Annotated in this window: 45 protein-coding genes and 3 tRNA genes (1 of these 48 running past the window's edge); 18 read left to right on the forward strand and 30 right to left on the reverse strand. The window is 69.1% G+C overall.

Translation table 11 applies throughout. The features are described from left to right. A protein-coding gene (locus BSP109_RS00735; RefSeq protein ID WP_219618482.1) for a transporter substrate-binding domain-containing protein crosses the window boundary here: on the reverse strand, positions 1-444 show its 5' portion. The gene continues 375 nt to the left of window position 1, outside the view; only the first 444 of its 819 coding nucleotides appear in the window; its start codon is at positions 442-444; its stop codon lies off the left edge, out of view. A 171-nt stretch (positions 445-615) separates the two neighbouring features. Then, positions 616-700: transfer RNA gene (locus BSP109_RS00740), tRNA-Ser, on the reverse strand. Between the two features lie 320 nt (positions 701-1,020). Here BSP109_RS00740 and BSP109_RS00745 point away from each other — a divergent pair. The 3 genes from BSP109_RS00745 (at position 1,021) to BSP109_RS00755 (ending at position 4,003) form a co-directional block, all read left to right on the forward strand. Then, positions 1,021-2,511, forward strand: a complete 1,491-nt coding sequence (locus BSP109_RS00745) for a L,D-transpeptidase (protein WP_257944500.1) — start codon at positions 1,021-1,023, stop codon at positions 2,509-2,511. A gap of 164 nt (positions 2,512-2,675) precedes the next feature. After that, entirely contained in the window at positions 2,676-3,386 is a 711-nt protein-coding gene (locus BSP109_RS00750) for a ClpP family protease (RefSeq protein WP_219618483.1), read from the forward strand. Further along, positions 3,383-4,003: a ClpP family protease gene (locus tag BSP109_RS00755; RefSeq protein WP_101599060.1), complete on the forward strand. Its 621-nt coding sequence runs from the start codon at positions 3,383-3,385 to the stop codon at positions 4,001-4,003. The genes BSP109_RS00750 and BSP109_RS00755 overlap by 4 nt, the downstream gene beginning before the upstream one ends. A 19-nt stretch (positions 4,004-4,022) precedes the next feature. Here BSP109_RS00755 and BSP109_RS00760 read toward each other — a convergent pair whose 3' ends face one another. Both BSP109_RS00760 and BSP109_RS00765 read right to left on the reverse strand, forming a co-directional pair. Continuing rightward, the gene (locus BSP109_RS00760; RefSeq protein ID WP_101599061.1) at positions 4,023-4,409 is read right to left on the reverse strand and encodes a helix-turn-helix domain-containing protein; all 387 of its coding nucleotides are present in this window, start codon (positions 4,407-4,409) and stop codon (positions 4,023-4,025) included. Positions 4,410-4,528: 119 nt separating this feature from the next. Further along, complete coding sequence (locus BSP109_RS00765) at positions 4,529-4,933, reverse strand: DUF779 domain-containing protein (RefSeq protein ID WP_101599062.1); 405 nt, start codon at positions 4,931-4,933, stop codon at positions 4,529-4,531. Between the two features lie 215 nt (positions 4,934-5,148). On the opposite strand from BSP109_RS00765, the gene BSP109_RS00770 reads away from it, so the two are divergent. Beyond that, positions 5,149-6,849 (forward strand): multicopper oxidase family protein, encoded by a 1,701-nt coding sequence (locus BSP109_RS00770; protein ID WP_180959575.1) that lies wholly within the window; start codon positions 5,149-5,151, stop codon positions 6,847-6,849. Positions 6,850-6,894: 45 nt separating this feature from the next. Here the strand turns inward: BSP109_RS00770 and BSP109_RS00775 are convergent, their stop codons facing one another. From BSP109_RS00775 to BSP109_RS00790, 4 genes are read right to left on the reverse strand one after another with little or no spacing between them, the layout of a single operon-like run. After that, entirely contained in the window at positions 6,895-7,212 is a 318-nt protein-coding gene (locus BSP109_RS00775) for a hypothetical protein (protein WP_101599064.1), read from the reverse strand. Positions 7,213-7,256: 44 nt separating this feature from the next. Next, a complete protein-coding gene (locus BSP109_RS00780) occupies positions 7,257-7,718 on the reverse strand; it encodes a DUF3592 domain-containing protein (RefSeq protein ID WP_101599065.1) in 462 nt (153 codons plus the stop codon). A gap of 13 nt (positions 7,719-7,731) precedes the next feature. Further along, entirely contained in the window at positions 7,732-8,967 is a 1,236-nt protein-coding gene (locus tag BSP109_RS00785) for an APC family permease (RefSeq protein ID WP_180959576.1), read from the reverse strand. 58 nt (positions 8,968-9,025) lie between these two features. After that, positions 9,026-10,270 carry an MFS transporter gene (locus BSP109_RS00790; protein ID WP_101599067.1) on the reverse strand — a complete coding sequence of 415 codons (1,245 nt, stop codon included), beginning with the start codon at positions 10,268-10,270 and terminating at the stop codon, positions 9,026-9,028. Positions 10,271-10,395: 125 nt separating this feature from the next. Between BSP109_RS00790 and BSP109_RS00795 the strand changes: the two genes are divergently transcribed. Together BSP109_RS00795 and BSP109_RS00800 are read left to right on the forward strand one after the other, a co-directional pair. Further along, positions 10,396-12,993 carry a M3 family metallopeptidase gene (locus BSP109_RS00795; protein ID WP_101599143.1) on the forward strand — a complete coding sequence of 866 codons (2,598 nt, stop codon included), beginning with the start codon at positions 10,396-10,398 and terminating at the stop codon, positions 12,991-12,993. After that, positions 12,977-13,861, forward strand: coding sequence for a queuosine precursor transporter (locus BSP109_RS00800; protein ID WP_308297894.1), 885 nt, complete (start codon positions 12,977-12,979; stop codon positions 13,859-13,861). The genes BSP109_RS00795 and BSP109_RS00800 overlap by 17 nt, the downstream gene beginning before the upstream one ends. A gap of 42 nt (positions 13,862-13,903) precedes the next feature. Here the strand turns inward: BSP109_RS00800 and BSP109_RS00805 are convergent, their stop codons facing one another. The 5 genes from BSP109_RS00805 to BSP109_RS00825 all read right to left on the reverse strand — a co-directional run bounded on the left by BSP109_RS00805 (position 13,904) and on the right by BSP109_RS00825 (position 18,657). Then, positions 13,904-14,317 carry a cupin domain-containing protein gene (locus tag BSP109_RS00805; protein WP_257944503.1) on the reverse strand — a complete coding sequence of 138 codons (414 nt, stop codon included), beginning with the start codon at positions 14,315-14,317 and terminating at the stop codon, positions 13,904-13,906. Positions 14,318-14,442: 125 nt separating this feature from the next. Further along, positions 14,443-14,670, reverse strand: a complete 228-nt coding sequence (locus BSP109_RS00810) for an amphi-Trp domain-containing protein (protein ID WP_087005741.1) — start codon at positions 14,668-14,670, stop codon at positions 14,443-14,445. Positions 14,671-14,717: 47 nt separating this feature from the next. Beyond that, positions 14,718-16,055, reverse strand: coding sequence for a tRNA guanosine(34) transglycosylase Tgt (tgt, locus tag BSP109_RS00815; RefSeq protein ID WP_101599068.1), 1,338 nt, complete (start codon positions 16,053-16,055; stop codon positions 14,718-14,720). Continuing rightward, entirely contained in the window at positions 16,052-17,536 is a 1,485-nt protein-coding gene (locus tag BSP109_RS00820) for an FAD-binding oxidoreductase (RefSeq protein ID WP_101599069.1), read from the reverse strand. Before BSP109_RS00820 ends, tgt begins: the two co-directional genes overlap by 4 nt. Next, on the reverse strand, positions 17,533-18,657 hold the full coding sequence (locus BSP109_RS00825; RefSeq protein ID WP_101599070.1) for a histidinol-phosphate transaminase: 1,125 nt from the start codon (positions 18,655-18,657) through the stop codon (positions 17,533-17,535). The genes BSP109_RS00820 and BSP109_RS00825 overlap by 4 nt, the downstream gene beginning before the upstream one ends. A gap of 99 nt (positions 18,658-18,756) precedes the next feature. On the opposite strand from BSP109_RS00825, the gene BSP109_RS00830 reads away from it, so the two are divergent. Together BSP109_RS00830 and BSP109_RS00835 are read left to right on the forward strand one after the other, a co-directional pair. Further along, a complete protein-coding gene (locus BSP109_RS00830) occupies positions 18,757-19,935 on the forward strand; it encodes an alpha/beta hydrolase (RefSeq protein WP_101599071.1) in 1,179 nt (392 codons plus the stop codon). Further along, a complete protein-coding gene (locus tag BSP109_RS00835) occupies positions 19,932-21,149 on the forward strand; it encodes a PLP-dependent aminotransferase family protein (RefSeq protein ID WP_101599072.1) in 1,218 nt (405 codons plus the stop codon). The genes BSP109_RS00830 and BSP109_RS00835 overlap by 4 nt, the downstream gene beginning before the upstream one ends. Positions 21,150-21,194: 45 nt before the next feature. Here BSP109_RS00835 and BSP109_RS00840 read toward each other — a convergent pair. The 3 genes from BSP109_RS00840 to BSP109_RS00850 all read right to left on the reverse strand — a co-directional run bounded on the left by BSP109_RS00840 (position 21,195) and on the right by BSP109_RS00850 (position 22,492). Beyond that, positions 21,195-21,285 (reverse strand) — tRNA-Ser (locus BSP109_RS00840). A 125-nt stretch (positions 21,286-21,410) separates the two neighbouring features. Continuing rightward, positions 21,411-21,938, reverse strand: a complete 528-nt coding sequence (gene tadA, locus BSP109_RS00845; protein ID WP_256970238.1) for a tRNA adenosine(34) deaminase TadA — start codon at positions 21,936-21,938, stop codon at positions 21,411-21,413. Positions 21,939-21,943: 5 nt separating this feature from the next. Beyond that, positions 21,944-22,492 (reverse strand): tRNA adenosine deaminase-associated protein, encoded by a 549-nt coding sequence (locus tag BSP109_RS00850; RefSeq protein ID WP_087005724.1) that lies wholly within the window; start codon positions 22,490-22,492, stop codon positions 21,944-21,946. A 69-nt stretch (positions 22,493-22,561) separates the two neighbouring features. Between BSP109_RS00850 and upp the strand changes: the two genes are divergently transcribed. The 3 genes from upp (at position 22,562) to BSP109_RS00865 (ending at position 25,456) form a co-directional block, all read left to right on the forward strand. Continuing rightward, positions 22,562-23,197: a uracil phosphoribosyltransferase gene (upp, locus tag BSP109_RS00855; RefSeq protein WP_087005721.1), complete on the forward strand. Its 636-nt coding sequence runs from the start codon at positions 22,562-22,564 to the stop codon at positions 23,195-23,197. Positions 23,198-23,535: 338 nt separating this feature from the next. Beyond that, positions 23,536-24,390, forward strand: a complete 855-nt coding sequence (locus BSP109_RS00860; protein ID WP_179207073.1) for a winged helix-turn-helix domain-containing protein — start codon at positions 23,536-23,538, stop codon at positions 24,388-24,390. Between the two features lie 145 nt (positions 24,391-24,535). Continuing rightward, entirely contained in the window at positions 24,536-25,456 is a 921-nt protein-coding gene (locus tag BSP109_RS00865; RefSeq protein ID WP_087005716.1) for an endonuclease/exonuclease/phosphatase family protein, read from the forward strand. An 87-nt stretch (positions 25,457-25,543) separates the two neighbouring features. On the opposite strand, the gene BSP109_RS00870 is transcribed toward BSP109_RS00865, so the two are convergent. From BSP109_RS00870 to BSP109_RS00880, 3 genes are all read right to left on the reverse strand, one after another. Then, entirely contained in the window at positions 25,544-26,737 is a 1,194-nt protein-coding gene (locus BSP109_RS00870) for a MarP family serine protease (RefSeq protein WP_101599073.1), read from the reverse strand. Further along, entirely contained in the window at positions 26,734-27,999 is a 1,266-nt protein-coding gene (locus BSP109_RS00875) for a PrsW family intramembrane metalloprotease (RefSeq protein ID WP_179207072.1), read from the reverse strand. Before BSP109_RS00875 ends, BSP109_RS00870 begins: the two co-directional genes overlap by 4 nt. Positions 28,000-28,640: 641 nt before the next feature. Then, a complete protein-coding gene (locus BSP109_RS00880) occupies positions 28,641-30,116 on the reverse strand; it encodes a malate:quinone oxidoreductase (RefSeq protein WP_087005707.1) in 1,476 nt (491 codons plus the stop codon). 295 nt (positions 30,117-30,411) lie between these two features. Between BSP109_RS00880 and BSP109_RS00885 the strand changes: the two genes are divergently transcribed. Further along, entirely contained in the window at positions 30,412-31,998 is a 1,587-nt protein-coding gene (locus tag BSP109_RS00885) for a hypothetical protein (protein ID WP_143275824.1), read from the forward strand. Positions 31,999-32,077: 79 nt separating this feature from the next. Here BSP109_RS00885 and BSP109_RS00890 read toward each other — a convergent pair whose 3' ends face one another. The 3 genes from BSP109_RS00890 to BSP109_RS00900 form a co-directional block, all read right to left on the reverse strand. Then, positions 32,078-32,533, reverse strand: coding sequence for an SRPBCC family protein (locus BSP109_RS00890; protein WP_087005701.1), 456 nt, complete (start codon positions 32,531-32,533; stop codon positions 32,078-32,080). A 119-nt stretch (positions 32,534-32,652) separates the two neighbouring features. After that, positions 32,653-34,704, reverse strand: a complete 2,052-nt coding sequence (locus BSP109_RS00895; RefSeq protein ID WP_101599074.1) for an acetoacetate--CoA ligase — start codon at positions 34,702-34,704, stop codon at positions 32,653-32,655. Positions 34,705-34,896: 192 nt separating this feature from the next. Then, positions 34,897-36,249 (reverse strand): GntR family transcriptional regulator, encoded by a 1,353-nt coding sequence (locus BSP109_RS00900; protein ID WP_101599075.1) that lies wholly within the window; start codon positions 36,247-36,249, stop codon positions 34,897-34,899. Positions 36,250-36,398: 149 nt separating this feature from the next. Between BSP109_RS00900 and BSP109_RS00905 the strand changes: the two genes are divergently transcribed. Then, entirely contained in the window at positions 36,399-40,136 is a 3,738-nt protein-coding gene (locus BSP109_RS00905) for a proline dehydrogenase family protein (protein ID WP_101599076.1), read from the forward strand. A gap of 3 nt (positions 40,137-40,139) precedes the next feature. Here BSP109_RS00905 and BSP109_RS00910 read toward each other — a convergent pair whose 3' ends face one another. Continuing rightward, positions 40,140-43,103: a hypothetical protein gene (locus BSP109_RS00910; RefSeq protein ID WP_257944504.1), complete on the reverse strand. Its 2,964-nt coding sequence runs from the start codon at positions 43,101-43,103 to the stop codon at positions 40,140-40,142. Between the two features lie 148 nt (positions 43,104-43,251). Here BSP109_RS00910 and BSP109_RS17615 point away from each other — a divergent pair, with 148 nt between their 5' ends. Both BSP109_RS17615 and BSP109_RS00920 read left to right on the forward strand, forming a co-directional pair. Next, positions 43,252-44,091 carry a hypothetical protein gene (locus tag BSP109_RS17615; RefSeq protein WP_257944505.1) on the forward strand — a complete coding sequence of 280 codons (840 nt, stop codon included), beginning with the start codon at positions 43,252-43,254 and terminating at the stop codon, positions 44,089-44,091. Between the two features lie 211 nt (positions 44,092-44,302). After that, the gene (locus BSP109_RS00920) at positions 44,303-44,842 is read left to right on the forward strand and encodes a hypothetical protein (protein ID WP_143275768.1); all 540 of its coding nucleotides are present in this window, start codon (positions 44,303-44,305) and stop codon (positions 44,840-44,842) included. Here BSP109_RS00920 and BSP109_RS00925 read toward each other — a convergent pair. Further along, complete coding sequence (locus tag BSP109_RS00925) at positions 44,784-46,340, reverse strand: hypothetical protein (protein WP_180959577.1); 1,557 nt, start codon at positions 46,338-46,340, stop codon at positions 44,784-44,786. The genes BSP109_RS00920 and BSP109_RS00925 overlap by 59 nt on opposite strands. 158 nt (positions 46,341-46,498) lie before the next feature. On the opposite strand from BSP109_RS00925, the gene BSP109_RS00930 reads away from it, so the two are divergent. Next, on the forward strand, positions 46,499-46,798 hold the full coding sequence (locus tag BSP109_RS00930; protein ID WP_087002852.1) for a cupin domain-containing protein: 300 nt from the start codon (positions 46,499-46,501) through the stop codon (positions 46,796-46,798). A 42-nt stretch (positions 46,799-46,840) separates the two neighbouring features. Here the strand turns inward: BSP109_RS00930 and BSP109_RS00935 are convergent, their stop codons facing one another. From BSP109_RS00935 to BSP109_RS00945, 3 genes are all read right to left on the reverse strand, one after another. Next, complete coding sequence (locus tag BSP109_RS00935) at positions 46,841-47,665, reverse strand: hypothetical protein (protein WP_087002855.1); 825 nt, start codon at positions 47,663-47,665, stop codon at positions 46,841-46,843. Then, on the reverse strand, positions 47,662-48,375 hold the full coding sequence (locus tag BSP109_RS00940) for an ABC transporter ATP-binding protein (protein WP_219618484.1): 714 nt from the start codon (positions 48,373-48,375) through the stop codon (positions 47,662-47,664). Before BSP109_RS00940 ends, BSP109_RS00935 begins: the two co-directional genes overlap by 4 nt. Before the next feature lie 140 nt (positions 48,376-48,515). Beyond that, a complete protein-coding gene (locus tag BSP109_RS00945) occupies positions 48,516-48,836 on the reverse strand; it encodes a GntR family transcriptional regulator (protein WP_373404766.1) in 321 nt (106 codons plus the stop codon). Positions 48,837-49,401: 565 nt separating this feature from the next. Here BSP109_RS00945 and BSP109_RS00950 point away from each other — a divergent pair. Next, on the forward strand, positions 49,402-52,182 hold the full coding sequence (locus tag BSP109_RS00950) for an ExeM/NucH family extracellular endonuclease (protein WP_101599078.1): 2,781 nt from the start codon (positions 49,402-49,404) through the stop codon (positions 52,180-52,182). A 95-nt stretch (positions 52,183-52,277) separates the two neighbouring features. Here BSP109_RS00950 and BSP109_RS00955 read toward each other — a convergent pair whose 3' ends face one another. From BSP109_RS00955 to BSP109_RS00965, 3 genes are all read right to left on the reverse strand, one after another. Further along, positions 52,278-54,023 carry an alpha/beta-hydrolase family protein gene (locus BSP109_RS00955; protein ID WP_101599079.1) on the reverse strand — a complete coding sequence of 582 codons (1,746 nt, stop codon included), beginning with the start codon at positions 54,021-54,023 and terminating at the stop codon, positions 52,278-52,280. A gap of 6 nt (positions 54,024-54,029) precedes the next feature. After that, on the reverse strand, positions 54,030-55,334 hold the full coding sequence (locus BSP109_RS00960; protein ID WP_257944506.1) for a DUF2079 domain-containing protein: 1,305 nt from the start codon (positions 55,332-55,334) through the stop codon (positions 54,030-54,032). Positions 55,335-55,404: 70 nt separating this feature from the next. Next, positions 55,405-55,480: transfer RNA gene (locus BSP109_RS00965), tRNA-Arg, on the reverse strand. 345 nt (positions 55,481-55,825) lie between these two features. Here BSP109_RS00965 and BSP109_RS00970 point away from each other — a divergent pair. Next, the gene (locus BSP109_RS00970) at positions 55,826-57,658 is read left to right on the forward strand and encodes a phosphoenolpyruvate carboxykinase (GTP) (RefSeq protein ID WP_101599080.1); all 1,833 of its coding nucleotides are present in this window, start codon (positions 55,826-55,828) and stop codon (positions 57,656-57,658) included. Positions 57,659-57,671: the final 13 nt, after the last annotated feature.

Below are 57,671 nucleotides of genomic sequence, written 5' to 3' on the forward strand. Positions count from 1 at the left end.
GATGTCGAGCCCTTCGAGATCCGCAACGTCCTCGATCTCATCATTGTCGATCGGAACGGCGATGCGGAGTCCGGACATGTAGTAGGGGCTCGTGTAGTCGATGACCTCGGCACGCTCTTCGGTGATGCCGATGCCGGCGATGGCGATGTCGAACGACCCCGTCTGCAGACCGGGGATGATGCCGTCGAAGTTCGTCGTCTCCAGCTCAACTTCAAAGCCCACGCGATCAGCAAGGGCGTTGATGATGTCCATGTCGAAGCCGACGTACTCACCATCCTCGTCGAAGGCGAACGGCACGAACGACGTGTCCGACGCGACGACGTAGCTGTCCGCGAGACCCTCGTCGCCGCCCTCGTCACTACCTCCGCAGGCGGTGAGGCCCAGGGCCAGGACCGCAGCTCCGGCAGTCGCTGCAGTCAGGTACTTCCGCTTGATGCTCCTCACAGGAGACCTCTCAATCCTTCGGGATGCTGGTGACGTCTGCCACACCTCGAAGCTATCGGGGGCTCACGGAGGTGTCAAAATCGGACATTTCGATGCTAAGACGAAGTACGTGGTACCGCACACCTTCGGTGAATGTGAAGAAGCCCCCGGCGAACCGGGGGCTTCTCGCTGCGGAGGATAGGGGATTTGAACCCCTGAGGGCGTTAACCCAACACGCGTTCCAGGCGTGCGCCATAGGCCGCTAGGCGAATCCTCCGCAGATGACTCTACCGGACTCGCACGCTCAGGAGAAATCGAGGTGCGGACGACCACCGCCAGGCGCAGCGGCACACCCTGGACGGCGCGCGTCCCACCGATTCCGTTCATTCTGATCACGCAGACCCGGTTACGATTCGGCAACACGGAACGAGCTTCGAGCACTGCATCGCCGCAGGTCAGAGAACATCCCGCGGCGCCGGTTGCACATCTGCAACGTCGGCACTCCGCGGGATCGCCCCCGCGGTCACGCAATACCCAGGAATGCCTCCGGGACGCAACGTACGATCTTCGCAGTCCCTTTACCTTTCGGAGGTTTCCGTGCGTCGTCGTGCCCTCTCTGCTGTCGCCACCGCGGGGCTTGCCGCCCTCGTCCTCTCCGCGTGCACGGTGGATCCGACGACCCAGGCAGACCCGACGTCCGACGAGAGCACGACACAGACCGACCCCGCACCCACCGTGACCGTGGTGAACGAACCCCTCGAGGATGACACTGCGGCGGCAGGCCAGGACTCAGCGGTCGAAGGCGCCGCCGACGAGTCGGACGAGACGACGTCTCCGACGGGCGCGGCGACAGACGCGACGGACCCCGCCGACTCCGTGACGATTGCAGCCGGCGAGGAGCTCGTCCTTGCGGTCGAGGGCGGCGAGTTCGCCGAGGTGCGGCTCACCGACGCCGACCACGCCACTGTCCCAGTGGACACGGGGACCTTCGACGCCGACGACGACTCAGACGAAGTCGACGACGAGGCCGCCTCAGAGGGCACCTCCGAGCAGGCGATGGCCGGCGGCACGACCGAGCCGTCCCACGGACTCATGGATGTCGAGGACGCCGAGGACGAGGCCGCCGAAGACGAGGACGCCGGCGCAGCCACCGACTCGCAGGGCCCGGAATGGAAATCCTCGACGGCACTCGTGACCGGCGCGACGTACGCGTGGGAGGCGACCACCGTCGCTCCTGATGGCGACGAGCACACCGCGACCGGCACCGTCACGACACCGGTCACGACGGCCCAGGAGGAGCTCACGGCCAACACCGCCATCGCAGATGACCAGACGGTGGGCGTAGGCGCACCGGTCGCGGTGGCGTTCAACTCGACGATCCCCGAGGACGCACGGGCGGCGATCGAAGCGCGCCTCAGCGTGACGGTCACCGACGCTGACGGAGAACCGGTCGACGTCGAGGGCTCGTGGGGCTGGCTCTACGACACGGCTGACGGCATCAGCCGCGTCCACTACCGCCCTGAGGAGTTCTGGCCCGCCGATGTGAGCGTCGACGTGAGCCTCCCGCTGGAGGGCGTCGAGTACTCACCTCGCTGGTACGGGAAGGAAGACGTCGAGCTGTCATTCGACGTCGGCCGTGACCAGCGGGTCGTCGCAGATGCCCAGTCGCACCGCATGACGATCGAGCGGGACGGCGAGCAGATCGCCGACTGGCCGACATCACTCGGATCCGCCCAGGCCCCGTCCTACAACGGCACTCACGTCGTCATGGCGAAGCACGAGTTCTACACGATGACGTCAGAGCGCTGGGACTACGAGACAGATGTCAGCTGGGCCGTCCGCATCCACAACAACGGCGAGTTCATCCATGCCGCTCCGTGGTCCGTGGGCGTCCAGGGCAGTGCGAATGTGTCCCACGGCTGCATCAACCTGTCGACGGAGCGTGCGAAGGAGTACTACGACATGGCGCTCTACGGGGATCCCGTCGAGATCACCGGCTCGTCCGTCGACCTCAACACGGAGCACAGCGACATCTCCGACTGGGTGTACTCGTGGGAGGACTGGCAGGAGCTGTCCGCGCTGGACTGAGCAGCTTCGCCGGTGCACTCCACGACGAACTTCGGCGTAGCCCGAGGCGACCTCTCCACACAGCTGATCCGCCCTGAGCAGATCCCTCCCGCCCGCAGCGGGACGGCTCCGCTCAGGGCGGATCCATCTTCCACTGCGCCGCAGCTCCCACCACTCTTGAGGGCATGCACACACCACATGCCCCGCATACGCCACATGACACGCCACAGGCCTTCGACACCGACTCCACACGCCGACCCGACGGGGCGGATCGCTATCAATACATGCTCCACGCCCGCCGAATCGTCTCCTTCAACGGCGAGCTGAACGACGACACGGGGATGGAGATCATCGCGCGTCTCACCCTGCTGAGCGACGAGGACCCCCGCGCCGACATCCACCTCTGGGTCAACTCACCAGGCGGATCCGTGCCGATGATGCTCGCGATCGCGGACACCGTCGCGCTGCTGCCGAACGACGTGGTCACTGTCGCATTCGGGTGGGCGGCGTCCGCCGGACAGTTCGTCCTCTCCGCCGGCACTCCGGGGAAGCGACTCGCGCTGCCCCACGCGCGGGTCCTCCTCCATCAGGGGTCGTCGGGGATCGGCGGGAGCGCCGCCGACGTCGAACTCCAGGCCGACGATCTGCGTTCCGTCCGCGACACCGTCCTGGGCAGGATCGCTGCGATGAGCGGGCAGACCTATGACCGCGTCTTCGCCGACTCTCTGCGCGATCGCTGGTTCTCCGCCCAGCAGGCCGTCGACTACGGCCTCGTCGACGCGCTCGTCACGGACCCGTCCCAGATCGTCACACCCTCGCGGGCGCCACTGGGCATCGCCGCCGAGGCCGCAGCAACCACCAGCACCGCCCACCTCTCCGAAGGGAACGAACGATGAGTCAGTACACGATCCCGAACGTCGTGTCCCGCGATTCCCGCGGCGAGCGCATCGTCGACGTCTACAGCCACCTGCTCTCCAGCCGCATCGTCTACATCGGCACAGCAATCGACGACGGCGTCGCGAACGCCGTCATCGCACAGTTGCTCCACCTCGAGGCGGCGAGCCCGGAGCTGCCCATCAGCCTGTACATCAACTCACCAGGCGGTTCGCTCACCGCGATGACCGGCATCTACGACACGATGCAGTACGTCCGCGCTCCGGTGGCGACGATGTGCATCGGACAGGCCGCCGCAGACGCCGCGGTGCTGCTGGCTGCGGGGGAGGCCGGTCAGCGGACGGTCCTCCCCCACGCACGCGTCGTCCTGAGCCAGCCGAAGACCGACGGCGGACGGGCCACCATCCCGGACCTCATTCTCGCCGCGGACGAAGTGGTGCGACAGCGCGACGAGATCGAGGAGATCCTCACGCGGCACACGGGCCGCAGCCGCGTCCAGCTGCGGGAGGACCTCGATCGGGACCTGGTGCTCACAGCGGCAGATGCGGTCGAGTTCGGGCTGGTCGACGGTGTCGTGAGCCGCCGGCCGGACCCTCGGGCGGCGACGAATGCGGCATGAAGTCAGCTGCTGGCCACGATCAAGCGGCGAGGACGACGTCCCCGCGCATCAAAGAAGAGGACGCCAGCGCAGTGGAGAGCGACGGTGCTGAAGAGAGGGGCGACGAGAGGGACAGAGTCGTGGGCGTCCCACCGCTGACAGCGCGCACCCGCTCGTCATCGACAGGTGCGACGAGACGCGATGAGAGGACGAGGACCTCGTGGAGCTGCATCCCCAACGCTCCCGCGATAGCCGCGACCATCTCCGACGACGCGTCCTTGAGGCCCCTCTCCACTTCAGACAGGTACTGGGTGGAGATGCCGGCGCGATCCGCGACATCAGCGAGGGTGAGCCCCAGGGCGATCCGGCGCACGCGCAGAAGACGCCCGATCACGTCGCGCAGCAGGGGTACGGGGGTCCTGTCCATGACGTCAGCCTAGAGCGCTCCGCCTGTCCCGGGAACGCTCATCCGCTCTGAGCGGAACGGATGCACTCACACGGACAGCTCACTCGAACAGTCGCGACTCATCCGAACAGCGCTGCTCATCAGAACAGCCGTGATCGGGTGAGGAAGCGCTTGCCCTCGGGCCCTTCGAGGCTGAAGCCGGATCCGCGCCCGTCCACGACGTCGATCGTGAGATGGGTGTGCTTCCAGTACTCGAACTGCTCCACGGACATCCAGAACTCGACTTCGCTGTTCTGCCCGTCCGCCACCGGCACCTCGAACACGCCCAGAAGGATGTCCGCGTCCCCGGTGAGGAAGTCCCCTGCGGGGTAGCACATCGGCGACGAGCCATCGCAGCATCCACCCGACTGGTGGAACATGACGGGACCGTTGCGGTCGATGAGTCGGACCAGCAGGTCGACCGCATCCTGCGTGAAGGCAACCCGGGAGAAGTCCTCCCCCTCGATCGCGGGGGCGGCTTCGATTGCTGCTGCGTGGACGGTCATGGCTCCTCCTCGGCACGGACGTCGACGAGGCCATCATCGCCGTCGACGTGGTCATCCAGCCTACGCGCGCGTGAGGTGCACCACAACGGACGGACGGGACGTGCTCGCCCCACCAGCGACTTCGCCGTCCACGAATCGTCTGCCCACCGGTCGGCGCCGTCTCACCGACAGCAACGCTCAGCAAGACCACGGCACGGACCGGGACAATCATGCACATGCCCGCATCCCACCCCCCTCGCAGCCGGGGCCCCCGAACCTCGCGACCGGGCTCTCGGGTCCCTTCCCCAGGCGATCTGCGCCTGTCCCTGGATCGCCGGGGCCTGCTGCGGGCCGGCGGAGCGCTGCTGAGCGTCGCCGCACTCGCTCCCGTCCTCGCCTCCTGCTCCCGCGAGGCCGAGGTGCCGGTCACCGACGCGGGCAGTCCCCTCCCCATCCCCCCGCTCCTCGAGCCGGACGCCGACGGCCGCTTCGCACTCACCGCCGGTCGGGGGACGACGGAGTTCCTGCCGGACGTCGCCTCCGACACGTGGGGATACAACGGGCAGACGTACCTGGGCCCGACCATCCGCATGCAGCGGGGCCGCCCGATCGAAGCCGTCATCACGAACGACACGGACGAGGAGACGACCGTCCACTGGCACGGCATGCTCGTCCCCGCACATGCCGACGGCGGGCCCCACGACCCGATCCAGCCCGGCGAGACGCGCTCCGTCGCCTTCACCCCCGACCAGCCTGCGACCACGCTCTGGTACCACCCGCATCCGCACGAGGCGACGGCCCAGCAGGTGCGCCGCGGCCTCGCCGGGATGCTGATCCTGGACGACGCGGACGGTCATGAGCCGGGAACCGTCTCAGGGGATGCCGTCCCCTCAGCCGCCGAGGCCCCCTCGCCTTCCGCAGACGTCCTCGCCGCACTGCCCCACGAGTACGGGGTCGATGACCTCCCGGTCATCATCCAGGACATGCGGATCACCGAGGACGGCGAACTGCTGGGCCACAACTTCAATTCGGAGGTGGGGCTGCTGGGCCGCACCGTCGTGACGAACGGCGTGGTCGGAGCCGTCCACACGACAGAGAAGCGGGTGCTGCGACTCAGGCTCCTCAACGGTTCGCAGGCACGCTCCTACGGGTTGCGGCTCGATAGCGGTGGACCGCTCACAGTCATCGGCTCTGACGGAGGCCTGCTCCCCGAACCCGCTGACGTCGAATCGATCAGCCTGTCGCCGGCGGAACGTGCCGAAGTCCTCATCGAGGTCCCCGACGAGGGGGTGACGCTCGTATCGTCCGAACCGGAGCTGGGCAACGTCTCCGACTACGAGGCTGTGGGCGGTGAGGATGCGTTCACGATCCTGCGCCTCGAGCACGCAGGCAGCAGGGAGGTCGGCGCCGATGATTCGGGCGGCTCTGGTGGTTCGAACGACGCCGGTGGACCCGCATCGATCGCGGACCTCGGGCTGCCGGCGCAGCTGGTCGAGGTCCCGGAACCGGTCTCCGGCGGGCAGGAGCGGCAGATGACGCTGCGCGGCCGTCAGATCAACGGCCGGTCGATGGACATGGACCGCATCGATCTGGTGTCGTCGTCGCACCAGCCCGAGGTCTGGCAGGTGAGCAACCTCGATTCGTCACCGCACAACTTCCACATACACAACGCGCAGTTCAGGATCCTGGACATCAGCGGAGATCCACCACCCCCTGAGATGGCCGGTTGGAAGGACACGATCTACACGCCTCCACAGCGCGACGTGCGCATCGCTGTGGCCTTCCCCGCACACGAGGACGACCATTCGCAGCTGCCGTACATGTTCCACTGCCACCTCATGCTCCACGAGGACGACGGCATGATGGGACACTTCACCGTCGACGTGTCCGAGCAGGAGGCGCTCGACGCGCTCCAGGGCACGGGCCACGAGCACTGAGACACGAGCGCTGAGACACGCGTGCTGCGCGCGTGTCGGGCCGGATCAGAGGAGCAGCAGCACGAGCCCGAGCACAGAAACTCCCGCCCCGGCGAGGCGCAGGGCGATGACGAACCGGCGCTGCCGCGGGTCGAGCAGCTCCGCGAACCCGCACAGGACCATGAGCCCGGCATTCGTCAGCATCAGTCCCGGTGACACTTCGACATCCGTCAGTGCCGTGATGACAAGACTGGCGACGAGCAGCGCCCCGAAGGCGACCGCGCAGAACTGAGCCCGCCTGCTCGGACGAGGGGGTCCCACGATCTCGTCGCGCAGGGTCCTCGTCGTATCGGATGTGTCATCACCGGGCGGTCGCGCTCCCATACGTTCAGGGTCGCAAACTCCTCACCTCAGCGCACGAGCTCATGTCAGCGCACGAGGCCGATCAGCACTCCGATGAACCCGAACAGCAGGGTGAGACCACCGAAGACGGATCCGACGACGACGAGCAGGATCCCCAGGCGGCTCTGCCCGGGCACCGTGGAGACCACGGGATTCTCCGGATCGACGTGCACGTCCAACGGCATCCCGATGAACTGCTCCCCCGCCCAGCTCGACTTCCAGAATCCCTTCGTCTTCAGGGCGTGCTTCCCCAGTGACGGTGTGGACTCCCACACCCTGCCGTGCAGCTCGTATCGCACCGTCGGGTGGTAGACGAACGTGGAGTCGATCGACTGAGCCCTGACGTGGACCACCGTCGAGCGCACGGGGATCCCGTGTCGGACCAGTTCCCGATTGCGACGGATCAGAACGATCCCGATGACGACCACGACTGCGAACAGCGCGACCACCAGCAGGAGTCCGAACAGTCGGAGCAGAAGCGCGAGCATCGTCCCTCCCTCCTCAGAAGAACCAGACGGGGATCATGACGAGAGCGAGCAGCGCGCAGAGCACCATTCCGGCGATCTGCATCCACCGCGGGTAGCGCCGGTGCTCCCCCGTCTGGGTCAGCGCCGCTCTGTTCGCGATGAAGTAGTAGACGAGGACGAACACGCTCGACACCGCGATCGCGACGGTGAGATCGCCGATGACGATGAGCAGTGCTCCGCCGATGGACGTGAGCACCTGTGCGCGCAGCGGCACACCGGACCGTTCGTGGATGCGGGCGAGCGCCCCGAAGCTCCGGCTGTGATCACGCGCCATCGCGAAGGCCGTGCGCGACAGTCCCGCCGTCAGGCCCAGGAGCGCTCCGAGCGCTGCGAGGACCGCGGCGATCCTCGCCAGCAGCGACACGATCGGCACTCCGGTGACCAGCCGCGCCACCGGGGCATCCGTCGCCGCCAGCACTTGAGCTCCCAGACTCCCCAGGAGCACGAGCCCGAGCACTGCGTACAGGACGACCGTGCTGCCCAGCGCCACGACGATCGCACGGGGGATCGTCCGCGCCGGATCCCGCACTTCCTCGCCCAGTGTGGCGATGCGGGCGTAGCCGGCGAACGCGAAGAACAGGATCCCCGCAGACTGGAGCACGCCGATGAGAGTGAACGGGGGCCCTGCCGCAGCCGGCGATGCCAGCACGCCCAGGTTGAACTCCTCACGCGCGATGACCGTGCCGACCACGACGATGAGCACGACGAGGACCACTGTGAGGAGCACCGCGGTCACCTGCACCGTGCGGTTCACTCCGAGCGCGTTCACTCCGGTCACGACTGCGAGCAGCAGGAGCGCGACGAGGGTGGCCCAGGCTGATCCGGACAGGGAGACAGGCAGCAGGTACGTCGCGGCGACGAGCGCCATCGCGGCGGTCGAGGCGGTCTTGCCGAGCACGAATCCCCACCCGGCGATCAGGCCGGACACCGGCCCCAGCTGCGCGGTCCCGTACGCGTAGACGCCTCCGGAGACCGGATGCTGAGCTGCGAGCTGTGCCGTCGACGTCGCATTCAGGAAGGCGACGAACGCCGCGATCGCGAGGCCCAGCAGCAACCACGAGCCCGCCGCAACGGCAGCGGGACCGAATGCCGCGAAGGCTCCGGCCCCCACCATGGATCCGACACCGACGATCACTGCTCCGGGAAGGCTGAGGACGCGACGCAGACCGGGAGTGGGGTTCGTCTCCGGACTGCCGAGCTCGCGCCTCATGGCAGGGCCCTCCTCTGTGGCGGCATCGGTGGGATCATCGTCGCACATCCGGCCAGCCCTACCGGACGAGCGGCCGGCTGCGCGCGAGCAGCACGGAGATGACGAACGCAGTCCCCATGAACACGAGGCTCAGCATGGTGACCCCGCTCCACCCCTGCAGCTCCCACGCGAGCGGCGCGAGGTTCCCGTTGATGGATGACCCCGCGTAGTACACCAGCATGTACATCGACGCGGCCTGCGCAGGCACCCCCACGGATGCGCTGGCCCGCTGCGCGACCCAGGTGGAGGCCAGGGAGTGGCTCATGAAGAAGCCCACGGACAGGATCGCGATGCCGAGCACGATCCAGACAAGATGGGTGAGCCCCATGAGCAGGATCCCGAGCACGGCGACCAGCGGGCCGTACGGCATGACCGCGCGCAGGCTGTACCGACCGCCCAGCCGCCCCGCGACGATCGATCCGACCCCGGCGATCGGGTAGACGAAGTAGATGAGGCCCATCGCCCCCACGGACAGCAGGTACGGCGCAGCCTCGAGCCGGAACGCCAGTGAGTTGAAGGCCCCCACGAATGTGCCCATCCCCAGCCCGCCGATCGCGTAGAGCCCCAGCAGCACCGGATCGCGGAACGCACGGCCGAACTTCCGCATCAGCTCCCGCGGGGCATCGAAGTGCGGGACGAAGCCGCGCGATTCGGGCAGCAGGATCCAGCAGCCCACCGCGCATCCCAGCGCCAGGAGCGCCGTGACGAACAGCGCCAGGTGGGACTCGCTCAGCACACCGGTGCCCGCGTATCCCCACTGGTTCGCGACCTCGATCGTCAGTGCGGACAGCACGCGACCGGACAGTCCGCCCAGTGTCGTGCCGAAGATGTAGATGCCGGTCGCCGCCGACACGTACGTGCGGTGGATCTCCTCCTTCAGGTACACGGCGGCCGTCGCGGGAAGCCCTGCGAGGACGAATCCCATGATGAACCGAGCCCACAGGAAGAGCGGCCACGACGGGAGGAACGCGACCACCAGCGCCAGGAGGGAGGCGAGGATGAGCGACCAGCGGATGAGGCGCACGCGTCCGATCCGCTCCGATACGGGCACCGCGAAGATGAGGCCGACGCCCAGCCCCGCAGTGGCCATCGAGACTGACAAGGCGGCTTCTGCCGGCGAGATGCCGTAGTCGCGGGTGAAATACGGCAGAATCGCCTGTGTGGCGTAGAGCAGGGTGAAAGTTGCGAGACCGGCCATGAGGAGCCCGACCTCAATGCGTTTAGCCTGCGGGTCCCCGCGCAGGTAGCCTTCGAAGTCGCTCACGCGCCAAGCCTAGACCGGCGTCCGCACTGTCGGACGACGGGGTGGGTGCAGCCGTCGTCGACACAGGAGAACCAGTGACCCAGCCCCCGACAGTCCCCCCCGCGCCGAACCCGGCGTGGGAGTTCGTGAGCAGCACCCCTGACCTCGCGCTGCCCGACTTCGCGGGCATCACCCCGTCCCACCTCACGGAGGCGGCGACGCTGGCGGTGGGCTTCGCGCAGGACGCGGTGGCGGACATCCTGGCCTCGTCCGAGGAGGCCTCCTTCCAGACCGTCACCCTGGCACTGGAGCGGGCGCTGCAGCCCGCGGACGCGCTGAGCGCGCTGGTGCGGGTGTACGAATCGAACGTCCAGACCGATGCCGTCGCCGAGGCCGCGGCCGGGGTGTGGGCCCAGCTCACCTCCCTGCGCCTGGGCATCGAGCTCGACACAGAGCTCTTCGAGCGCCTGCAGGCGGTGCCCACCTCGGACCTCATCCCGGAGGATCGCCGACTCCACGAGTTCATGGTGAGCGACTTCGTCCGCGCCGGGGTGCGCCTCCCGGCAGACGACCGGCAGCGCGTGTCCGCCATCGCGACGGAGATCGACCGGATCGAGACGGAGTTCGGCCAGGTCCTCCTCCGTGAGGCGACCTCGCGCGCGCTCGTCGTCGACGACGAGGCCGCGCTGGCGGGCCTGAGCGAGGACGCACTCCAGGCAGCCCGCGACGATGCCCGGGACAACAGTGTCACGGGCCTCCGACTGCCGCTCACGAACACCACGCAGCAGGACGCGCTGGCGGAGCTGACGGACCCCGCGACCCGTGCCCGCCTGCTCGACCTGTCGCTGGGTCGGGGATCGTCGGGCGGTACCGGGGACACGCGCGAGATGATCACCGACCTCACCGCGCTGCGGGCCGCGCTGGCAGGACACCTGGGCTTCCACAGCTACGCCCAGTACGCCGTCGATGACCAGGTCGCCCCGGACGTCGAGTCCACGGGCGGGCTGCTGCGGTCGCTCATCGGCCCCGCGCTCAAGCAGTTCGCCCGCGAATCGCGGAGGGTCCGCGAATACTTCGGGATGGATGAAGCGCAGCCGCTGCAGCGCGCGGATGTCACCCACCTGTGGGAGCGCTACCGCGCCGAGGCGTTCGAGCTGGACTCCGCACAGGTCTCGTCCTACTTCGAGTTCGAGAGGGTGCTCATCGACGGCGTCTTCGCGACGGCGGGGACCCTCTTCGGGCTCGCCTTCACGTCGCGACCGGACCTGTCGGGATGGCACGAGGACGTCCGCGTGTACGAAGCGCTCGATGGGACCCGCCACCTGGGATTCGTCCTCGTCGATCCGTATGCCCGCGCCGGCAAGGAGGGCGGGGCCTGGATGGACGAGCTCGTCACCGGCTCGCGGCTGACCGGGCTGCACCCCGTCACCACGCTCAGCCTCAACGTGCCGAAGCCCCCGCCCGGCCGACCGGCCCTGCTGACCGTCGACGAGACGGTCACGCTCTTCCACGAGTTCGGCCACGTGCTCCACGGGCTCTTCGCCGACTCCGTGCACCCGTCGCAGGCTGGGACCTCCGTGCCGCGGGACTACGTCGAGTTCCCCTCGCAGCAGTTCGAGATGTGGGCACTCCACCCCCAGGTCCTGCCCGCGTACGCACTCCACTGGGAGACCGACGAGCGGATTCCGCAGAGCCTCGTGGAGACGCTGCTCGCCGCCCAGGGATTCGGCCAGGGCCTCTCCACACTCGAGTACCTCGCCGCGGCGATGCTCGACCTGGGGTGGCACGCACTCGAGGACGGCGAGTCGATCGAGGACGTCCTCACCTTCGAATCGGAAGTCCTCTCCGCTGCGGGCTTCGACCCCGTCGTGCCGCCGCGGTACCGGTCGACGTACTTCGCCCACACCTTCACGGGCGGCTATGCGGCCGGCTACTATTCCTACCTCTGGTCGGAGCAGTACGCCGCTGCGGTGTCCGAGATGTTCGAGGACCACGGCGGGCTCGACCCGGAGCTCGGCGCGCGCTACCGGTCGGAGGTCCTGTCCCTCGGGTTCTCCGTCGACCCGCTGAGCGCGCTGCGGAGATTCCTGGACGACGACGTGACCGTCGAACCGCTGCTGCGTCGCCGCGGCCTGGCTCCGCTGCGCCCTGCCGGGCCCGCGCACCCGACTCACGCGAAGCTCGAACGCGATCTGCGCGCGGCCGGCATCGACACGAAGGTCATCACGCACGCGGAGCCGCTCCCCACCGCCGCAGCCGCGGCAGAGCACCACGGGGTGGAGCTCGGGGCCATCGCGAACTCGCTCGTCTTCATCGCGGAGTTCGAGGTGGAGGATGATGCCTCGTCCGGCGACGGGACCGCCGCGGACGACGGCAGGACGGACGCAGCAGCGGATGATCCCGCCTCCGAGTCCGCTCCGGAGCTCCCTGTCCAGGACGAGCCCGTCCTCATCATGACCTCCGGGGCGCACCGCGTCGACACGACGTTCACCGCGGCGGCGATCGGCGCCCGGCGGCTCAAGCGCGCCAAGCCCGAGCAGGTGCTCGCCGCGACCGGCCAGGTCGTCGGCGGCGTCGCTCCCGCAGGACACCCCAGACCCCTGCGCACCTTCATCGACCGCGATCTGCGGATGCACGAGAAGCTGTGGGCCGGCGGCGGCACCATCGAGGCGATGGTGCCACTCACCTATTCGGAACTCGTCGACCTGACGGGTGGACAGGAGATCGATGTCGAACAGACGTGACGCCCCCCGGGGCGCGGACGCACCCGCATCTGGGCAGCCGGATCGGGACACGGGAGTGAACGGCGCAGGAGCCGCACCCCGACAGTCCGGTCCGGCGGAGAACACAGAGAAGCATCCGACCCACGCATCATCACCCCACAACGACGCTGCAGACCGCACCGACTCTGCGGGCCATACCCACGCGGCACGCCACGACGACGCTGCGGGCCTCACCGCGTTCGCGAGCACGCGAGGCCGCTTCTACGCGTACATCTTCGCGCTCATGTGCTGCGTCTTCCTCATCTCCAACATCTCTGCGACGAAGGTCATCGAGATCGGCCCGTTCGTGACGGACGGCGGAGCGTTCCTCTTCCCGCTGGCCTATATCCTGGGCGACGTCATCAGCGAGGTCTACGGCTTCAAGGCTGCGAAGCGGGCAGTCCTCATGGGCTTCGCGATGCAGGCCCTGGCGGTCCTCGTCTTCTTCGTGGTCCAGATCGCGCCCCCGGGCCCCGGTTACGAGAACCAGTCCGCGTTCGAAGCGGTCCTGGGCTTCTACCCGCGCATCGCGCTCGCGTCTCTGTGCGGCTATCTCGTCGGACAGCTGCTGAACGCGTACATCCTGGTCAAGGTGAAGCGGCGCATGGGCGAGAAGCACCTCTGGATACGGCTCCTCACGTCCACCGGCGTGGGAGAGTTCGCGGACACGCTCATCTTCTGCGTCGTGGCGTTCGCCGGTGTCATCCCGGGGTGGGACTTCGTGAACTACATCATCGTCGGCTTCCTCTACAAGGTCGCCGTCGAAGTGCTCTTCATGCCGGTGACCTACCGCGTGATCCAGGCGGTCAAGAAGCGTGAGTCGACCTACGCGCCCGGCGGAGCAGAATGAGGTCCTGAGCCTCAGCGCCACTGAGCCTCAGCGCCCTGAGCGTCAGTGGCGCTCGCCGGTGAGCATCGTCAGCAGGAGGACGTTCGCATCCGGCGCGTCATCGGGGCAGTCGACTCGGTGCAGCACTCGCTCCCGGCAGTGCACGACGGTGCCGGGGGTGAGGCGGATCGTCTCGCCCCCGCACCCGAACGTGAGCTCCCCCGACAGGCACTGCACGGTGATCGGGTGCGCGACGGAGTGGTCCGGGAACGACTGCCCCGGCGCGAAGGTGAAGGCGATGAGGTTCGCCCCGTCGCCCTGCAGCAGGCGCTTCACGGCGGGGCGTCCGCGCGGGTGACCGGGCTGCGGCGGCGCGGCGAGCGCCAGCACGTCGAGCGTCGTCGCGCTGCCGTCCTCGCCCTCGCCGACGGTCCGGCCGTCGTCGCCCGCGGTGTCGTCGTCCTGCATGTCGTCCATCTCGTCCTCTCACGTCGACGTGCACCAATTGCCGAGACGCCGGTCGCGTGCTCGAGACGCCGCGCCCTGCACCGGTGTCTCGGACACTCAGACGGTGTTTCGGCCCCAGGTCACCGGTGGTGTGCTCACCAGCTGATGGAGACCTCGATCTCGGACTTCCCGCCGGGCTCCACCTCGACCTCCAGTTCGTACTCGACGGTGTCCGCGACCCGGACCGTCACGTCGCGTCCGGTCTGGACGACTCGCACGTCGTTCTGGCGCTCCAGCGAGTCCGCGAGCTCTCGCAGCTTCGCGGCCGCCTGCTCGCGCGTCATCGTGGACTCGGTCTCGTGCTCGAAGAGTTCATCGCTCATGACGCCATTCAACCAGGTAGCCGGCGCTCAGTGTCACCTCTTCGCGGTCACCTCTTCGCGTAGTAGCGCCCCATGACCTCCGCCTCGAGCTCGTCATAGCGCCCGTCCTCGATCGCCCCTCTGATCTCTGCGACGAGCTGCACGATGAAGTGCTCGTTGTGGATCGTGCAGAGGGTGGAGAACAGCATCTCCTTCGCCTTCCACAGGTGGTGCAGGTACGCCCGCGAATGGTGGGCGCACGTGTAGCAGGAGCACTCGGGGTCGATCGGCTGCCAGTCCCTCTTGTAGCGGCTGCCGGAGATGTTGTAGCGGCCGTCCCGGGAGTACACGGCGGCATTCCGCGCGACCCGCGACGGGGAGACGCAGTCGAACGTGTCGGCGCCCCGACGGATCGCTGCGAACAGGTCATCCGGCTCGCCGATGCCCAGCAGGTGCCGCGGCTTCTCCTCCGGCAGCTCCTCGCACACCCAGCCGACGATGGTGCCCAGGTTCTCCTTCTCCAGCGCACCGCCGATCCCGAACCCGTCGAAGTCCATCGCTCCGAGGTCGCGGGCGGCCGTCCGCCGCAGGTCCTCGTACTGTGCGCCCTGGAGCACGCCGAACAGCGCCTGGTAGGGCCTGTGCGTACGCTCCTGGGTGAGCCGGACGTGCTCCGTCACGCAGCGCTCCGCCCAGCGGCGGGTCCGTTCGAGGGACTCCTCCTGGTACGCCCGCGTATTCGTGAGCATCGTCAGTTCGTCGAACGCGAAAATGATGTCCGCACCCAGCTGGTGCTGGACCTGCATCGACACCTCCGGCGTGAACCGGTGGATGTCGCCGTTGAGGTGCGAGCGGAAGGTCACTCCGTCCTCGTCGACGTTCGCCATGCGGCGCTCCTTGTCGACGGTCTGCAGGTCGGAGCGGTCCTTCCCCGCGAACTCCGTGGTGAGCACTTTCTTGGAGCCGACGCCGAGGCTCATCACCTGGAAGCCGCCGGAGTCGGTGTAGGTGGGGCCGGGCCAGTTCATGAACGCGCCCAGCCCACCCGCCTCGTCGACGATGTCCGCGCCCGGCTGCAGGAACAGGTGGTAGGCGTTCGCCAGGACCGCGTCCGCACCCAGCGCGTCGACGTCCTCCGGCTTCACCGCCTTGACCGTCGCCTTCGTGCCGACGGGGATGAAGGCAGGCGTCGCGATGGTTCCGTGCGGCGTGCGGATCGTCCCCGTCCGGCCTCCGCCCGACATGGTCGTCCCCACATCGAAGCCGAACTGCGTGCGGTCCGCAGCAGTGTCTCCGCCGGCGGTGTCTCCACCAGCAGCGTCCCCGCCAGCCGGGGCACCGGCAGCATGAGCTCCGCCGGCATTCGCTCGGGCAGCGTCCGCTGCCGAGGTCGTCGTCTCAGTCATCCCGCCAGCTCTCCCAGCATCTTGCCGGGGCTGAGGATGCCCCGCGGATCGAATTCCCTCTTGATCGCGACGTGGAGCCGCTGCGCGACCGGATCGAGCTCCTTCGCCAGCCACCTGTTCTTCAGCACTCCCACACCGTGCTCTCCCGTGATCGTCCCGCCGAGCTCCAGACCCGTCGCCATGATCGCGTCGAATGCGGCATAGGCACGGGCGACGGACGGCGGATCCTGCGCGTCGAAGAGCACGTTCGGGTGCATGTTCCCGTCACCGGCGTGCCCGGCCACGGCGATCAGCACATCGTGCTCCTCCGCGATGCCCTGTATCCGCGTGAAGAACTCCGCCAGTGCCGCACGCGGCAGGCACACGTCGTCGACGAGCTCGCCCCCGCCGTTCGCCATCGCGTACTTCTCCAGCGCGTGGCCCACAGATCTGCGCGCGGCGATGAACATCTCCGAGTCGGCGGGGTCGTCGGAGATCGTGACCTCGGTGGCTCCCTGGGATTCCGCGATCCGCTCGAACACCGCGAGGTCCGCAGCCGCGCGCTCGAGCGATCCGTCACCGTTCGCCTGGACCAGCAGCATGGCCGCAGCGCCCTCCGGCAGACCGAAGTCGCCGTAGTCGTTGATGCACGCGATCGACTGCCCGTCGAGGATCTCCAGCAGCGAGGGCGTCACTCCGGACGACATGAACTCCGTGATGGTGCGCGCAGCGTCGCGGATGTCGTCGAAGAGCGCCACTCCCGTGATGGGGTCTGGGATCGCGGGGATCAGTTCGACGACGATCTCGACGACGACGCCCAGCGTCCCCTCCGACCCGACGAAGAGGCCGGCGAGGTCCAGCCCCGCCACCCCCTTGGCCGTGGGCCGCCCCACCGTCGTGATCGAACCGTCGGCCAGGACGACCGTCAGACGGCGGACGTAGTCCTTCGTGACGCCGTACTTCACACAGCACAGACCGCCCGCGTTCGTTGCGACGTTCCCGCCCAGCGTGGAGATGTCGACCGATCCCGGATCAGGCGGATAGGACAGTCCGTGCTCGACGAGCGCGTCCTTGAGGGTCCGGTTGAGGACACCCGGCTCCACCGTCGCGGTCTGCTCGACCGTGTCGATGTCGAGGATGCCGCCCATCCCGGCCACATTCAGGAGGATGGCGCCATCGACACCGTTCGCTCCGCCGGACAGTCCTGTGAGCGCTCCCTGCGGGATGACGGGCACACGGCGCTCATGCGCGAAGCGCAGGGTGGCCTGCACGTCCCCGGTGCTGCGTGCGCGGACGAGGACCCGCGGGGTGCCGATCGGCGCGAACACCGCGCGGTCCTTCGAGTGCGCTGCGATGACATCCGGGTCGTCGACGACGGCGCCCGGGCTGAGAGCCTCGACGAGGGGCGCGAGGTCGACCGGGACCCCGGGCGCGGTCAGACCGAGGGCGGCGGGCTCGGTGAGGACAGCTGGATCCGTGCCGCCGGTGTGCGCCGCCGTCATGCGTCGCGACCCTGCATGAACTCCTGTGCGACGGCCACGAGCCTCTCCATCGCCTCCGGCGGACCGACGGTGATCCGGACGCCCGAGCCCAGATTGCGCACGGCGAGGCCGTGGGCCATGCACACCTCGGAGAACGCAGCGGAATCGTGCTGGCCCAGCGGCACCCACACGAAGTTCCCGCCGCTGGGAGGAACGGCCAGGCCGATCTCGCGCAGCCGGGCGGCGAGCTCGTCACGCGCGGCGCCGACCTCCTTCGCCCGCACGAGCACCTCGTCGCGCAGGGCGAGCGACACGAGACCCGCCGCCTGGCCCGCCGCGCCCACGCTGAACGGAGCGATCGATTTGCGCATCTCGTGGATGATCGCGGGGTGCGCGACGGCATAGCCGACCCGCAGCCCCGCCAGTCCGTGCGCCTTCGAGAACGTCCTCAGCACCACGAGGTTCGAGTACGTGGCGAGCGCCTGCTCCGCATCGACCGGTGCGTCGAGGTTGCCCTCCGGCGTGCGGATGCGCGCGGCGGCCTCGCTGCCGTCCGCGAACTCCACGTACGCCTCGTCGAGGACGACGATGAGGTCTTCGGGCACCTGCGACATGAAGGTGTCGAACTCCGCGTCGCCGAGCACCGCGCCGGTGGGGTTGTTGGGCGAGCAGAGGAGGACCAGCCGGGTGTGCTCGGTGATCGCCTCCGCCATGCCCGGCAGGTCGTGGCGGCCGTCGGCGGTGAGCGGCACGGCGATGCGGTCCGCGCCCGCGAAGCTGGTGAGCTGCGGGTACATCTCGAACGACGGCCACGGGTAGACCGCCTGCGCGCCGGGCTCCAGGGTGATCCCGACGAGCGCGGAGAGGCTCTCCGACGATCCCGCCGACAGCACGACCTGGTCCGTCCCCACATCGTGGAACTGGGCCAGCGCTGCGGTGAGGTCCGTCCCCGCGGGGTCCGGGTAGAGGGCGGGGGTGTCGGCCGCCCCGGTGATCGCGTCGACCACCGCGGGCAGCGGTCCGAGGTGGCTCTCGTTCGACGACAGCTTGTAGCTGGTCATCCCCTCCACCGCGGCGGGAGGACGACCCGGGATATAGGCGGGAGTGTCGGCCAGGGAGCGGCGCACGCGGAAGTTCGTCATGCATAGATTCTGCCACCTCACCCTGACCCGGGGGCCGGGGCCTGCCGATGGCATGGCTGATACGGCACGGCTGATACGGCATGGCTGATACTGGGAGGTATGGATGCTGAGCCCACCGCACCTGACGCCCACCACCCTCCGCGCGGATACGGCGCCACGCATGCGTGGCGGCCCGACGTGCTGGGAGGGGGCTTCCGCTCCCTCGACCTGCCGCTGCCGGATGACGAGCAGGCCACACTCGTCGCGTACGACCCTGCCTCCGGGGCACCCCGCGCGGCGATCGACCGGGACACCTGGGCGACGCTGGAGGACTCGATGCCCCGCGACCTCCTGGACGACGTCGCGATCCTCTACCTGCACGGCTGGTCGGACTACTTCTACCACGCGCACCTCGCCCGATTCTGGTCGCACATGGGCGCGGACTTCTACGCACTGGACCTGCGCGGCTACGGCCGGAACCTCGACCCCGAACGCGTCGAGAAGGCGCACTCGCCCCGACCGGACGACGACGAGCACGTGCAGCGACCGGGGTACATCACGGACCTCGCGGAGTACGACGCAGACCTCGAAGCCGCGCTCGCAGTCATCGAGGAGACCTCTCCCGGGCGGCGGATCGTCGTGTCGGGCCACTCCACCGGGGGGCTCATCGCCGTGCTGTGGGCGGACCGCAACCCCGGACGCCTGAGCGGGATCACGCTCAACTCGCCATGGCTCGAGTTCCAGTACTCGACGACCATCCGCAAGGTCCTCCAGCCGTTCCTGGGACGGGGACGGTCCGCCACGACCCCGCTGCGTCTGCACATGCCGAACTACTCCGCCGTGGCGACGTCCGCGACGCACGGCCGCCTGCCGTATGACGCCCGGCTCAAGCCCACGGACTCCTTCCCCGTGTACGCCGGCTGGATCCGCGCGATCTTCGCGGGGCACGCAGCCGTGGAGGACGGACTGGAGATCGACGCGCCGGTCCTCGTCCAGACATCGACGAAGAGCCTGCGGAAGATCGGATACGACCCGGAGATGGAGGCGACGGACATCGTCCTCGACGTCGACGCGATCGCCCGCCGGTCCATCCACCTGGGCAGGACCGTGGCGCTCAACCGCATCCCCGGCGCGATGCACGACCTCTTCCTCTCCCACCCCGCAGCGCAGGTCGACGCCTTCTCCGGCCTCCTGCGGTTCGCCCGCGGATTCCTGACTGCGGACGTCCTGCCGCGGGGGACCTCGGCGGCGGGCACCTCGACGGCAGCACCCACCGCGGGCCCTAGGATGCGGTCATGACTGAGATCACCCACGATGAGTGGTACCCCAGACTCGCCGCACGTGCGCAGGGCGGCCCCAGCGACCTGTCCGCCATCCTGGCGCTGGCATCGGCCGGCGGCGACCTCGTCGACTTCTCCGGCGGCTTCCCGGACCCCAGCCTCTACGACACTCAGCTGCTGGGCGAGACCGCGTCGAAGGCCATCGCGTCGAAGCCCGAGGTCGCACTCCAGTACGCGCCCAACTACGGCATCGCGTCGCTGCGCGAGGTGCTGCGCGGGCAGGTCACCCGCACGCAGGGCGTCACTCCGGGTGCGGATGATCTGATCGTCACGTCCGGCGGCGTCGATGCGATCACGCTGGTGTCGAAGTCGATGCTCGACCACGGCGACGCGGTGCTCGTCGAGGCCCCGTCGTACCTGGGAGCGTTCAGCGTGTTCCGGTCGCACGACGGCGTCTGCTTCTCGATGCGCAACGACGAGGACGGGCTGATCCCGGCCAGCATCGAGGAGGCGTACGAGCAGGCGCGCGCGGCTGGCCACCCGCCCAAGGTCGTCTACGTCATCCCCGACTTCCAGAACCCGTCCGGGCTCCGCCTGTCGCTCGAGCGGCGCCGCGAGGTCGTGGAGATCGCCCGGCGGCTGGGCCTGCTCGTGCTCGAGGACGTCGCATACCGCGACCTCGCGTTCGACGGCTCGTACATCGATTCGCTCTACGCACTGGGCCCGGACGTCACGGTGCAGATGGGCACGTTCTCGAAGACCTTCACACCGGGCACGAGGATGGGCTGGGCCTGCGGACCCGCGACCGTCATCGACGCGATGGCGCAGGCGAAGACGAACACGGACCAGTGCGCGGGCGCCCTGGGGCAGACGATCCTCGAGTCCTACATCGCGGAGGGCCACTACGCGGCGTCCCTGCCGGTGCTGCGCGGCGCCTACGCGGCACGCTGCGCGGGACTCATGGATGCGCTCACGGACGGGCTGGGCGAGCGGGCCTCGTGGACGCGCCCCGGCGGAGGGTTCTTCACCTGGCTGGAGATCCCGGGCGTCGACTCGAAGCAGCTGGCGGCCTCCGCGGTCGAGGAGGGCGTCGCATTCGTGCCCGGCGGTCCGTTCTTCGCGGACTCACGGCCCAACACGAACATCCGGCTGAGCTTCTCCGGCACGACAGTCGACCGGATGGGTGAGGGGATCGCGCGCCTGCGGAGGTCGATCGAGCGCCTGGACGGGTGAACGCGAGAACGCCGGGTCTCAATATTTGAGACCCGGCGTTTCACATGGCGGTAGCGGTGGGATTTGAACCCACGGTAGGGGGTTGCCCTACACGACATTTCGAGTGTCGCACCTTCGGCCGCTCGGACACGCTACCGCGGATAACTGTACACACGCGGCGGCTCGTCACCCAAATCGGTCGCCGTGAGCTGCGGCACGCACCTGGAACACGCCGCTGCGACGGCAGTCAGCAGTGCCAGTCAGCACACTCAGCGAGCCGGATCAGTCAGCGGCCCGGTTCGCGGCGAAGAAGTCGGTGAGCAGCGCAGCGCATTCGTCAGCCAGGATGCCGGCGAAGACGGTCGGGCGATGCAGTGACGCACGGTCGCGCGCCAGATCCCACACCGATCCGCAGGCTCCGGCCTTGTCATCCCAGGCCCCGAACACGATCCCGTCGACACGCGCGGCCACCGCCGCACCCGTGCACATGACGCACGGCTCGAGCGTGACCACGAGGACCGTGCCGTCCAGCCGCCAGCGACCCAGGTCCGCGGCGGCGGCCCGCAGGGCGACGACCTCGGCGTGCCCGGTGGGGTCGTGGACGGCCTCCCGCACGTTGTGCCCGAGCCCTCGCACGGCACCGTCCGAGTCGACCACCACGGCACCGACGGGCACATCGGATGAGGCGGCGGCCTCGGCGGCGACGGCGAGCGCCATCCTCATCCACGCCTCGTGCTCGGGCAGCGGCGCCAGGCCCGCGCGCGGCACCGGCCCGGCCGACAGCCCGGGAGCACTGTCCGATGACGTCATGGAGGTCAGCGCGATGCTTCCAGGACCTCCGCGAACCCCACAGCCTCGCCCACGTGCGCGACGATGCGCGCAGGGTCGGAGCTGTGGCGCTCGAGCTGGTCCAGCAGCTCGGCGGCCTGCACCCCGTCCCCCGCGAACAGGCTGGCATCGCCGCTCCACAGCGGAGGCGCCTCGAAGTCGAGCATCTGCGGCTCGTCCTCATCCTCGTCGTCGGAATCCTCCTCGAGCTCCTCGTCCGGATCGACGACGTCATCCTCCTCGTACTCGTCCGGCTGGGAGTCGAGGTAGTCCGCGAACAGGTCCGCATACGGGCTATGCGCTGCAGCCCGCACGTCGGACAGGAACACGGTCGCCTCCTCCCCCACCACGCGGACGAACGCGAACCACTCGTCCTCATGCTCGATCACCGCGATCGCGTCGCCGTCTGCGGAGCCGTCACCGGCACCGTCGATGAGATCGGCGAGCTCCGCGAGGTCCGCCACGTCCTCGACCACGAGGTCGAGCAGACGGAAGCCGTCATCGGTCCGGGACATCACTGCAGTGAAGTACGACATGCCTCCATTGTCGCCGATTCGCCGCGGATGTCACTGCCGGATCGAGCGCCCTCCGGTAGATTCGCACCCATGGACCTCCACGTCGCAGATCACCCCCTCATCGCCCACAAGCTCACCGTCCTGCGGGACGAGCAGACCGATTCGTCCCGGTTCCGCACGCTCACCGACGAACTCGTCATGCTGCTGTCCTACGAGGCGACTCGTGGGATCCGCACGGAGCCCAAGGAGGTCACCACTCCGGTGAGCACGACGACCGGCACGGCGCTGACCGCTCCCCGCCCCGTGGTCGTCCCGATCCTGCGCGCCGGCCTGGGCATGCTCGAGGGCATGCTCAAGATGCTGCCCACCGCCGAGGTCGGGTTCCTGGGGATGGTCCGGGACGACGAGACGTTCGACGTCCACACCTATGCGGAGCGCCTTCCGGCGGACCTCACCGACCGGCAGGTGTTCGTCCTCGACCCGATGCTCGCGACCGGGGGCACCCTGGCCATGGCGATCGACTTCCTGCTGGAGCGCGGCGTCTCCAGCGTCACGGCAGTCTGCCTGGTCAGCGCCCCCGAGGGCGTCGAGGCGATCGCGGACAAGTACCGGGGCGTCACCGAGGTCACCGTCCACACCGCCGCGCTGGACGAGCGCCTCAATGAAAAGGGGTACATCGTCCCCGGGCTCGGCGACGCCGGCGACCGCCTCTACGGCATCGTCTGAGGAGCACAGCCCAGCCACTCGCCGAAGACGCCCCAGAGTCGCCTCTGGGGCGTCTTCGGCATTCATAGGGCGGCATACGGGCGACTCCACGCGTCATACTGCGTCATATAACGTCACAAATGTCTTGCTTCTTCACCGAGTCGCGATGACAATGGCAGTCATGCAGTCAGTCTCCACACGATGCGGGATCGCGCGATCCCCCGTTCCCAGCATGGCGATGCCATGCGTTCGCGGCGCCCACTGACAGCTGCTGTGCCGGTCGCGAACGAGGTCTTCCACAGCGCACACCGCGGATGCCCATTTGTCCGCCGCACAGATCCCGTCGTTCCAGGAGAACCATGAGCGCCGCCGCACCCCAGCCCACCCCCATCCACCCGCGCAGTGCCCGCGCCGCACGCCGAACCGGAGCTCGTTTGACCCCCATCGACCCGCAGACGGCCCCCCGCACCTACGGACCGTCAGGAGTGTCCGCCGGCCCGCGCGCGGCACGTGGCATCGTCCTCTACGTCGGTCTCGACGAAGCGAAGGCGGCGGCAGAGGGCACGAACCTCACGGAGATCGCACAGGCACTCAAGGACCAGGTGACCGAGCTGGCCGCAGCGGCGGAGACGCAGGCCATCATCGCTCTCGCCCCCGACGGCCTCGGCAGCGACATCGACGCTGTGCGCGCCGTGTCCAACGGGTCCCAGGCCGCCACCGGCAGCCCCGCCGGAATGCACGGCCCGGTCCGCCAGCGCATCCCCTCCCGACTCAGCCCTCCGGCCCACCGCGAGGACCTGCCGGCTCCTGCGCACCAGGGCTCTCCCGCACCCTTCACCGCTGTCGCCTCACCTGCGAAGCCCGCCATCCGGTCCAAGTCGCATCCGAATGAGCACGCTCCCGTGCGCATCGACATCCCCCGCCGCGAGGTCCACACCGACGGGGCTCTCGTGACCGTCACCAACAAGGAGTTCGACCTGCTCGCGACCCTCGTCGCGAACACCGGACGCACGCTGTCCCGCGAAGACCTCATCGATGCGCTGTGGACCGAAGGCGGCGAACGGCCGGACGTGAGGACCGTCGACGTGCACGTGCGTCGCCTCCGCCGCCGGCTGGGCGGCTACTCGTCGATCGTCCGCACGATCCGCGGAACGGGCTACCGCTACGACGAACACCCCGACGTCGCGGTCTGGCAGGCGCGCGCCAGCTACTGACCTTCTGTGCGCGGCTGGCTGTTCGCGGCTGGCTGTGCGCGGCTGGCTGGTCGGCCCCGGTCGCGGCTGACCGGTAGAGAGCCCGTACGGCCAGCAGGCATCGAGCGCCCAGCATCACTCCAGAATCGCGACATAGAATCTCCGGGTGACTTCGCCGCGCCGTTCCCCCTACAGAGGGGTCCTCATCCTTGCGAGCGGGATCGTCCTGGCAGCCATGCTCGCCATGCACAGTCTTGTGCCGACGACCCGTGGGCTCGCCCTCATCGTCGACAGCATGCTGCCGTGGTCGTGGGTGCTGATCGCATTCCTGCTCCTCATCGCCCTCTTCCGACTCTCACTGCTGTCGATCGCCGGAGTCCTGATCCCCGTCGTCGTGTGGGCGTCGATGTTCTGGCCGTTCCTCCGCCCCTCGAGCGATCCGGTCGACCCGGACTTCACGATCGCGACGCAAAACGTGGGAGCCCGCCTTCCCGAACCGTCCGCGACCGCGCTCAACATCATCGAGCAGGATCCGGAGATCGTCACGATCCAGGAGATCGAGTCGGTGTCCGGGCAGATCATCCAGGACCAGATGGACTCCCACTACGCCCACTCGCAGGTCGAGGGATCCGTCGGCGTCTGGTCGGACTGGCCGATGAGCGAGGCTGAGGAGGTCGACCTCGGCCTCTCGTGGACCCGCGCGTTCGCGACCACCATCAGCACCGACCAGGGTGACGTCCGCTTCTACGCCGTGCACCTGCCGTCCGTGCGGCCCGGTCAGGAAGCACTGCGCAACGCGGCGCTCACGACGATGGCAGACCGCGTCGAGAACGACTCGGCGGAGCGCGTGATCGTCGCCGGCGACTTCAATGCGTCGTCCACGGACCGGTACTTCTCCGAGCTCACCGACGATCTCACCGATTCCCGCAAGGCCACGGGCGGCGGTTTCGGCTTCACCTGGCCGTCGAAGTTCCCCCTCACGCGGTTGGACCACTCCCTGAGCCGAGGCCTCGAACCGGTCGGCGACGAGGTCCAGGACCGCGGGACGAGCGATCACCGGGCCCTTCTCGTCTCCTACGACTTCTGAGCGCGCAGCACGGCTCCGAGACGACTCGCCGGTGCCGGCTCAGCGCCACTGGTGCCACAGCACTGCTCACGCCACAGCACCGCCGACTCATTGCGTGGTGCAGCCGCCCACCGGCACGCGCTCCTCAGCGCTGCTGCCCTCGGCAAGCGCCTCTTCCATCTCTGAGAGCGTGAGCGCGTACCCGGTCTCCGGATCCTCCCCCGATCGTGCGAAGACCATGCCGACGGCCCTGCCTTCGTCATCGAGAAGCGGACCCCCCGAGTTCCCCGAGCGGACGACCGCACGCAGCGCATACACGTCGCGCAGGACCGTGTCCTCGTCGTAGATGTCGAGGCCCTGCGCAGTCACTGCTTCACGCACGCGCGCCGGTGAGATCGTGTACGGCCCGTTCTCCGGATACCCGACGACCACCGCGTCGTCGTCGGCGGCGAGCGGGTCTCCCAGCTCCAGCGGCTGCGCGTCCAGTCCCGGGACCCTCAGGACAGCGATGTCGCGCGCGGCATCCAGCACGACGAGTTCGGCCTTGTACGGCCGTCCGGCACCGCCCACCTGGACGATCCGCCCGGTCGACCCCGACACCACGTGCGCATTGGTCATGACCAGGTCGTCGTCGAAGACCCAGCCGGACCCGGACTGCAGCGCAGGGCACTGCGACGCCGTCGTCGTCACCCGCACCGTCCGGTCCTCCATCTCCCGCCCCACGTCGATCATGGCCGGGTCCGGTTCTCCTACGGACCGGATGCGCTCCGATTCCCCCGCGAACACCTGGGGGAACCCATTCGTGGCGAGTGCCTGCGAGATGGCGCCGACGGCCTCGGCGGAGGTGACGGGAGCGATCCGGTCCAGGAGGGACACGATGCGCGATTCCGCCACGGCCTCGTTCGCGGCCACCAGCGGCGTCGTGCGCACCCAACCGGCGACCAGCCACACGATGAGGAAGAACGCGACCGCCCCCGTGAGCGCACCGCCCACAGCATCGACGACGCGGCCCAGGCCATCGCCCAGCGCGGTCTTGAGAGTCGCCCCGGTCCACCCCCCGCCGCAGGCGAAGGCGATCCCGAGGATCAGCGGCAGCAGCGTCGCCAGTCCTGAGGCCCCGGCCTCGGACGCGATCCCCTGCTCGACCGCGAGATCCGCGAGCGGCGGACCGGCCAGACGCCCGATGACAGCACCCACGACGAAGCCGACCATCGTGCTCGCCCCGGCGACGAGACCCTGAGACCACCCCGCCGCCCCCGCGAGGACGGCGAAGACGATCAGGGCGACGTCGAATGCGGTCATTGTGCGGGCAGCCCCATCGCCCTCATCATCGACCTGCGCTCGGCGACGAGGCGGTTGAGGAGGAAGACCTCGTACTCCTTCTCCGCGGGACCACCCACCCCGGCTTCGACCCTGTCACGGACGGAGGGGAGGCTCGCGGCGACGCGGATCATCGCCTTCATGTGGCCGCGTGCCGGGCCCTGCGCCCATCGGCGACCTGCACGGCGGCCGCTCCACGTGCCGAGCATCCTGGCCTCCTCTTCGGTGAGCCAGCCGGCGCCGGCGTAGCGCATGAGCGACTCGCGGGCGGTCTTCGTCTCCCGGTACCAGAGGAAGAACGCGGTCGACCACCAGAGCACGGCGATGATGAGCGACATCGCCAGCATGACGATCAGGCTCATGACTCCCGACAGGGGCAGGCTCGCCGCGCCGTTCCAGGCCGCGTGGAGGAGCATGCCGGCGATGAGCCCCGGGACCCACATGAGGAGAGCCATCCACCACTTGCCGCGGCGAGCGGCGAAGCCGATGCTGAGTCCCGCGAGCGCCGTGAAGCTCGAGTGGAGCAGCGGGCTCATCACGCAGCGGACGAAGAAGAGGGCGATGAGGCCGCCGGCCTGGGCGTCTGCGTATGCGCTGTTGAGGTAGAGCAGGTTCTCCGTGAAGGCGAAGCCCGCACCGATGAGCGAGCCGTACATGAAGCCGTCCAGCGGGCCTTCGAAGAACTTCCGAGCGGCGAGGACGATCACGACGAGGAACACCGTCTTGGCGGTCTCCTCGAAGACCGGTGCCATCACGACCGCGCTGATGACCGGGCTCGAGGTGTCGATCCCGGTCAGTGCGAATGCGGCGACGCCGAAGATCAGCTGTCCCACGAGGGTGATGACCACAGACGCGACCGCGCCCCAGAGGACGCACGAGGCCATGAGGAGGAACGGCTGCGGCTTCCATCTGTCGAGCAGGAGCACGGTGCCGATGATCGCCACGAGCGGGATCCCGGACAGCAGGAGGATGACGAATCCGACGCCGCTGAAGGCGATCGACTGGAAGAGGATGATGAAGAAGAGCGCGATGCCCAGCGCCGCGGTGAGCAGGATCCCCGCGATCAGGAGGATGATGTTCCGCGTCTTGTGGGGGTTCACATCATTCGAACGCACCGTGAACTGCGTGGTCCACGAGGCGTTGGCGGGTCCCCCGGGGTGCTGCTGGATCACATGCGGCTGCGCATGGGGGTGACCAGGCGCCATCGCAGAGCCGAACTGCGGACCACCCATCTGCTGCCGCATGGCAGGTTGCTGCACAACGGGTTGCTGCACAGGAGGTCGCTGCTGGTAGCCGGGTTGCATCGGCGCGTGCTGCATCGGCGCGTGCTGGGCCGCGGGTCGCTGCTGCACCGGGGGCTGCTGGGCGGGAGGCTGGAACCGTGCCTGCTGAGGGTGCGGGCCGGGGCCCGGCTGAGCAGGGTGGCCCGGCTGACCAGGCTGGACGGGCTGACCATGCTGGACAGGCCCGGGAGCACCTGGACCTGGCTGGCCCGGCCCCTGCTGCATGGCGGGATGCTGTTGGCCGGGAACATGCTGCGCAGAGCCCGGCTGACCCGGACCCGGCTGCGAGCCGTGCTGCTGGTTCACCTGCTGCACGGGAGGCGGCTGCACGACAGGCTGCCGGGGAGCTCCCCCGGCACCCGGAGGCGGTCCCTGTTCGCTCCCCGGCTGCTGCGTGCGGGGGTCGTTCCACCCGTTCGTCATCCTCTGTCCTTCGGGCCGTCTCGCCACCCGACGAACGCTCGCCGGGCTCTGGTCAGTCGCAAGTCTACGGTCGCCGCCTGACACGGCGCTCCGCACCACGTGCCGGTTCAGCAACGTCGAGGCCCCGCCGTCCTGTCGGACGACGGGGCCTCGGGCGGGTGAGCGCGACCTCCAGCTGATCAGCCGATCTGCAGAGTGCCCGCCGAGTAGTCGGAGATCTCCTTGAGGAGCGATTCGTCCTCGTGCAGCTGGCGACCGAGCGACGGGACCATGTCCTTGAGGCGGGGCTCCCAGCTCGCGTACTGCTGCGGGAAGCAGCGCTCGAGCAGGCCCAGCATGATCGACGTGACGGTCGAGGCACCCGGCGAGGCGCCCAGCAGCGCGGCGATCGAGCCGTCGGCTGCGGAGACGACCTCCGTGCCGAAGCCCAGGACACCGCCCTTCTGCGGATCGCGCTTCATGACCTGCACTCGCTGTCCGGCGGTGATGAGGTCCCACTTCTCCGGATCGACCTCGGGAGTGAACTCCTCGAGCGCCTGGAAGCGTCCCTTCTTCGACTCCGCCAGCTGGCTCATGAGGTAGGTGACGAGGTCGAAGTTGTCCTTCGCCACATTGAGCATGACCGGGAGGTTGTTCCCGCGCACGGAGGTCGGGAGGTCAAGGAGGCTTCCGCCCTTGAGGAACTTGGGCGAGAAGCCGGCGTAGGGGCCGAACAGCAGGTAGCTCTTGCCGTCGATGACGCGGGTGTCCAGGTGGGGCACCGACATCGGCGGAGCACCCGTCGCGGCCTGGCCGTACACCTTCGCGTGGTGGCGGTCCACCAGCTCCGGATCGGAGGTGCGGAGGAAGAGTCCGGACACGGGGAAGCCGCCGTAGCCGCGACCTTCCGCGATGCCGGACTTCTGGAGGAGGTGGAGCGCTCCGCCACCGGCACCGACGAACACGAACTTCGCGTTGACCTCTGTCGTCTCGCGTGCACGGTCATCGCGCACGGAGACCTTCCACCCGTCGGCTGAGCGCTCGAGGTCCGTCACGGTGTGAGCCGTGCGGATCTGCACCCCGTTGTCCTCGACGTGGCCCAGCAGCTGGCGCGTCAGCGAACCGAAGTCCACATCTGTGCCGAGGCTGACCTTCGACACACCGTTGACCTGACCGGGTCCGCGGTTGTCGAACATGAGCGGCAGCCATTCGGCCTGCTTCGCTGCGTCGTCGGTGTACTCCATGTCCGCGAAGAGCGGGTTCCTGACCATCGTCTCGTAGCGATCGCGGATGTAGTCGCGGCCCTTGTCCCCGCGTGCATACGACATGTGGGGAACGGGACTGATGAACGTCGACGGATCCGCGATGATCCCTTCCTTCACGAGGAAGGACCAGTACTGGCGCGACTGATGGAACTGCTCGTTGATCGTGACGGCCTTGGTGATGTCGATGTCACCGTTCGCGCCCCGCGGAGAGTAGTTGAGCTCGCACAGCGCCGCGTGTCCGGTGCCCGCGTTGTTCCACGCGTGGGAGCTCTCACGGGCGACGTAGTCGAGCTTCTCGTAGACGCGGATGTCCCAGTCGGGCTGCAGGTCGTTGAGCAGCGCACCGAGCGTTGCACTCATGATGCCGCCGCCGATCAGTACGACGTCAGCGTTGTCCGTGGGTGTGGTCATCGAAACCCTCGCCTCTTCACATGCAGGTCGGTTCTGGGGGCACGTCGCGAGCACGGGGGTGCCGCACGTACCGCAACACTCCGACTGTACTCCCGAGCGTGTTCCCGCACTGAATCGGCCCTGCGCGACGACGTCGCAGCGCTCTTCCGCCCGAACTCTTCCGCCCGACTCGAGGTCACAGCACCCGGTCGCGACGGCTCCACGGTGCGCACGTCGACTTGTGGACGACGACCGCTCTGTCCACAGCCCCGCAGCGAGTCTGTCCCCGATGGCTCCGGGCCAGTCGAATGGCGTCATGACACCACGCATGCACCTCAGTCCGACTGCCCGCACCGCCTGTGCAGCACTGCTCACCGGTCTTCTCGTCGCCTCCCCCGCCGTCGCTCCGGCTGCGGCCCACTCACCCCATCAGCTGAACAGCACATCTCACCTCGCCGGCGATTCCGACCCGCAGCTCGCCGGGTCGCAGGAGGGGACATGGATGCTCGGCCGGTCCGTCGACAGCATCCTGGGGCCGGGCCAGTGGTACACCGCTGAGGAGGGACGCACCTGGTACGGCGCGTATCGGACGTTCCCCGACGAGTTCGCCTACTGCGTGGACGCGGGTCTCAAGACACCCCACACCCGGCACTTCGACGACGACCAGGAGGGAGAGGCGATCACATCCGCCCAGTCCGCATGGGCGCTCGACGAGCACGCGCAGTCCGAATCCGGACACGTCCAGGCGGCGCTGTCCGCACTGGTCCGACTCGATGAGGACATCCCCCACCGCCACCAGATCCCACCGGGCCACCCGTCCGACCTGGGCGCCGATTTCGCGGACACCGCCGCGGAGTTCGCAGCGATCGAGGAGGATGCAGAGCTGTTCGCAGGGCCCTACACCCTGTCCGTGGACATCCGCGTGCGCACGTTCCGAGCCCTCGACCGGCAGGCCGATCCGCCACTGCACGATGAGGCGATGGGGTCTGAGGCGGGCAGCGCGACGAAGGTCGCTGCCGACGAGGCCGATGCGCCGTCCACTGACGACGCGAGCCCGCTGACGTCCGAATTCCCGGTGGAGGCCGTCGTGTCGCTCACCAGCGCATCGGGTGAGCCGATGACCGGCCACCGCGTGGACGTGAGCGCAACCGGCGCACGCACCGCTGTGGACAGCGTCGTCACAGCCGAGCAGCCGACGGTCGTCGCCCTCACCGACCTCGACGCGGACAGCGTCACCGTCGACGCGTCGGCGGGTGACCTGCCGGCGACGACGGTCGAACTGCACCGCCCCCGAGGCCTCGGCTCCGACCGCGTGCAGGCCGTCGTCACAGCCGGGGAACCGACGAGCGCCACCGCTCAGGCGGTCTACGACCGCCCGCCGCAGCCCGAGGAGACGGAGCCGCCCCGCGTCGAGGTCCCGAAGCCTCGGCCGACGACGCTGCCCACACCCTCGCCGACACCGGAGCCGCCCGCCCCCACCAGCGAGCCCGAACCCTCGGAGGAACCTGCTGAAGAGCCCTCCGAAGAACCATCGGATGAGCCGTCCGAGGAGCCCGAGGAGCCTCCGACCACCGCACCGCCGGCACCGACCGAGGCCCCGGAGACACCCCCGGCACCAGACGCACCAGAGACCCCCGACGCACCCGAATCGCCGGACGGCACACCCGACGCGACAGAGGTCCCCGACGAGACCACGGCTCCCGGAACTCCCGATGCGACTGAGGCTCCCCCACAGACGGAGACCCCGGTTACGCCGCATGATGCACCGCGTGACACAGCCGAGGACGAGCCCGTCCCCACGTCGCTGCCCCGCACCGGCGCGGACTCCGTGATGGCGCTCGGGCTGGCGATCACGCTGATCGCCGTCGGGGTCGCCGCACTCACCTTCACACGACGCGGCTGACACAGGAGGCCGATACAGAAGGCTGACACACGCAGCGCCCCGGACTCATCGTCCGGGGCGCTGCGCGGTCACCGTCGTCTCACGGTCCGGCGGTTGCGCCGAGCTTCTTGAGCGAGGCCTCCAGGTCATCGTGGGAGATCACTGGCATTCCCAGTTTCTGCGCCAGCTTCGGATCCATCGCCGACCAGTCGTAGGAGAGAGTCACCTCCGTCGTCGAGGAGTCCGTCGCGTTCAGCTCCCACACCCACTGCCAGCCCGGCGGCTCTTCGCCCGCCGGTGCGGTCTTCCACGCGATGAGCTTGTTCTGGTCGAAGCCGATCACGTGGTTGTCGGTCTGGTAGTCGCCCATCGCCTCCGTGGACATATTCATGCGGAAGACGTCGCCGACGGCCTGGACCCGATCGGTGTGGTCATCGGAGACGACCGTTCCCGAACCGTCGATCTCGTGATGGCGCTCCGGGTTGGACAGGACGTCGAAGATCGCATCCGGGGTCGCATCCAGTATCCGGGTGACGGCGATCGATGTGTCTGACATGGCACTCTCCTTCTGCAGGTGGTGGCGTTGTCCCCGACGCTACACATGACAAGCCTTCCTGTTAAGTGGCGCGCCCCTCCACCTGCAGCCATCGAGTCACCGCACCCGCAGCCATCGAGTCATCCCCGATTCGCGGCGAAGTCCACGTACCAGTCGAGCACGACCGTGTCCGCGGCGGCATCCCGGTTCACAGACTGCGGATCGCCGCCCTGGAGCAGACGCTTGATGGGGATCTCCAGCAGCTTCCCGGTGCGGGTGGTCGGCACCCCCGGTGCCGCGATGATCTCGTCCGGGACGTACCGCGGCGAGAGCTGCTCCCGGATGGCCGTGACGATCCGCTCCTGCAGTCCGTCATCCACCGCGCCACCACTGCTCGGCACGACGAAGAGCGGCATGTAGTACTCGCCGCCCGGCAGCTCCGCCCCGATGACCATGGAGGCGGCGACTCCGTCGACCCGATCGACGATCTGCGTGATGTCGGCAGAGCCCATGCGGATCCCACCGCGGTTGATCGTCGAATCGGACCGACCGTGGATGACGTAGCTCTCGTCCTCGTGCCGCGTCACCCAGTCCCCGTGGCGCCACGCTCCGGGGAAGGCGTCGAAGTACGCCTCGCGGTACCGGGAGCCGTCCGTGTCATTCCAGAACCCCACGGGCATCGACGGCATCGGGGCGGTGACGACGAACTCGCCCAGCTCCCCCGTCACCGACTCGCCGCTGGTGTTCCACGAATCCGCCGCCACGCCCAGGTACGGCCCCTGCAGCCGGCCGCGGACCACGGGCGCAGTCGGGTTCGATCCGATGAAGCCGCTCGCGATGTCCGTGCCCCCGGAATCCGAACCCAGCTTCACCGTCTCGCTCATGTGCTCGTACACCCAGTCCCACGTGGGGTCCGGCAGCGGTGAGCCGGTCGACAGGATCGACTTCAGCCCGGAGAGGTCGTAGTCCGCCTTGGGCGAGTACCCCAGCCGCTGAGCGGTCGACAGGACCGCGGCACCGGTCCCGAAGTGCGTGACGTTCTCCGACGCGAGGAGGTCGAACTGCCGGTGCGGTCCACCCGCGAACGGCGCTCCGTCGTACGTGACGATCGTGACGCCGCGGCTCAGCGCGTTGACGATGAGGTTCCAGACCACCCAGGTCGTGGCCACGGCCGAGTACTGGATGTCGCCCGGGCGCGCGTCGTACTGAAGGATGTTCGCGCGATTCGCCTCGACCACGACTCCGCCGTGTCCGTGGACGATGCCCTTGGGCTTGCCCGTCGTGCCCGAGGAGTAGAGGACCCACAGGGGGTGGGAGAACTCGACCCGCTCGAACTCCGGCTCCTGCGGCGAGGCGACGATGGTGGAGTACAGCGCCGACGGCACGCGCAGCTCTTCCAGGAGCCCGTGCTGAGCGCTCGCATCCTCCGCCGGGCCGTCCCCAGCCGGCACCTGCTCAGCGGACTCCTGCTCCGCAGACTCCTGCTCGACAGGCGCCTGGTCGATCAGCACGTGGTGGGTGACGGTCGGGAGCACGTCGAGCAGCTCGTCCACGCTCGGGAGCAGGTCGATGGTCTTGCCGTTGAAGAGGACGGAATCCGCGGTGACGAGCACCGTCGGCTCGATCTGCGCGAACCTCTCCGCCACGCCCTGCTGCCCGAAGTCGGTGTTGACGACCGACCAGACCGCACCGACCGTGGCCGTCGCGAGCAGCGCGACGACTGTCTGGGGCAGGTTCGGCAGGACTGCACAGACCGTGTCCCCCGGTCCGACGCCCCAGTCCCGCAGGCGGGCGGCGAACGCACCGACCTGTCCGCGCACCTCGTTCCACGTGAGCACCTCGCGGCGGTCGTCCTCGTGGCGGCCGATGATCGCCGGCTCGTCGCCCCGTTCGTGGGACCACCGCAGCAGGTTCTCCGCGTAGTTGATGCGGGCGCCGGGGAACCAGCGGACATCAGGCATGGTGTCGCCGTCGCGCACCGGTCCGTCTCCGCGCTCCCACACGACGCCGGCGTACTCGATGATCTCCTCCCAGAAGACGTCGAGCCGATCGATCGTCCACCGCCAGAACTCTGCGTAGTCGCCCTGGGGCGCGTCGTGGCGCTCCCCCATGAGCCTCTGGAACTCCCGCATCTGCGAGGCTTCGACGGTCGCGGGATCGGGGCGCCACAGCACTGTGGGGGATTCGGGCATCAGGACCTGCTTCCTTGCTCGGGTCTGCGCGCCGGAGGACGGGGCCGCGACGCGCGTGAAGTGTATTCCGCATCACATCCTAGGTGCCGTGCGCGCACCTCTCACACCGAGGGGAGCGTCGCCTCACACCAGGGGGAGCAAGCGCCTCACACCGAGGGGAACAGACGCCCCACAGAGCGGTGAACCGACTACTCACAGCGCGGTGAGCAAGCGCCACAGCGCAACGTCGAACGCCGCGTGACGCGCGCGTCCGTGCATGTGGCGGACGGCCGCATCGGTCTTCCGATGCCACGCCCGCACCGCCCCGTCCGGGTCCCCCGCCACCAGCGCTGCAAGGATCCGCCTGTCGTCCGCCAGGATGCTGTGCGCCGTGCGCGCGTAGTCCATGCGCAGGACTGCGATGAGCATGCGCACGCGCACCGTCGAGGATTCGAAGAGCCTCACCGTCTGCTCGAGGCCCGAGGCCCGGGCCACCTCCTGCTGGAACCGCAGGTCCGCGTCGCCCACGTTGGCGCCGGTGGCCGCCCCCTCCGCGATGGCGTCGAGCACGCGCCGCGCCCGGAGCAGATGGCGGCGGGGCCGCGACGAGGCCGCGCGGAGCAGCACGTCGCCCAGGAGCATGCGTGCGGCGTAGAGCTCGATGACGTCGTTCGCGGATGCCAGGGGGATCCGCACGTCCCCACGACTGCCGTCCAGCAGTTCGTCGTCGACCATCCTCCGGAGCACGTCGGCGGCCACGGATCGGGGGACATCCAGCAGGCGTGCGGCGTAGGCGCCGGTCAGAGGGTCCCCTGGGCGCAGGTCGGAGGCGATGATCGCGTCGCGCAGTCGCACCGCGAGCATCTCCGTCACAGACACCCCTGCACGGGGCATCCAGGCACCCAGATCCCTCCGTGAGTCAGAAGTCCGCCGGACCTCGGAAGTCTCCTCGCCGTCCCGCGTCGGATCCAGCACCCCACCCCGGTCGGCCGCCTCAGCAGCGTCCGGCAGCGGCCTCCACGACACCCAGCGACCCGCATCGCCCGATCCCACCGCGTCCGCCAGAGCCGCGAGTGCACCCAACGGCACCTCGACCGCATCCACGAGGTCCTCCCCCAGCCCCGGCGGCTCAGAGACGCCGAGCACGTGGAGCGCCGCACGGAAGGCTGCGCGCCGACGCCTGTGCACACGCGGACCGGATGAGGAGACGGCCTGCTCCGCTCCTGGGTCGATGTCGAAGGTCGTCCTGCACGCATGGCCGTCGACCTCGACGGCGGTGAGGATGAGGCGGCGGCCCGCCGACGCACGAGCGGGCGAACCCGCGGACCGCGGTCCGGCAGTCGCGGATGCCCCGTTCCCGGCCTCGGCCGCGCCGTCCGCCAACCGCCGCACCGCACGGGACACGATCGTCTGGCTCAGCCCGATGCGCTCCGCCAGCGACCTCGTCGACCAGGCGGGACCGTCCACGGACTCACCCGCCCCGGCCAGCATCCGGGCCACTGCAGTGTCCGCGGTCTCCTGGATCCGGGGCCGACCGCGCGCCACCCCCACCGCATCCGTCGCCATGCGATCAATTATGACTCATTCACGGCAGGTCGCACCGGCGCACCGTGACCGACCCACGGCATCGCACCCACACTGGAGTCACACGCGGACCGCGGCTCAGCGCGGATCCGGCTCGGACAGCTGACGAGGACGCAGCAGAGGAGAGCACCATGCAGACACGCACCCCCACCACACGGCCCACGACCGGCTCCGACACTGCCGGCCCCGCAGTCACCAGTGCCGCTGTCACCAGCCCCGCAGCCACCAGCAGCGCGGTCACCAGCACCCCAGTCACCAGTTCCGCGACCACCGACGCAGACCGCTCGCCGACCGCCCGGATCGCGGAGCTGACCGAGATCGCCGATCGCGCCGTCGACACCTCGCGCCGCTGGCTGCGCGTCGCCTCCGGCCTGCAGGTCAAGGACCCGGGCGCGGACCGGCTCGCCGCGGTCCTCGGCGACGAGGGGGGCGTCGACTTCACCGTGGGATTCGTCGACCGGGTGATCCGCACGGAGGACCCTCACGCCGCAGGTGCCGCGCTCGTCGACATCGCGGAGGACGCACCCGCGTCCCTCCCCGCACTGGACCGCGCGCAGATCCGCGCGGGCGCGGCACTCGCCCCCGTCATCCCCCAGGTCGTCGTGCCCGCCGCCCGGGCGCGGATGCGCCAGATGCTCAGCCACATGATCGTCGACGCCCGGCCGGGTCCGTTCGGCAGAGCGGTCGGTGCCCTGCGCGCCGACGGATCCAAGCTCAACGTCAACCTGCTGGGCGAGGCGGTGCTCGGCGAGGCCGAGGCTCAGCACCACACCGACGAGGTCCAGCGCCTCCTCCACCGCGACGACGTCGACTACGTGTCCGTGAAGGTGTCGTCGATCGCGTCCCAGATCGACCTGTGGGCATTCGAGGAGTCCACGGACATGGTGTGCGAGCGCCTGCGCCCGCTGCTGCGCTTCGCCGCCTCCCAGCCCGCCGGCACCGCCTTCGTCAACCTCGACATGGAGGAGTACCAGGACCTCGAGCTCACGATCGCGGTCTTCACCCGCCTGCTGAGCGAGCCGGAGCTGCTCCACTACGAGGCCGGCATCGTCATCCAGGCGTACCTGCCGGACGCGCTGGATGCCGTCCAGCGGCTCTCCGCCTTCGCCGCCGAGCGCGTCGCCCGCGGCGGTGCGGGCATCAAGATCCGCCTCGTCAAGGGCGCGAACCTGCCGATGGAACAGGTGCACGGCGAGCTCGCGGGATGGCCCGTGACGGTGTGCCCGTCGAAGGAGGACACCGACGCGAACTACAAGCGGGTCCTCGACTGGGTCCTGCGGCGCGAGCACCTGGACGGCCTGCGCATGGGCGTGGCCAGCCACAACATCTTCGACATCGCCTTCGCCCACGAACTCACGCGTGCCCGCGGCGTGGACGACGCCGTCGAATTCGAGATGCTCCAGGGCATGGCGCGTGCGGAGGCCGCCGCGATCGGACGCGACGTGGGCGACATCCGCCTCTACGTGCCCGCCGTCCACCCGGACCACTTCGACGCGGCTGTGTCGTACCTGGTCAGGCGCCTGGACGAGAACTCGTCCCCGGAGAACTTCATGTCCGGGATCACGGAGCTGCGCAACGGCAACCACATCTTCCGGCGGGAGGAGGACCGGTTCCGCACGGCGATCGGCATCCTCACCGACACGATCGCCACGGACGACGACGCACCTCCCCGCAGGCGTCGCACACAGGACCGCGCGCAGGAAGCCGCCGCCGAGGCCGCCCGCACCTCCCCCACCACCGGCACCGCCCAGCCGGGCGGCTCCCCCGCCACCGGCACCGCCCAGCCGGGCGGCTCCCCCGCCGCCGGCACCGTCCAGCCGGGCGACGGCCAGTCCTCCCCGGCCGGGGCCTCGGCGGCGGTCCTTCCGGTCCTGCCGGACGAGTTCCGGAACGAGCCGGACACGGATCCGGCCCTGCCCGCGAACCGTGCGTGGTGGACCGACCACCGCGACGGAGCCACGCGCTCCTCCCCCGCGGCCATCTCCCTGCCGAACGCAGACGCGGTCGACGAGGTCGTCGCACGCGCCCGCACCGCATCCACCGCGTGGCAGGAGGCCGGCGCCCAGCACCGCGGACGCGTCCTGCTGCGGGCGGCGGACATCATGGGGGCGCGCCGCGGCGACTTCCTCGCGGTCATGGCCGACGAGGTCGGCAAGACACCCGACCAGTCCGACCCGGAGGTCTCCGAGGCGATCGACTTCCTCCGCTACTACGCACTGCGCGCACAGGAGCTCGAGCAGATCGACGGTGCCCGGTTCGCGCCGGACCGCGTCGTCGTGATCACTCCGCCGTGGAACTTCCCCGTCGCGATCCCCACCGGATCGACGGTCGCGGCACTGGCCGTCGGAGCGTCGGCGATCCACAAGCCGTCCTCTCCCACGCCGCGCTGCTCCGCGCTCATCATCGAGTGCCTGCACGATGCGGGTGTGCCCGCGGACGTCCTTCAGCTGGTCCGGCCCACGGAGGGTGGAGTGGGCAGGGCCCTCGTCTCCCATCCCGACGTCGACCGGGTCATCCTCACCGGCGCGTCCGAGACCGCGATGCTCTTCAAGTCGTTCCGCGCCGATCTGCCGATCGCGGCGGAGACGTCCGGCAAGAACGCGCTCGTCATCACTCCGTCCGCGGACCGCGATCTGGCCGTCGCAGACCTCGTGGCCTCGGCCTTCGGCCACGCGGGGCAGAAGTGCTCGGCAGCTTCATTGGGAATCCTCGTCGGGTCCGTCGCGGATTCCCGCAGGTTCCGGGACCAGCTGATCGATGCCGCCTCCTCGCTGATCGTCGGCTGGCCGGCGTCCGGGCCTCAGGGCGCGGACCGCACGCAGGAGCACGCGGCGAGCATGGGGCCGCTCACGATCGAGCCGGAGGACAAGCTGCTCCGCGCGCTCACCACGCTGGAACCGGGCGAGGAGTGGCTGCTGGAGCCCCAGCGCCTCGATGACACGGGCCGCCTGTGGTCGCCGGGCATCAAGACGGGGGTGGCACCGGGGTCGCACTTCCACCTCACCGAGGTGTTCGGGCCCGTGCTCGGCCTCATGCGGGCGGATTCCCTGGAGGAGGCCATCGAGCTGCAGAACGCGGTCGACTTCGGGCTGACCGCCGGCATCCACTCGCTCGATGCGGACGAGGCGGCCCAGTGGCTCGACGAGGTCCAGGCGGGCAACGCCTACGTGAACCGCGGCATCACCGGCGCGATCGTCCAGCGGCAGCCGTTCGGCGGCTGGAAGAAGTCGAGCGTCGGGCTGGGGTCGAAGGCCGGCGGTCCCCGCTACCTCATGCAGTTCGGCACGTGGCACGATGCGGCGGGTGCGCCGAAGGACGCGGGAGCCTGGCTCACGGCCGCGCAGGAATCGGACCGGCGTGCGTGGGCGACGATGGGCAAGCCGACGGACCCCACGGGCCTGGAATCGGAGGCGAACATCCTCCGCCTGCTGCCCCGCCCCGTGACCGTCCGGGTGACGGACCCCGTGGCGCCCGAGGTCCTCGCACGACTGGCGCACGCCGCAGCGACCGCGGGCGCTCCCCTCGCGTGGAGCCTGTCGGAGCAGGCGGTGCACGCGGGCGCCGCGAACGTCGACGCCACCGCCGAGGCCGTCGTCGAGTCCGCGGACGCGTTCGCGGCCCGCGTGGCCGGCGGCGACGTGGATGACACGGTCGGTGCGCGAATCCGGGTGGTCGGTGAGGTGGAGGATGCGCTGCGGCAGGCCACCATCGAACGGCCGGAGGTCGCGATCCTGGAGGGTCCCGTCACCGGTTCCGGTGAGGTCGAACTGCGGCACTACGTCCACGAGCAGGCCGTCTCGATGACACTGCACCGGTTCGGCACCGCCAGCCGGTCGTTCCACGCCCTGGCCGACCGTCTGCGCGGCTGAGCGTCAGTAGAAGCCGGAGCCGTCAGGGTCGACGTTGACGACGACCTTTCCATCGACGATCTCCGCGGTGCCGCTGATGTCGAACGTCACCGTCTCGTCGAACGTCTCGGTATCGTCGAAATAGTCCGTGTAGGTGCCGGTCACAAGCGCTTCGCCCGGCGATTCGCTGGTGACCCACCACGCGGCCTGTTCGCCGTCGTAGTCCCCGAAGCCGTAGTAGTCGTCACCGGTCACTGTGACCGTCGGGTACGACTCGATGGACCAGACGATGTCGCCCAGATCGTCCATGTACGTGGATCCGTACGATGCGAACGGGCAGCCGTCCGGCTCCGCGTCCGTCTTCGCGGCGCACGTGTCGATGAGCGTCTTCACCTGAGACTCGACCTCGCTGCGGAAAGCGTCCGTCGGTTCCGCCGCGAGGACCGTGGCTTCGCCGTCGCCGTCGGCACCGGTGAAGAACACCCGGGACTGGACGGCCGCGGCTTCCACGAACTCCGACTCCTCAGCCAGGCCGACCGTGTAGAGCGCGGGGAACGCGGGAAGCTCGACGCCTCCCCCGCTGGTGGGGACATCGACGCCGTTCACCTTCACGGTGTCGAGTCCCGGTGCCCCCACGGACAGGTTGTAGAGGTCCGGGGACTCCAGCTTCCAGTCATCGAAGAACATCGCCTTCTTACCTGCCTTGCGCAGGCTCAGCGTCACGGAGTTCTTGCTTCCGCCGATGTCGTAGCTGACATCCACAGTGGCACTGCCATCGCTGACCTGGGAGTCCTCGATGGTGACGTCCTGTGGGAGCGCCTCTGCGGCACGCAGGACATCGTTCGTGAGAAGCGTGCGCTGCTCCGCGGGCACATTCACGTCGGCGACGCGGAGGGCACCGTCCGCATCGCCGTCGGACAGCTCGGAGAAGTACTTCTCCGCCACCGCCTCCGGTCCGAACATGCGGCCGTTGAGCTGGGTGACGACGATGATCCCGCCCACGAGCGCGACGACGAGTGCACCGGCGACGACCCCGATGATCGTCGCCTTCCGCTTGTCGAAGGGCTGGGCGGGGGCACCGTGCCCCGCGGGGTTCGGTCCCGGTGCGGGGTACCCCGGCGGAGGAGGGCTGTCGTAGGTGGGAGCCGTACCAGGAGCAGCGGGAGCAGCGGGAGCCTGCACGGGAGGTGCGGCCTGTGCGCGCGCTGCCATCTCCGCGGCGATGTCCGGATGGATCAGTGCGCCGCGCGGTTCATCCATGCCGAGGGTCTGCCCCCAGTACGGGTGGATCGCACGTCCGGCGAGGAACTTGGTGAGCGCGGGAAGGCTCATGACGAGGCGGGGGCCCACGGTCCGCGACAGCACCTCGATGATCACGCCCCACACGGCGAAGAGGAGGAACGACCAGGGCAGTGCACCGACCCCCGCACGGAGCCCGCCGCTGCCCCCGAACTCCTCCATCAGCTCACCGGAGCCCACCATCGTCACCCGGATCGGGAGGACGAGGAGCGACAGGAGTCCCCACAGCACGAGCAGCGCGACGGGTGCGCGCCACGCCGACGACCACTGCTGCGGATCACCGGCCGCGACGGTCCAGTGCGGACGGCGGGTCACCGTCGACACCAGGGCTGCCAGGAGCACGGACAGTACGACGACCAGGAGACCCAGCCAGAGGATCCCCGGCGTGTGCTCGCTGAAGAGCGTCACCGATGACGACACACCGTCCGTGAAATCGGCCAGTGCGCCCTCTGCCGCCACGGATACACCGCCCAGGTGGACGATCGAGGTGAGGACCGCACCCGCATTCACGAACAGGAGCGGGACGGTCTGCCACGGCATGTCCAACGAGAGCGGCAGGACGAAGAGCGCGATGACTGCGAAGACGGCGACAGCGATCGCAGTGTGGACGAGGGCCACGAGCCCGGCGGGGACCACCCAGCGCAGGAACGGGGCACCGATCGCCTCGGTGCCCTTGAAGTGCCCGGCCACTCGCGCCCAGGCAGTCGTGACGAGGACGACGAGGAGGGGCAGGAAGAAGGTCCTCGCCGTCACGGCGGAGAATTCGAGGGCGGCGGTCCCGCCCGACTCCGAGATCGACAGGCGCGCGGCGAAGATGAGCTGGAGCAGGAAGACTACGAGGGTGAAGGCCAGCGACGTGATGCCGATCCGCAGCCAGGTCGCGGCCCTGTGGGGCGACGGGAATCTCGCCTCACTGCGCTTGGTCAGCCACCACAGCAGTCCCACGGTCACGATGCTGATGAGGAGAGGGGCGCCTGCGATGTGCATCGCCCCGTCCAGCCCCACGACGCCGTCGAAGTCGGCGTTCACACGGACGACCCCTGAACCTCCGAGGGCCAGGGCCAGAAGGACGAACGGCAGGGTGTACCCGACCGACCCTCCGCTCATCCCGAACTCCTCCGTCATGGAGGACAGGTCCGCCATGGACGTCAGCAGCGCGGAGACGATGATCGAGAGGACGATGCCTGTGAGCAGCGCGATGCCAGCGGGGACCAGTGCGGTCCGCCAGGTCACCCCGTGGGCCAGGACGCCCAGCGGACCCTGGGAGAAGGGTCGCTGCGCCGGCTGGGTCTGCTGGGGATAGCCGCCCACCGGCGGCTGCATGCCGGGGTGCTGCGATCCGGGATGGAAGGGCAGCCCACCGGGGTGGACGGGCGGCGGTTGCACTCCCGGGTGGGCGCTCTGCGGCCGGCTGCCGTAGGAGGAAGCTCCTGGCTGGCTGCCATAGGCACCTGCGCCCGGGTACTGATCTGGATGGCGACCGGGCTGCTGGCCCGAGTACTGACCCGACTGCTGGTTGGGCTCGTGGCCCGGAGCATGTCCCGGAGGCGGCGGTGTCGGCGGTGCACTGCCGGGGCGCGGAGGCACGGGGCCCGGGCCGGCAGTCTCTCCTGTGGCACCTCCGCCGGCTGCGGCGCCCCGCTCGTCAGGTTCGTCGCTCGGCTTCGGCTCTCCGGGAGAGGTCGTCATCGCAGTCCTTCATCACACGCACGTGCCGTGACGTGCTCGCCTCAGCACCAGGTCAAGTGCCTCATCAGCCATATACTATGGCCGAAAGCCATCCTGAATGTGGACTTTTCACAGTCGCGAAGGACTCTCGAGCGGAAGTGACGCAGACATGAGCCAGCCCCCTCCTCCCTCCGGCGGCGGCCAGTGGGGCTGGGAGGGTTCAGGTCCCTCACAGGGGCACTGGCCCACCCCTCAGACCCCGCCCACGCAGCCGCCTCCCCCGCAGCAGCCCCCACAGCAGGGACAGCCGCAGCCGGCACAGCCGCAGTTCCAGTACGCCGGCGGTCAGCAGTATCCCCACGGTGGGCGCCCGCACCCCTCCGGCGACCAGCCGCCCAATCGCCGCCGTCCCCGGCTCATCGCACTGGTCGCGGTCCTCGTGCGCGTCCTCGGGGTGGGGATCGGGTGGGGGATGACGAATCTGCTGTCGCAGGACGACACCACTGCAGTAGCCGCCCCCAGTGAGGCGCCCTCGGCCCCGGCCTCGGCGTCGGCAGCACCTGCCCCCTCCCAGTCAGCAGGAGCGGAGGACGGCGGCCCCGGATCGGCGCCGGCAGAGGAGCTCCCCGACGACCCGTCGGAAGCGCTCACGCAGATCTCTGAGACCGACGAAGAAGAAGTGGTCGCGGAACTCGACGGCAAGTGGGTCCCGCAGATCAGCTCGAAGAAGGCCGGCATGGAGATCGACGGCAAGACGTGGACGGACGAGGACATCCTCGCCGACCACCAGGCGCTGCGCGACGAGCACCCGCGCGTGCGACTCGTCTGGTCCGGCAACTTCGGAAGCTTCAAGGAAGGCGACTTCTGGATCACGATCGCCGGGATCGGATACTCGGACGCCGAACAGGCACTGAGCTGGTGCGCGACGAACGGGCTCGGCCCCGATGACTGCTACGCGAAGCAGCTCAACACGGGCGGCGGTCACGAGGGAACGACCAAGCTGCAGTAACAGGTTCCCCACCGCATTCGTAGGGGATTCCCCCTCCCCGCGGGGCGGCTCCGGTCGTTAGCTTCGAAGTATGGGCACTCACTCATTCCGGCGCACAGGCTCATCCCGGCACACGCGCTCACCCCGACGAATTCACTCGCTTCGACACAGGGGCACCGTCGGCGCGCCGATCCCCCGTTGGGTCGCGATCGCCGGATGGGCGGCCCTGCTCTTGCCGCTGCCATCAATCGTGTGGCGGCTCGCGATGCTCAGCGGCATCGACATGGGGTTCCGCGACGCGGCGCTGTACCGCGATTCCGCGGAAGCCGCGATCTACGTGCTGGGACTCGACACCGTCCAGGTCCTGGTCGCGCTGCTGTGCTTCGGGCTCATCCGCCCCTGGAGCGAGGCACTGCCCCACTGGATTCCGGCCCTGGGCGGCAGGACGATCCACCGGCTGATCCCCACAGCGGTCGGAGCCGTCGGTGCCATCGCGCTGTGGTCGATCCTCCTGTCACTCGCAGTGGCCTTCACCCGCACGTGGATCGGGGCCACCACCGGGTGGACGCCAGACCTCGGGATGTCGGGCGGCGAGCGCGGCCTCCTGCTGGTCGCCTACATCCCGTTCTTCCTGTGGCCGATCGCCGTGTCCGCCGTCGTCGCGGGCTACTGGGTACGCCGGTCCCCGCACGGCACAGCCGGCCGCACACCGCTCACTGGTACGACACGAACCACGGGGTCGGTTCGACGTCCATCGTCTGCTCCGGCGTGAACGTGGGGTCGTCCTCGTCGTAGAAGTTCTTCCACGCCATCCGGATGCCCTCGGGCAGGTCTGCGCGCAGGCTGTCGTACGTGCCCATCTTCATGCCGGGAGTGCCGTTGCCGTCGGCGTGCAGCACCATGGCCAGCTCTTCGCGGGAGGCGTCGACATCCTCACGGTCGGCGATCATCGACCCGGAGAACTGATGCAGGATGAAGACCTTCTGCGGCAGGTTGTTCTCCTGCGTGAGATCGGCCAGCCAGGTGGCGACCTCGTTGACCTCCGCCGCATCGACGGAGCCGATCTGCTCGAGATGCTTCTGCCCGTCCTCCAACCGCCATTCGGGATCGAGCGCGAGGCCGACGTGCGGCTCCTTCAGCAGGTCCTCGTACAGCTTCGCCTGCTCGAGGAAGTGCGTGGTGCCGGGCTGCAGGTCGAGGACCACGTAGATCCCCTCCTCTGCCGCGCGATCGATCCACGGCCGCAGGGTCTCCGGGTCGACCTCCGCCGAATAGTCGCCGTCCGCCCCCGGCTGGCTCGAGGCGATGGTCGTGATGATCTCCATCGCGGGGAGCGCCGGGACGTCGCTGTGGTCGTCGTACTCGGCGGCGAGGTCCTGCACCCGTTGGACTGTCGCATCGAGGTCCTGTTCCCCCAGGATGCCCATGGACGGGACGCCCGGGGATCCGTAGGCGGCGATCATCCGGCGACCGGGGAACGCGAGCTGCCCGCCGCCGGGCAGCTCCGGCGCGGTGCGTGCGGTCGCCATGCGGCGCTCGACGACCTCGGCATCTCCGAAGGCCGCTCCCAGCGCGAGGACCCCGTCGCCGTCCGATGCCTGGGCCGCGGCGACACTGTCCGAGGTCGCTCGCGGATCTGCGGTCGGCACCTCGGCGACGGCGCCTGCGGCGGCCTCGACCGAGGCCCGGGCCACCACGGAACCGGGCGCCTCCGCCTCGGCCGGATCGAGCAGGAGGGTGGCGGCGGCCTCGGCGTCGGGTTCCGCGATCTGCGGCTCGGAGCCGTCCACTGAGAGGTCCTCGGGGTCGAACTCGAGGGTCTCGAGACCGGAGTCACCGGCCTCACCGTCGGCGCCGGAATCATCACCGTCCGCGCCCTCACCGCCGGTGTCGGACCCCGTCCCCGCGGGGACGAGCACGGTCTCCGCGCCCAGGCGCTCGAGTTCGTCGGCGAGCTCTGATGCGGAACCCAGCAGACCGGGGACACCCAGCTCGCCGGCCATGCCGGCCACTGCCTCGGCGGACTCAGCCGGTCCCAGGACGACGACATCGGCGGATTCGAAGGCGAGAGTCGATGCTGCGACGGTCGCCTCGACGGGATCGTCCGCGGGGGCTGCGGTCGTGGCGCCCGCCTGGGTCCGGGGGACGACCTCGGCCTCATCGGTGCTGCAGGCGGCGAGGCCACCGGTCGCGAGCACTGCGGTGAGCCCGGCAGCGGCGAATCGAGCGGTGGGGAACCGGTCGGCGGGGAAGGATCGGTGACGCGGCATGGATCTCCTCATCTGAGCGGCGGGCACATCAAGAATATCCAAGGTCAGTTGTCACCATGGCAGCACCCGGTCGGCCTGTCGCGCTCCGATTCCCGGAGGGCGCAGCGACCTAGCGCGGCCGCTGGTCGTGCTCGCGCGGCCGCTGGTAGCTTCAGGGCATGGATGACTCCGGCACGACCGCGATCGCGACGGTCCAGATCGACAACGACCTCACACGCGTGACGGAATGGCGGTTCCCGCCCGGCACGCAGACCGGGATGCACACCCACGCACTCGACTACGTGGTCGTCCCCACGACGAGTGGGACCCTGCGCGTGCGCACCCCGGACGGCGACTTCGACAACGTGCTGGAGCCCGGAGCCTCGTATACCCGCCCGATCGGCAGCACCCACAACGTGGTGAACGAGACCGATCAGGAGTGCGCGTTCGTGGAGGTCGAGTTCAAGCAGCGCGGCTGATCCGGTCCCGGGTCGACTGCTCACTCGGGCCGGATCTGAGCCTCAGACCAGTGCGACCTTCCGGTTCCACGACCGCACCGTGCGCCAGTAGCACACGACTCCGAGCAGCATCATGGGCGGGATGAAGGCCAGCGGCATGGCGTCGTCGGGTGTGCTCACACTGGCAGTCACCTCTGCGAGGAAGTCGAACCGCACGAACCCCAGCGTGCCCCCGGTCATTCCGATGCCCACCGGGAATGCGAAGAACGCGGCGAAGACGAGCACCTGGCAGAGTCCATAGAGGACGAGGTAGACGACGACCGGGCCGCCCAGGCCCAGTCGGTTGATCGGCGCCTCGCTGCCGATCGACGCACTGAAGGTGAACATCGCCTGCCCCGCCAGTACGAGGCCGAGGAGTGCCGCAGCAGCGCCGAGCAGCATGAGCGGAGAGAGGACCGCAGTGGTGGTGGCCCACAGCTCCCGCACCGCAGCGACCAGGCCGATGTCGACGATGCCGCCGGCTGCGAGACCCCACCATAAGAGGGGGATCAGCAGCACCGTCACGACCATGCCTGCGAGGACCACAAGGGTCATGTGCAGGAACTTCGCCGCGAAGATCTTTCCTCCGCTGATCGGCAGCGTCTGCGTGAAGTATCCGGTGCGGCCGTAGCTCGAGCGCCAGTAGTCGACGGCGAGGAGCACCTGGAGGACAGGAGCGTACGCACTGAGGACCACTGCGCCGAGGACGACACCGAAGATTGAGAGCCCTGGCCATCCGGGAGCGACCAGCAGCGTGGCCCCGACGACGCCGAGGACGGCGCCCCCCGTGACGGTTCCCACCATCACGCGCGTGCGCTTCCATTCGTATGCCATGAGTGTGGCGATCATCGGAACATCCCCCTGAAGATCTGGTCGAGGCCCGCGGAGTGCGCCTCGCGGAGCTCGTCGGCTGAGCCGGCGAGGACGACTCGGCCTCGGTTCATGAAGACTGCCTCGTCGAGCGCCTGCTCGAGGTCGTGCACGAGGTGCGTGGAGATGAGCATGAGCGCGTCGTCGTCGAATCCGCGGAGGATTCCGTCCAGGATCGTCTGGCGCGCGGCGGGGTCGACTCCGGAGATCGGCTCGTCGAGCAGGTATATGCGAGCCCTCCTCGAAAGGGCGAGCGCGATCTGCACCTTCTCCCGCATGCCCTTCGACATCTGCTTCAGCCGCATGGACTCGTCGAGTCCGAAGAATCCGACGAGCTCATGGGCCCGGTCCTCGTCGAAGTCCGCGAAGAAGTCGCGGTACATCGCGATGCACTCGCTCGCCCTGGCGCCGTTGGGCAGCGCGCTCGCATCCGGGAGGTAGGAGACGAGCGCCTTCGATTCCGGCCCGGGCGCATGGCCGGCGATCGTCGCCTCTCCCGTATAGCCGGTCAGCACTCCGGCCAGGATCTTCAGCAGCGTGGTCTTCCCACATCCGTTCGGCCCCAGCAGCCCGACGATCCGACCCGGACCGAGGTCCAGGTCCACACCGCCCAGCGCCTGCCTGTCGCCGTATCTGAGCTGCAGGTCGCGGGTCCGCACGAGTGGCGGATCGCTCGTCTCATCGGTCATCGTGCCCGTGCTCCTCAGCTGTTCAGTCCTCATGGCTCGTGCCGTTCTCAGATATGCGGACAGCGGTGTCGCCGTCAGATTGCTCTTCCCACCTGTCGCTGCACCGGTCTCTGCCGTGCCTGTCGTCGCCGTTGCTGCGGTCATCGTGCTCGGTCATCTCCGTCATGCTGGTTCCATCTGTCATCGAGGAGTCGTTGGATCTGTGCGCGGTCCAGGCCCAGCCCCCGCGCCCGGGCGATGAAGTCATCCGCAGCGTCACCGACGAGCTCGACGCGCAACCGGTCCAGCCGGTCCCCGTCGTCGGTGACATAGCGGCCTGCGGTGCGCTCCGACCGGCAGAGGCCCTCGCGCTCCAGTTCCGCCAGAGCCCGCTGCACCGTGTTGGGGTTGACCCCCACGTCCACCGCGAGTTCGCGCACACCGGGGACGCGAGCACCCGCCGCCCACTCTCCCGTCGCCATCCGGCGCGAGAAGTCGGCGACCAGCTGGACCCAGATGGGAGTCGACGTATCGAACTGCATCCGCGCCTCCCCTCTTGTGTCACTGTATTAAGTGATTAATACAGTGACACAGAGTGCGCGGCGACGTCAAGAACTGCGCCCCGCGCCCTCGCCTGGTTGACGCGCCGCACCTGCTTGTCGAGTGCACCTGGTTGACGAGTCGCACCTGTTCGTCGAGTGAGTGCAAACCGGCCCGCCGGACGGCTCGCCGGGACCAGGTTGTACTCACTCGAGCGCGGCCCACCCACTCCCCGGCGACTCACCCGGACTCCGGCAGCTCACGCGGGCCCCGCCACTCATGTCCACCGCCCACATCCACCTCCCACGCCCACCGCCCACGCCCCACCACCCACGTCCACCGCTCACCCCACCTCCCACGCCCACCACCTACGTCCGCCGTTCACTCGCCGTTCCCCCGCGCGTCCATCGCACGTCGCTGATTCTGTGAAGAACCTGGGTAGTGTGTGAGCGTCACGTCACAGCCCTGCACGCCGTGCGGGCACCGACAGAACGAGGACTGGACTCCATGCACTCTCCCGCTCGCCCGCCCCTGCGGGCCGCGCTCGCTGCCGCCGTCACCGCCGCAGTGGTCACAAGCCCCCTGCTCCTGCCGATCTCCGCGCAGGCTGCGGACCAGCCCGAGATCTCCGAGATCGCCTATGCCGGCGGCAACGACACGGACTTCGTCGAGATCGCGGCGGAGCCCGGCACGGACGTCTCCGGGTGGACCGTCGGAACCGTCACCCGCGGGGGCAGCCCGCAGTCGGGCGAGCACGTGACGACGCTCGCCGACGGGGCGACCGTGGGCGACTCCGGCGCGCTCGCCGTCGAGGTGCCCATCACGAACTCGGTGAACTCCGGATCCGCTGCGGACGGGTCCTACGGATCCTCCGCGTTCGTCGTCGACGCGGACGGCGCACTCATGGACTTCGATCAGGTCGGCGGAGTCGTGGGCGGCGCCGGCGTCACCGCGACGAACTCGGACTCCCTGCCGGAGTCGGTGCGCGGCCAGGGGGCCACCCCCACCGGCGCCACGTCGTCACGCAGCGAGTCGATCCAGCTGGTCGACGGCTCCTGGGTCGCAGATGCGCCCACTCCGAACGCGCTGCCGGGTGACGACGGCGGCGAGACCGACCCGCCGGTCGAACCCGGCGAGGTCATTCCGATCGCAGAGATCCAGGGCACCGGTGCAGAATCGGACCACGTGGGCCAGACCGTCACGACCGAAGGCGTCGTCACCGCGGTCTGGGCCGATGGCGGCCTGAACGGCTACGCCATCCAGACCGCCGGGACGGGCGGAGCCGCGAAGTCGGCCGGCGATGCGTCCGACGGCCTCTTCGTGTACTCCCCGCAGACCGCCGCCGAGGTCTCCGCCGGCGATTCCGTCCGGGTCACCGGCGAGGTCTCCGAGTACTACGGGCAGACGCAGATCACCGTCGCGTCGAACGGCCTGCAGCCGCTCGAGGAGGCACTCGACGCCCCGACTCCGATCGAGGGGGCGTTCCCGGAGGGCGATGACGCCCGCGAGGCGCTCGAGTCGATGCTGATCCTGCCGACCGGCGACATCACGGTGTCGGACAACTACGGCACCAACCGCTACGGCGAGGTCGGGCTGGTCAACGGCACGGATCCGCTGTTCCAGGCGACGGACGTCGTCTCCCCCGGCGACGAGGCGATCGAGTACGAGGCGGAGAGCGCGCAGCGCGCTTACGTCCTGGACGACGGTGCGTCGGCCGATTACACCGGCTCGGCCTCCGACGTCCCCGTCCCCTACCTGTCGAACGATGAGCCTCTCCGTGTGGGCGGCGCCGCGACGTTCGAGGACCCCGTCGTCGTGGGCTACGGCTTCGACATGTGGCGCCTGCAGCCCACCCAGTGGCTGACCGGCGAGAACGCCGACGAGGTCCAGCCCGCGACGTTCGAGGACACCCGTGAGGCGGCACCGCAGGATGTGGGCGGCGACATCACCGTGTCGAGCTTCAACGTGCTCAACTACTTCACGACGACCGGCGACCAGCTGAACGGGTGCACGTTCTACGAGGACCGTGAGGGCAACCCGACGACCGTGCGCGGCGGCTGCGACGCCCGCGGCGCGTGGGATGCGGACAACCTGGAGCGCCAGCAGTCCAAGATCGTCGATGCGATCAACGGTCTGGACGCCTCCGTCCTGTCACTCGAGGAGATCGAGCAGTCCGCCGCATTCGACAAGGACCGCGACGAGTCGCTGTCGATCCTCGTCGACGCGCTGAACGAGGATGCCGGGTCTGAGAAGTGGGCGTTCGCGGAATCGCCGGAGGAGCTCCCGGAGAGCGAGGACGTCATCCGCACCGCGTTCATCTACCAGCCCTCCGATGTCCAGCCCGTCGGCGGATCCACCATCCTCACGGGCAGCGATGCGTTCAGCAATGCGCGCGAACCGCTCGCCCAGGCGTTCACGACGGGCGAGGACGACGAACCGTTCGTCGCGATCGTCAACCACTTCAAGTCGAAGGGGTCCGGCTCCGGCGAGGGCAACGTCGACGACGGTGACGGTCAGGGCAACTCGAACGCCGACCGCGTGAGCCAGGCCGAGGCCCTCGTGGACTTCGCAGACCAGCAGAAGGAGGCCGCGGGTACGGATGATGTCGTGCTGCTCGGCGACTTCAACTCCTACACGGAGGAGGACCCCATGCAGGTCCTCTACTCCGCGGGATACGCGAACATCGGCAAGGACTTCACCGACGAGCAGACGTACCTGTTCGGCGGCCGCGTGGGCAGTCTGGACCACGTCCTCGCATCGGACGAGCTCGTCGCGGATGTGACCGGCGCAGACATCTGGAACATCAACTCCGTCGAGTCGATCGGCCTCGAGTACAGCCGGTACAACAACAATGTGACGGACCTCCACGCGGAGGGGCCCTTCCGGTCCTCGGACCACGACCCGCTGATCATGGGCCTCGCCCGCAGCGACGAGGCGCCTGCACCGGACCCGACGGACGACCCCACCGGTGACCCCACGGACGACCCGTCCGGGGATCCGTCAGAGGACCCCACGGACGACCCGTCGGATGATCCGACCGGCGACCCCAGCGATGACGCCACACCGGAGCCCTCCGATGACCCGTCCGACGACGGTCGCGATGACGACCAGGACGACGGCGGGGACCGGGACAACGGAGACGAAGGTGACCGAGGAGACGACGGCGACCGGGACGACAACGGCGACCTGCCGCGCACGGGTACCGGCCTCACCGCCCTCGTGGTGGGCGGCGTGCTCGTCGCCGCAGGAGCGATCGCCCTCCTCGTCGCACGCCGCCGCACGGTCTGACCAGATGGTCTGACCGGATGACCTGACCGCACGGTCGGGGCCGATTGATCGGCTCCGACCGTGCGGTCAGTCCTTGCCAGACGGCACGTCTCACTTCACCCTCCGGCACCGCGACGCAGGCGCGCCCCCGTGTCCGTGAGGGGCAGCGCGCCGGTGGACGGTGCCAGGTCTTCACCGATGGCCCTGCCGATCGCCTCGCACTGCGCGTCGGTGAGTCCCGTACGCAGCACGGCGTTCCAGTAGTGGACGGTCTCCGCGTGGTAGCTGTGCCCGTGGCCGCCGGGCAGCTCGACTGACCGGGGCATGTCCGCGGTGAGCTGCCAGAACGTGGCGAATGGACGCCAGCGCACGCCGGGTGCGACATCGAAGCCCCGCGGTTCGCGCAGCCAGTCCGGCCGGCGCAGGAGCAGTGCGGGACCCCACCACACGACAGGGTCGGATGGGTGCTGCGCGTAGACGATGCGCGGACTCCCCCAGCTCGAGTAGGCGAATTCCTCCGGCGCACGGCCCAGATCCTCGGGGCGCGTGACGACGCGGATGTGGCGCCCGGTTCCGTACACGGGACGGACCTCGGTGCTGCCGTGCCTCCGATCCCGGAGCACGTGGGCGAGGATCCCCGTCGTCCGCGGCGTTCCCGTCCACACCGCACCGTCCAGTCCGCGCAGCATCGCCCCTGCGGAACGGAAGGCGCCGTGCCCGCCGAAGGCCCCGAGGGACTCCCCCGCCGCGTACAGGAGCGGCCGGCGCTCCGGCGGCAGCGCCCGCAGCCGGGCCCGGACGGCACGGTGCACCGCCCGGGCGATCTCGCGCGCGGGTCCCCTATGGATGAGGAACGCGAGCCACGAGCCGGCGAAGCTGTACTGCGCCGACACGACCGCGCAGTCTCCGCCCATGAGGTGTTCGAAGGCAGCCGTCGACCATGGCGGGACCCAACCCGAACCGGTGCCGGTCACCATGAGGATCGCCCGTCGCTCGAACGCTCCGGTCCTCTCCAGCTCGGCGACCGCGGCGGCAGCCGCCTCCTTCGGATCGGGGTGGCCCAGCCGCCCCACGAACACACGGATGGGCTCGCGCGCCTCGCCCGCACGGCGGGTCGTGCGCAGGACCTCGGCGATCCGGTCGCGGCGAGGTCCGCCGGTCACGAAGTCGCGCCCGTGCAGACCCATCGTCGCGTAGGGCTCCGCCGATGAGCGCGAGCCGGAGCGCTCCGGTTCGACCGGGCCGGGACCCGCGCCCAGCGTCGCGAACGAACGGATCACGGCGTTCGTGTCCGCGCGGGCGAGCACCCGGGAGAGCACCCAGCCGTAGATGCGGACCGTCACGACCACGAGCGCTCCCGTCACGATGACCGGCGGGACGATCGGCAGCCGCTGCCGCAGGCGGGTGCCGATGCGAGCGCGCAGTCGACGCGACACCCGTCCCGTCGCGTCGAGCACCGCCCACCCGATGAGGCCCGCCCCGTATCCGGTCAGGTGGTGGATCCTGTCCCCGTCGCCCGCGTCACCCACTCCGGTCACGCGGGCGACGTCGCTCTGCTCCCGGGCCGACCTCGCCAATGACACGCCGATGCCCACCGCGGATGCGCCGAGCACGCCGGCGCCGGCGGTCGACCGGAGTCCCGGGCGCGGGCCGCGCTCGTCACGGACGGGAGCGGGCCGGGACCGGCCCAGCAGCCCGGGCACCGCACGCACACCTGCCCCCACTGCCTGCGCAGCACCCGATGCCAGCGCCGAGGCCGCGGCCACCGATGCTGCCGTCATCCACCACCGTCGGGGCACCAGGCTGGGAGTCAGTGCCGCCCAGGACGCGAGGAGTCCTGCGGTCAGCGGCACGGGGCTCATCTGCGCTCAGCCCGCCGGGACCACGACGTCGTAGCCGCCGCCGCTGTAGACGGTCTCCCAGTCGCCGCCGAAGCGCTCTTCGGCCCAGGGCTCGATCGGGGAGTCGACGTCATCGGGTCTGAGAGCCACCGCCTCGGGGACCGCGTCCTCCATGCTTCCGTACCAGTACGTGCGCGCGTGCGGCGCGAGGTACGCGAGCAGCCGGACGTCGGTCGCGACGGAGCCGTACTGGGAGGCCTCCTCGATCGCGCCGCTGGCGTCGACCGCATAGCCGTCCGAGGTCCAGAAGAGGTCCATCTTCGTCTGGCTGAGCAGTGCGACGGCGGCGACCGCGGCGACGAGCGGTGCGAGGGTCCGATGCGCCCTGCCTGCGCCGTCGATGAGGCTCACGGCCGCGATCGGCATGAGGACGGCCGAGTAGTGGAAGCTCGTGTCCCAGTAGCCCTCGACGTTGCCCGCGAACCGCCACGCGAGGGTGGGGAGCATGAGGAGCATGTACGGCGACCGCAGTCCGATGGCTCCGGCGGCGAGCGCGAGGAAGCCCACCGTGCCGATCTTCACCGTCAGCCCGTCCGTCAGCGTCTGCGCCAGCGAGACGTTCTCCGTGTAGTCATAGCCGCCCTCCGGATTGAACAGCGGGAGGAAGAGGGCGACCGCGTAGACCGTCCAGCCCACGCCCCACGCGATGAGCGCCAGCGCGAGCTTGAGCTCGGACCGGTCCCGCAGCCAGATGACGAGGCCGAATACCGCGACGGTCAGCCCCAGGTCCTCCTTGACGAAGACCAGCAGCCCGATCGCCACGATCGCGGGCAGCCGCTTGCCGCGCATCCACCACACCAGGCCGAACGCCAGCAGCGGCACGCCGAAGGCGATCTCGTGGAACTGGGAGTGCACTGCATTGAGGAGTCCCCAGGACAGCACGTAGGAGAAGGCCAGCAGCCAGGCGCCGCGCACGGTGAGCCGCTCGAACGCCAGGGACACGACGGGCCAGACCGATGCCGCGAAGAGCGCGGCCTGCGCGAGCATGAGGGTGAGCCCCGACGGGAAGACCCAGAAGAGCGGGGTCAGCAGGATGAGGATGGGGTGGAAGTGATCACCCCACAGATTGAATCCGGGCCCCTTGATATCGACGATCGGAGCGCTTCCCTGCGCGTACTGCGTCAGCATCTGGGTGAAGATGCCCAGGTCCCACGACGGCGAGTAGTGGATGCGCCACATGAGGATCGCGAACGAGGCGTAGAGCACGAACGCGAACGCTGCTGCGATCGCGGGAGCGTGGGGAGTCAGGTGGCGAGCGGCGAACGACTGCACACGAGAACCTTACCGGGGTGGGGACGAAGAGGCCCCCGCCTGCGTCTCCGCTGGCGGGGGCCTCTTCCTGTGGTGCGCCACGAGGGATTCGAACCCCCAACCTTCTGATCCGTAGTCAGATGCTCTATCCGTTGAGCTAGTGGCGCGCCGTCGTTGCGACTCGCACTACTATACATAGAGGGTTCAGGCTTCTCAAACCCGCGCAGTGAGCTTCGCGTCACCCTCTGGAAACGACTCGCTGAAGCGTGACGATGGCCCTCCGAAGAAGCCTCGCCGGGACACCCGTCGGACAGATCACGACGGATGGCAAGAACGGTCACACATACGGCAAGACACGTCAGTCGATTGACCAAAAGACGCCATCGATGCGCTTCCTGTGAGTCACAGCACAGATCTATGGCGCCGCACAGGCGGTCCGCGCCGCGCTTCATCCGTAGCGTGTGAGTCAACCCGGAGGACCCGGGGGTGCCCGACCCAGGAGATACCCCACCATGACCGTCATCGACCGTGGCTCAGTCCAAGACCTTCTCACGAACGCGCCGACGAAGAACCCCAAGGTTCTGGACTTCGTCCGCTCGATCGCAGAACGTACGACTCCCGATGCAATCGAGTGGATCACCGGCTCGGAGGAGCAGCGTCACTCGCTCCTCTCCCGCGCGATCGACACCGGCACCATCGTCAAGCTGTCCGGCCCCAAGGACTCGTACTACGCGGCGTCCGACCCTGACGATGTCGCTCGCGTCGAGGACCGCACCTTCATCTGCTCGGAGAAGGAGGAGGACGCCGGCCCGCTCAACAACTGGGTGGCGCCCGCGGAGATGAAGGGCATCCTGAACGACGTCTTCGCCGGTTCGATGCGCGGCCGCACGATGTACGTGATCCCGTTCGTCATGGGACACGTCGACGCGACGCAGCCGATGTTCGGCATCGAGGTCACCGACTCCCCCTACGTCGTCCTCTCCATGGGGATCATGGCGCGCTCCGGTGACGTCGCACTCGAGGCGATCGATCGCCTCGACGCCGACTTCGTCGAGTGCGTCCACTCCGTCGGCGCTCCGCTGGAGCCCGGTCAGGACGATGTCGCCTGGCCCTGCAACTCCACGAAGTACATCACCCAATTCCCGGAGGAGCGGTCGGTCTGGTCCTACGGATCGGGATACGGCGGCAACGCGCTGCTGGGCAAGAAGGCCTACGCACTGCGCATCGCCTCCGCGATCGCCCACGACGAGGGCTGGCTCGCCGAGCACATGCTCATCCTCAAGCTGACCAACCCGGAGGGCGAGGTCAAGTACGTCGCCGCCGCGTTCCCCAGCGCCTGCGGCAAGACGAACCTCGCCATGATCGAACCCAACATCCCCGGCTGGAAGGCCGAGACGCTGGGCGACGACATCGCGTGGATGCGCTTCGGCCCGGACGGGCAGCTGTACGCGGTCAACCCGGAGTTCGGCCTGTTCGGCGTGGCGCCGGGCACCGGCTACGTCACCAACCCCACCGCGATGTCCGCGATCGAGGCGGGCGGCAACATCTTCACCAATGTCGCTCTCACCGACGACGGCGGTGTCTGGTGGGAGGGCATGACCGACGAGAAGCCGGCGCACCTCACCGACTGGCGCGGCAACGACTGGACTCCGGACTCGGAGACTCCGGCCGCGCACCCGAACTCGCGCTTCTGCACCCCGATCGCGAACGTCGCGACGATCGCGCCGGAATGGCAGAACCCGGACGGCGTCCCGATCTCCGCGATCCTGTTCGGCGGACGTCGCAAGACGACCATGCCGCTCGTGACGCAGACGTCCGACTGGAACCACGGCGTCTTCATGGGCTCGATCCTCTCCTCGGAGACGACTGCGGCAGCCGTCGGCAAGGTGGGCGTCGTGCGTCGCGACCCCATGGCCATGCGTCCGTTCATCGGCTACAACGTGGGCGACTACCTGCAGCACTGGATCGACATCGGCAAGACCGAGGGCGCCCAGCTGCCGAAGATCTTCTACGTCAACTGGTTCCGTCGCGCCGAGGACAACTCGTTCCTGTGGCCCGGCTTCACGGACAACTCCCGCATCCTCAAGTGGGTGTTCGAGCGTGTGAGCGGAACGGCAGATGCCGTGCAGACCCCGGTCGGCTTCGCGCCGGTCGCAGGCGGCATCGACCTGGACGGCCTCGACATCTCCGAGGAGCAGGTCCAGAAGGCACTCGAGGTCAAGCCTGACGAGTGGGCTGAAGAGCTCCAGTCGATCGACGCCTGGTACGACGAGCTGGGCGAGCACGTCCCCGCCGAGCTGCGTGCCGAGGTCGAGGAGCTGCGCGACCGCCTGGGCGTCAAGTGACGTCCTGAGTCCT

The sequence above is a fragment of the Brevibacterium sp. Mu109 genome (assembly GCF_900169375.1).
GTDB lineage: Bacteria > Actinomycetota > Actinomycetes > Actinomycetales > Brevibacteriaceae > Brevibacterium > Brevibacterium yomogidense_A.

What these genes read in the sequence shown, in the direction of transcription:
- BSP109_RS00750 (WP_219618483.1), top strand. Translation starts at nt 2,676, where the DNA reads ATGCACACACCACATGCCCCGCATACGCCACATGACACGCCACAGGCC.
- BSP109_RS00755 (WP_101599060.1), top strand. Translation starts at nt 3,383, where the DNA reads ATGAGTCAGTACACGATCCCGAACGTCGTGTCCCGCGATTCCCGCGGC.
- BSP109_RS00760 (WP_101599061.1), bottom strand. Translation starts at nt 4,409, where the DNA reads ATGGACAGGACCCCCGTACCCCTGCTGCGCGACGTGATCGGGCGTCTT.
- BSP109_RS00765 (WP_101599062.1), bottom strand. Translation starts at nt 4,933, where the DNA reads ATGACCGTCCACGCAGCAGCAATCGAAGCCGCCCCCGCGATCGAGGGG.
- BSP109_RS00770 (WP_180959575.1), top strand. Translation starts at nt 5,149, where the DNA reads ATGCCCGCATCCCACCCCCCTCGCAGCCGGGGCCCCCGAACCTCGCGA.
- BSP109_RS00775 (WP_101599064.1), bottom strand. Translation starts at nt 7,212, where the DNA reads ATGGGAGCGCGACCGCCCGGTGATGACACATCCGATACGACGAGGACC.
- BSP109_RS00780 (WP_101599065.1), bottom strand. Translation starts at nt 7,718, where the DNA reads ATGCTCGCGCTTCTGCTCCGACTGTTCGGACTCCTGCTGGTGGTCGCG.
- BSP109_RS00785 (WP_180959576.1), bottom strand. Translation starts at nt 8,967, where the DNA reads ATGAGGCGCGAGCTCGGCAGTCCGGAGACGAACCCCACTCCCGGTCTG.
- BSP109_RS00800 (WP_308297894.1), top strand. Translation starts at nt 12,977, where the DNA reads ATGTCGAACAGACGTGACGCCCCCCGGGGCGCGGACGCACCCGCATCT.
- BSP109_RS00805 (WP_257944503.1), bottom strand. Translation starts at nt 14,317, where the DNA reads ATGGACGACATGCAGGACGACGACACCGCGGGCGACGACGGCCGGACC.
- BSP109_RS00810 (WP_087005741.1), bottom strand. Translation starts at nt 14,670, where the DNA reads ATGAGCGATGAACTCTTCGAGCACGAGACCGAGTCCACGATGACGCGC.
- tgt (WP_101599068.1), bottom strand. Translation starts at nt 16,055, where the DNA reads ATGACTGAGACGACGACCTCGGCAGCGGACGCTGCCCGAGCGAATGCC.
- BSP109_RS00820 (WP_101599069.1), bottom strand. Translation starts at nt 17,536, where the DNA reads ATGACGGCGGCGCACACCGGCGGCACGGATCCAGCTGTCCTCACCGAG.
- BSP109_RS00825 (WP_101599070.1), bottom strand. Translation starts at nt 18,657, where the DNA reads ATGACGAACTTCCGCGTGCGCCGCTCCCTGGCCGACACTCCCGCCTAT.
- BSP109_RS00830 (WP_101599071.1), top strand. Translation starts at nt 18,757, where the DNA reads ATGGATGCTGAGCCCACCGCACCTGACGCCCACCACCCTCCGCGCGGA.
- BSP109_RS00835 (WP_101599072.1), top strand. Translation starts at nt 19,932, where the DNA reads ATGACTGAGATCACCCACGATGAGTGGTACCCCAGACTCGCCGCACGT.
- tadA (WP_256970238.1), bottom strand. Translation starts at nt 21,938, where the DNA reads ATGACGTCATCGGACAGTGCTCCCGGGCTGTCGGCCGGGCCGGTGCCG.
- BSP109_RS00850 (WP_087005724.1), bottom strand. Translation starts at nt 22,492, where the DNA reads ATGTCGTACTTCACTGCAGTGATGTCCCGGACCGATGACGGCTTCCGT.
- upp (WP_087005721.1), top strand. Translation starts at nt 22,562, where the DNA reads ATGGACCTCCACGTCGCAGATCACCCCCTCATCGCCCACAAGCTCACC.
- BSP109_RS00860 (WP_179207073.1), top strand. Translation starts at nt 23,536, where the DNA reads ATGAGCGCCGCCGCACCCCAGCCCACCCCCATCCACCCGCGCAGTGCC.
- BSP109_RS00870 (WP_101599073.1), bottom strand. Translation starts at nt 26,737, where the DNA reads ATGACCGCATTCGACGTCGCCCTGATCGTCTTCGCCGTCCTCGCGGGG.
- BSP109_RS00875 (WP_179207072.1), bottom strand. Translation starts at nt 27,999, where the DNA reads ATGCGGCAGCAGATGGGTGGTCCGCAGTTCGGCTCTGCGATGGCGCCT.
- BSP109_RS00880 (WP_087005707.1), bottom strand. Translation starts at nt 30,116, where the DNA reads ATGACCACACCCACGGACAACGCTGACGTCGTACTGATCGGCGGCGGC.
- BSP109_RS00885 (WP_143275824.1), top strand. Translation starts at nt 30,412, where the DNA reads ATGACACCACGCATGCACCTCAGTCCGACTGCCCGCACCGCCTGTGCA.
- BSP109_RS00890 (WP_087005701.1), bottom strand. Translation starts at nt 32,533, where the DNA reads ATGTCAGACACATCGATCGCCGTCACCCGGATACTGGATGCGACCCCG.
- BSP109_RS00895 (WP_101599074.1), bottom strand. Translation starts at nt 34,704, where the DNA reads ATGCCCGAATCCCCCACAGTGCTGTGGCGCCCCGATCCCGCGACCGTC.
- BSP109_RS00900 (WP_101599075.1), bottom strand. Translation starts at nt 36,249, where the DNA reads ATGGCGACGGATGCGGTGGGGGTGGCGCGCGGTCGGCCCCGGATCCAG.
- BSP109_RS00905 (WP_101599076.1), top strand. Translation starts at nt 36,399, where the DNA reads ATGCAGACACGCACCCCCACCACACGGCCCACGACCGGCTCCGACACT.
- BSP109_RS00910 (WP_257944504.1), bottom strand. Translation starts at nt 43,103, where the DNA reads ATGACGACCTCTCCCGGAGAGCCGAAGCCGAGCGACGAACCTGACGAG.
- BSP109_RS17615 (WP_257944505.1), top strand. Translation starts at nt 43,252, where the DNA reads ATGAGCCAGCCCCCTCCTCCCTCCGGCGGCGGCCAGTGGGGCTGGGAG.
- BSP109_RS00925 (WP_180959577.1), bottom strand. Translation starts at nt 46,340, where the DNA reads ATGCCGCGTCACCGATCCTTCCCCGCCGACCGGTTCCCCACCGCTCGA.
- BSP109_RS00930 (WP_087002852.1), top strand. Translation starts at nt 46,499, where the DNA reads ATGGATGACTCCGGCACGACCGCGATCGCGACGGTCCAGATCGACAAC.
- BSP109_RS00935 (WP_087002855.1), bottom strand. Translation starts at nt 47,665, where the DNA reads ATGATCGCCACACTCATGGCATACGAATGGAAGCGCACGCGCGTGATG.
- BSP109_RS00940 (WP_219618484.1), bottom strand. Translation starts at nt 48,375, where the DNA reads ATGACCGATGAGACGAGCGATCCGCCACTCGTGCGGACCCGCGACCTG.
- BSP109_RS00945 (WP_373404766.1), bottom strand. Translation starts at nt 48,836, where the DNA reads ATGGCGACGGGAGAGTGGGCGGCGGGTGCTCGCGTCCCCGGTGTGCGC.
- BSP109_RS00950 (WP_101599078.1), top strand. Translation starts at nt 49,402, where the DNA reads ATGCACTCTCCCGCTCGCCCGCCCCTGCGGGCCGCGCTCGCTGCCGCC.
- BSP109_RS00955 (WP_101599079.1), bottom strand. Translation starts at nt 54,023, where the DNA reads ATGAGCCCCGTGCCGCTGACCGCAGGACTCCTCGCGTCCTGGGCGGCA.
- BSP109_RS00970 (WP_101599080.1), top strand. Translation starts at nt 55,826, where the DNA reads ATGACCGTCATCGACCGTGGCTCAGTCCAAGACCTTCTCACGAACGCG.